Origin of the sequence: Streptomyces sp. cf386 (genome assembly GCF_900103585.1) — a bacterium.
Classification (GTDB): domain Bacteria; phylum Actinomycetota; class Actinomycetes; order Streptomycetales; family Streptomycetaceae; genus Streptomyces.
Window position 1 is genome coordinate 806,711 of the sequence record NZ_FNHV01000001.1, and the last position, 54,438, is coordinate 861,148.

Here is a 54,438-nt window from a genome sequence, read left to right on the forward strand (position 1 = left end):
CGGCGCGACCACGACGCCCAGATGGGCTGGCTGGTGATCGTCGGCTCGATCCCGATCGGCGTCCTGGGCCTGACCCTCAAGGACCAGATCGAGGGCCCCTTCCGCGATCTGCGCATCACGGCGACCATGCTGATCGTCGTCGGCATCATCATCGGCATCGCCGACCGGCTGGCGGCACGCGACGAGTCGGGCGGCCGGCACCGCGCGGCCAAGCAGCGCAAGGGCCTTGAGGAACTGAACGTGAAGGACGGCCTGATCTTCGGCCTGTGCCAGTCCGCGGCCCTCATCCCCGGCGTCTCCCGCTCCGGAGCCACCATCAGCGGCGGCCTCTTCATGGGCTACCAGCGCGAGGCCGCGGCCCGCTACTCCTTCCTCCTCGCGATCCCGGCCGTACTCGCCTCCGGCCTCTTCGAGCTCAAGGACGCGATGGAGAGCGACCACGTCTCCTGGGGTCCGACGATCTTCGCCACGGTGATCGCCTTCGCCACCGGTTACGCGGTCATCGCGTGGTTCATGAAGTACATCTCGACCAAGAGCTTCATGCCGTTCGTCTGGTACCGCATCGCGCTCGGCATCATCATCTTCGTGCTGGTGGCGGCGGGTGTCCTCAGCCCGCACGCGGCGGAATCGGCAGGCTGACGGGCACCGGGGCGTCCATGGCCCTCACCCAGCAGTTCGCCCGTGTCACCCCGGAGTACCTGGAGCTCTGCCGCACCTCGGCACTCGACTCACCGGGGGCGGCGCCCGGTTGGAACCCGCCACCCGACGATCTCCTGGACACGGACTGGGCGGTCTGGGGCCTCATCCGGCACTGCCGCTCGACGGGAGTCGACGCGGACCTGATCGCGCTGCTCGACCGGGCGGTCTGCGGGGACCCCGGCGGGGACATCGGCTTCCTCGATCACGACGAGGTGTACGACGGCTTCGACGACCCGCCCCAGGTCCTTTCCCCTGCCTCCGTCGCGGACATCGCCCACGCCCTCGTCAAGGTCGACCTCGACGTCGTTCTCGCCAACCTGCCGACCGCCACCGACGACGCGGCTGCCGCATGCGGATTCGGCCGTGGTTTCAACGGAGATGTGCGGGGCCATCTCGTCGAACACTTCGGGGCGATGCGGGAGTTCTACGTCGGGGCGGCCAGGCGCGGCCTGTGTGTGGTCGTCTGGGCCGACTGAGCGCGCGAGCGTCGCTGACCCACCGGTCAGTAACAGCGCCTCACCGCCCTACCCCTGAAATCCGTGACCAATCACATACGTTGTGCGTAGCCGTTCGGTAGCGCACTGTCAGTTCTTACCCCTAGGCTTGTCCGCATGTCCCCCCATTCCTTAGGCCCTGGTTCCGTGCGGTCTGCTGCCGCTGTGAACGAGGAGATACGCGCCCTGTGGCTCCGCGCGGGCGGCTCGCTGTCGGCTCAGGAGCGTGCGGAGTACGAGCTGTTGGTGGTCGAGTGGGCGGCCGCCATCCGCGGCGAGGTCATCGAGGCGGCCTGAGGTCCAGGTCTTGCAGGGGGACGGCACGCCGTCCGTGACTGCCTGTTGCCGAACTCCCGGCACAGGACGGCCCATTGGTCCGAGGGCGCAACGGAGACGCCAGACGCCCGTCAGGCGTCGAAGCGGCTGCGCGCGTCCTCGATGTGACCGAGGTACTGGTGAGTCCAGCCGCACATGGCATCGACCGTGGCGCGCAGGCCCCGGCCCGGCTCGGTGAGGGTGTACTCGACCCTCGGCGGCACCGTGGGGTGCACCTTCCGGCCGACCAGACCGTTGCGCTCCAGCATGCGCAGGTTCTGGGTCAGCATCTTGTGGCTGACGCCCTCGACCTCGTTCCGCAGCTCACTGAAGCGCAGGGTGCGCTCGCCGAGCGCCTCGATGATCAGGAGCGCCCATTTGTTGGCGACGTCCGAGAAGATCTCCCGCGCCAGCGAGTCCGCGCGCCTCAGGTCGGCGTCCTCGGGCAGGCCCTTGAGCAGTTGCTTGGTCACCATCTGGTTCCCCAGTCACCGAAAAGTGCGTTCTTCCAGGTCAGCCCTCACTCTCCTACAGTTTCCGAGTAACCACAAGAGAGCACCTCAGAAGGGCGAGCACCATGGTCACCCCCATCGATGTCTTCAACCACCACGTGCCGGCCGAGAGCGACTTCGGCTACTCACAGGCGATCAGGTCCGGCGACCTGATCCACATCTCCGGACAGCTCGCGCTCGGTGAGGCGGGCGAGTTCCTCCACCCGAACGACTTCGCCGCCCAGCTCAAGCAGACCTACGCCAACCTGGAGAAGGTCCTGGACCACTACGGAGTCACCCGGAACCAGGTCGTCTCGCAGACCCTCTACGTGGTGGACCTACGGCAGAACACCACGGCGACGGCAGAGGGCAACCTGGCGTACTTCGGCGATCACCGCCCTGCCAGCACGGTCCTGGGTGTCTCCGAACTGACCTTCCCCGGCCAGGTCATCGAGATCAGTCTCGTCGTCGACGCACGGCTGCCCGCCTGAACTCACTCGCGACTAGGACTTGTCCGGCCGATCATGTTGCTGGTTAGGGTGCGAGCGTGTCGGAGACGAGCGTGAGCAACGAGACCAGCAGCATGCTCTGCCTGTGGGTCGAGCCATGGGGAACCGATCACTGGATGCGTCCGGGCGAGGAGTTCACAGTGGTGACTGAGACGGAGGCGGAGGAGTCGCCGTTCAATGTGGTTGTGCATGGTCAGGGCATCACGGTGTGGGTGAACTCTGGCAACGATGCCGAGGTCTTCGACAAGAACGGAGGCCGAGTGCCGTGTGGGCACCAGAGGCCGGCCGAGGGCGGTCTTTGAGCTGGTTCCCGGATCTTCAGGTCCGGAGCCAGATCCCCACGGCCGCCGCTGTCGCGGTGCCAAGGTAGACGTAACCGCGCTTGTCGTAGCGAGTGGCGACAGCTCGGGACTGCTTCAAACGATTGATAGCCCGTTCGACGGTGTTTCGCTTCTTGTACCGCTCGTCGTCGAAGCCCGGTGGCCGCCCGCCGCGTGAACCCTTGCGCAGACGGGCCGCCTGGCTGTCGGCCTTCTCCGGGATCGGGCCGCCGTAGGTACTCGCGACACGGCCTGTTGCTGTATGCCTTGTCCGCGGCGAGGCTATTCGGCTTCTTGCGGGGCCTGCCCGGGCCGAGTTTGGGGACCCAGATCTTCTCCAAGACCGGCTTGAACTGGGTGCAGTCCGCCCTTTGACCTGGAGTGATGACCAGAGAGAGCGGACGGCAGCGGCCGTCCGCGCTCAGATGGACCTTGCTGGTGAACCCGCCCCGCGAACGACCCAAGCCCTCACTTCCAGCACCACCTCCACCAGGCGGCCGACGAGGCTCTGCCACGGCGTCTCGTCCTGGTGTTCCACCTCGTCGGCCCCTTTTGAGGCGGGCGCAGGGGGCGGATCGGTGCGCGCCCCGGCCGCGTGCTGATGCGCGCGGACGATGGTGGAGTCCACCGAGATGTCCCAGTCGAATTCACCTGCCGCGTCAGCTGCGGCCTGGACCTGCTGAAGCAGACGTTCCCAGGTGCCGTCGGCCGACCACAGCCGGTGGCGTTCGTAGATGGTCTTCCACGGGCCGAACCGCTCGGGCAGGTCCCGCCACTGAACGCCGCTCCGCACCCGGTGCAGAATCCCGTCGATCACCTGACGGTGATCCCGCCACCGGCCGCAACGACCGTTGCTCACCGGCAGGAACGACCGCAGCCGTTCCCACTCGGCATCACTCAGATCACCCCGTCCCATGACAGGAAGAACGACATGGGACAGACGGCAGTCACAAGATCACACGAACCCGGATCCCTACTCCGTGACGAAGGGTGCGTATCCGACCGGGACCTCGCTCACCTGAAGGTCCGAGAAGAGCAAGGTCACGTTGTGCGCGTTGGTTTCAATGCGCACCTCGTGAAAGTCGATCCCGAGGGCCTGCGACCAGCGGCGGGTCGCCTCGGACTTAGAAAGGAGTTTGGCTCCCGGGTACAGGGCGTGCCACTTCACACCCCAGACGTATCCGTCGAGGTCGACACCGGTCTCGTGGTCGATGAGCCGATCGTCCAAGGAGACCCGCCAGGTCTCCGCCGGCACTGACGTCTCACACCGGGCCTCAACGCAGTACCGGAAGAGATACCGCAGGTGGGACGGCGCGATGCCGGTACGGGGATCAGCCGTCGCGTAGACGATGACCTCGTAGTCGCGCATGTAGTTGGTGTATCCATGGTGCACGACAGCGTGATCGAAGGTCTCGTCCAGCATCTGCGCAAGTACGGCGGTATCCATGCCGCCCTTCTACCTCACTCGGCAAGACCTTCGATAACGAGATTCACGGGTGCTCGGCGCCGCTTCCCTCGGAGATCGTCCGGACAAGTCCTAGGGGCCCACCGCACCTTGCACGAATCGCCGAAGGTGCGCACGGACAGCGTCGGGCTGCTCCAACCAGGGCTCGTGCCCCGCGCCCTCGATCCGGGTCAGCGGGAGAGCGAGCCGGAGCGCGAGCGATTCAAGTGCCGACGCCGGCCGGGGATCCTCGGCCCCGCAGAGGAGTTCCGCCCGCGCGGGCAGACGCTCACGTAGATCGGCAAGGTGCTCATCAAGCGGATCCGCGCGTCCTTCCTTGCCGAGTTCGCCGTTCATGGACCAGTTGACCGGGCGACGCCGCCGGGCTTCCTGGGCCGCCCAGTGCCAACCGCGTTCGGGATCGGCGTGGTCGGTGAACCAGGCCAGCGTGAGCAGTTCGACTTCCTGCTCCTCCGTGCGGAGCGGCAGCTCCTGCAATGCGCGGAGCCGCTCCTGCTGCGCCGCGGACATGCGGCGGCTCCGCTCCGCTCGATACCCGGTACGCCAATCACCGACGAACGGCCCGCACATCAGCATCATGGCGGCAACCCGATCGGAGTGCCTCAGGCAGAACCGGCTCGCCAGGTCGGTGCCGTAGGAGTGCCCGATCAGTACGGCCTCGGACACGTCCCACGCGTCGAGCAGCTCGGCGAGATCGTCGACATGCCGGGCGAGGGAATGGGTGCCCCGCCACGGGGATCGGCCCGTGCCGCGCTGGTCGTACCGGTACACCGGCGCGAGGTCCGCGATCATGGGGGCGACCACGCCCAGGTAGTCCGGCAGTCCCGGACCCCCGTGGAGCAGGATCACGGCCGGCCGCCGGGTCGTGTCCCCCAGCGCCGTCCACCGCAACTGCGCCCCGTCGGTCATCGACACGAGACCCGGCGTCTCCATCAAAGTCACCGCGCAGAACCTACCGGTGACACTGACGCTCCGCCAAAGGTCAGGAACAGGCCCCCGTCAAAGGTTCGCGGTCACGCGTCCCAGGTGACCGGGAGGCTCTTCACCCCGTAGATGTCCGCGGTCTCCGGGCGCAGGCCGACTTCCTCGGCCGGTACGGCCAGGCGCAGCGTGGGGAAGCGGTTGAGCAGCGCGGAGAACGCGACCCGCATTTCGATGCGGGCCAGTTGCTGGCCCAGGCACAGGTGCACGCCGTGGCCGAAGGCCAGGTGACCGCCGTCCTGCCGGTGGAGGTCGAGCACATGGGGATCGGTGAAGCGCTCGGGGTCGCGGTTGGCGGTGTTGTACGACAGGACGACGGTCGTGCCGGCCTCGATGGTCTGGCCGCCCACCTCGACGTCCACCAGCGCCGTCCTCATGAACGACTTGGCGACGCTCAGATACCGCAGCAGTTCCTCCACGGCCCGGTCGGCGAGCGCCGGATCAGCGCGCAGTGCGGCCAGTTGGGCCGGGTGCTGCAGGAGCGCGAAGGTGCCGAGAGACAGCATGTTCGCGGTGGTATCGAACCCGGCCGCCAGCAGGATCAGGCTGATCCCCTTCAACTCCTCATCGGTCAAGTCGCTGTCGGTGAGCTCGCTGAGCACGTCGTCGGTGGGGTTCGCGCGCTTGGCGGCCACCAGTTCCGCGAGGTACTCCTGAGTCGCGGTGTAGGCGGCTATCAGCTCCTCGTCGCTCGGCTCCCCGTTCATGAACGAGTCGACCTGCTCCTGGAAGGAGGCCCGTTCCTCGTACGGCACCCCCAGCAGCTCACAGATGATGATGGTGGGGATGGGCTTGGCGAACGCGGTCACCAGATCCGTCGGCGGCCCTGCCTTCTCCATCGCGTCCAGGCAGTTGGTGGTGATCTGCTCGATGCGCTCGGTGAGCAGTCGCATCCGCCGCGCGGTGAACTTGCCGACCAGGGGTTTCCGGTAGCGCCCGTGCTGTGGGTCGTCCATGAGGAGGAACTCGCCGGGCGGCGCCGGGGGAAGCTCGAAGTCGACCACGTTCAGGAGCTCCTTGCGCGAGCTGAACCGCGGGTCGGCCAGGACCGACCTGACCAGGTCGTACCCGGTGATCAGCCAGCCGGGTTTTCCGCCGGGGTGGGTGTAGCGGCTGATGGGTCCGTGCCGACGGGCGTCAATCAGTTCTGTCGGCGGGTCGAAGGGGCAGCCGGATCGGCGCGCCGTCGGCAGCGTCGTGACGGTGTGGAGCGATTCACCCATGACATTCCTCATCTCACGAAAGAACGCGTTTAACAGAATCGAAAGCTACGTTGCGTTCACATTTTCGTCAATCAGTTGAGAGTCATATAGGCAGGTGAAGAGCGGTAAATTGATGCAATGACACTGAGAGTGAATGCAACGGCTCGTTGCATTGAATGAGGGCGAAGGCAATACCGGCGGGGACGTTCCCGGTCATCGGTCGCCATGGGCTCGTAGCTGCGCGAGGACGTCATCGTCCAGCGGATAGGGCCGCTCCTGCGGCAACAGCTGCGCCGCACGCTCCAGTTCACCCGCCCGTACGCGCGCGTGGATCTCCGTGACGAGGGAAGTCACGTCCGTGATGCCGACGGTCCACTCGTCCGCGTACCGGGCGGCAGCCTCCCCGGAGAGCCCCAGTTGCAGGGACCGGTACGGCAAGGGGTTGAGGTGCAGATCGCGCTCCGGATCCCACTGCACGCGCGCGGGCGCCGCCTTCAACTGCCGCTTCCAGGTGGCCCGGTCACCGTGCAGGACGGGGACGTAGTGCGAGAGACACGCATGGCGCAGCGCCCAGACGAAGCCCTCCCGGCTGATCTCGACGGCGAGGACGGTCTCCTGGTTCTCCTTGGTGGCCCAGCCGCAGCGGTACATCATCCAGAGGAACGACGGCTTGATCCACGTCATCCGGTCCCGGCTCCAGGACGACGGAAAACGGCCGTCGCGGGCCGCGGCCCGGCCGATCCCGGGGCCGTAGGCCTGGTAGACGGTGACCGTGGACTCGCTGTGGTGGGCGCGGATGCGGAATCCGGGTTCCTGTCGGCGGAGGGGGACCGGACGGTCTTTCTGATCATTCACGGAGACAGCCTCGCCGCCGCCCCCGCCGACATCCACCGAATTTCGCTGCACGCCCTCTTGGCTCATCCCACCTCATGCCCAACACTGAGCCGATGACGCAGCGTGTGGAACTCGCCACCCTGAGGGATCGGCTCGCGGTCGACGAGCTGATCACCGACTATGCCGTGGCCGTGGACGACGGCGACTGGGCGGCGTACCGGAGCCTGTTCGCCGCCGACGGGCGCGCGGACTACCGCTCGGCCGGTGGCATCGAGGGGGACGCCGGGCAGGTCGCCGTGTGGCTCGCGGAGAGCATGCGGCTGTTCTCGATGCGGCAGCACCTCATCGTCAACCGCCGGGTGCGCTTCGAGGTCCTGGAGCAGGACACCGGCGACACGGCCCGGGTCCAGGCCGACTACGTCAATCCGATGCGGATCGCCGAGAACGGCGAGGGCTCCGCCGCCCCCGACTTCGTGTGCGGCGGCCGGTACGCGTTCGGGCTGCTGCGGACGTACGACGGGTGGCGGCTGCGCCAGGTGGTCGTACAGGAGAAGTGGCGCCGGCTGCCCGAGCGGACCGCGCCCGCGGTGATCGACTGAGCGGACGCCCACTGTCCCACTGTCAGTGCCTGCGAGCACACTGGAAGGACCACGGGGTAGGGAGACGCCGCATGAAGACGATCAGCCACTGGCTCGCCTCGCCGTGGCGGCGTTCGACCGCCGCCGCGCTGGCCGGTGCGCTGCCCGTGCTCGCCTTCCCGGAGCCGTCGCTGTGGTGGTTCGCGTACGTCGCCCTGGTCCCGTGGATCGCGCTGCTCCGGTCCGCGCCGACCGGACGGCAGGCGGTGCACGACGGCTGGTGGGGCGGGTTCGGCTTCATGCTGGCGATGCACCACTGGCTGCTGCCGAACCTCCATGTGTTCACACTCGTGATCGCCGCCCTGCTCGGCGCGTTGTGGGCCCCCTGGGGCTGGCTGGTGCGCCGCTTCCTGGCCGGGAGACCGTCCGCGGGCCGGGTCGCGGCGGCCTTCGCCGTCCTGCCGTCGGGATGGCTGCTGATCGAGTTGGTCCGCTCCTGGCAGGGGCTCGGCGGGCCGTGGGGCGTGCTGGGCTCCAGTCAGTGGGAGGTGGAGCCCGCGCTGCGGCTCGCCTCGGTGGGCGGGGTGTGGCTGATCAGCTTCCTGGTGGTGGCCGTCAATGTGGCGGTGGCGGTGCTGGTGGCGGTGCGGAGGGCCTGGGTACCCGCGGTGGCGGGTCTGCTCGCCGCCGCCGTCGGCACCTCGGCCGTCTGGGTGTGGTCCCCGCGGCCCGACGTCGAGGGCCGGGTGCGGATCGCCGTCGTACAGCCGGGTGTCATGCAGGGCGTCGGCCAGCCCGAGCGTCGTTTCGACCGGGAGGAGCAGCTCACCCGCGAGCTGGCCGGCCAGGACGTCGACCTGATCGTCTGGGGCGAGAGCAGCGTCGGCTACGACCTCGACGACCGGCCCGACTTCGCACGGCGGCTCGCCGCCCTGTCGCGTGAGACGGGGGCGAACATCCTGGTCAACGTGGACGCGCGACGCTCCGACAAGCCCGGCATCTACAAGAGCTCCATCCTGGTCGGCCCGGACGGCCCGACGGGCGACCGCTACGACAAGATGCGGCTGGTCCCCTTCGGGGAGTACATACCGCTGCGCTCGATGCTGGGCTGGGCGACCTCCGTGGGCAAGGCGGCCGCCGAGGACCGCAGGCGCGGCACGGAGCAGGTCGTGATGGACGCCGGGCACGGGCTGCGCATCGGCCCGATGGTCTGCTTCGAGTCCGCGTTCTCCGACATGAGCCGCAATCTCGCCGACGACGGCGCCCAGGTGCTGATCGCCCAGTCCGCGACCTCGACGTTCCAGCAGAGCTGGGCCCCCGAGCAGCACGCCTCGCTCGCCGCGCTGCGCGCCGCCGAGACCGGCCGCCCGATGGTGCACGCGACCTTGACCGGCGTCTCCGCCGTGTACGGCCCGAGCGGGGAGCGCATCGGTTCCTGGCTGGGCACGAGCGCGAGCAGCAGCACGGTCTACGACGTGCCGCTGGCCGACGGTGTCACACCGTACGTCCGCTTCGGCGAGTGGCCGGTGTATGCGGCGCTGCTGATCATCGCCGCCTGGGGCGTCGGCGAGGCCGCCCGGACCCTGCGACCTCGGTTCAGGCGGCCGAGGACCGATCCTGAACCGCCCGCACGACCTGCTCGCACAACTCATGGGTCGCCAGCGCGTCCCGGGCGCTGAGCACCTTGCCCGCGCGCACGGCGTCGAGGAAGGCCAGCACCGCCTGCTCGATACCGCGCTGGCGGGCCACCGGCACCCAGTCCCCGCGCCGCCGCACGGTCGGCTGGCCCTTGTGGTCGACGACCTCGGCGAGGTTGAGGACCTGACGCTTGGTGTCCTGCCCCGACACCTCGAGGATCTCCTCGGCCGAGCCGCTGAGCCGGTTCATCACACCGAGCGCGGTGAAGCCGTCCCCCGAGAGCTGGAGCACGACATGGTGCAGCAGACCGCCCTCGACGCGGGCGCGCACGGTCACGTCGTCGACGGGGCCGGGCGCCAGGAAGCGCAGCGTGTCCACGACATGGATGAAGTCGTCCAGGATCATCGAGCGCGGCTCTTCCGGCAGCCCGATCCGGTTCTTCTGCATCAGGATCAGCTCGCGCGGATGGTCGGCGCACTGCGCATAGCCGGGTGCGTAACGCCGGTTGAAGCCGACGGCGAGGCTCACCTCGCGCCGTTCGGCCAGTGCCACCAGCCGCTCGGACTCGTCGAGCCGGTAGGCGAGCGGCTTGTCGACGTACGTCGGCACGCCCGCCTCCAGCAGCCGGGTCACGATCTCCGGATGGACGACGGTGGGCGCGTGCACGAAGGCGGCGTCGAGGCCCTGGGCGAGCAGCGAGTCGAGGTCCTCGTGCCGCTGCTCCGGCGGAAGGTGGAGGCCGTCGGCGACCCGGGCGAGCGTCGCGGGGGTACGGGTCTGCAGATGCAGTTCGACCCCGGGCCGACCGCCGAGCACCGGCACGTAGGCCTTCTGCGCGATGTCACCGAGTCCGATGCAGCCGACCTTCACGGGGTGGTCTCCTCTAGCGGTTGCCTGCCGGGGTTTGCCTGGAAGCATACGGCTGTTGCGGTGGCCGCCAGTCGGCGATGCCCTCGAAGCTCCGCAGGAACAACAGCGGCGCCGCCTTGGACAGCGTGGCCAGCAGGGTGTTCCGTACGGCGACCCCCGCGCGGCCGGTCATCATGTTGAGGTGGCCGATGCGCACGGCCTGGCGGGCGATGTCGGTCGTACGCGGGAGACGGGCCGCCGTGTACGCGGCGAGGTCGTCGGCATGGTGCGCCAGCACCACGGCGTCCTCGATGGCCTGGTTCCCGCCCTGCCCCAACGTCGGCGGCATGGCGTGGGCGGCGTCCCCGACCAGGGCGACCCGGCCGCGGTGGTAGGCGGGCAGCGGTTCGGCGATGTGGTGGACGTCGTGCCGCAGGATGTCCTCGGGGCGGCCGGCGGCGAGGATCGCGGGGATCGGGTCGTGCCAGTCGCCGTACCGGCGCAGCAGTTCCGCTTTCTCGTCGTCGGGCGCGCGCTCTCCGGCGGGCGTGCGGGCCGCGGCGTACGCGTAGACCCGGCCGTCCTTGAGCGGATGCGAGCCCCAGATGCGGCCCCGGCCCCAGGTCTCGTGCGAGGCGAACCGCGCGCCCGGCACCGGGATGACGACCCGCCAGGTGGTGAAGCCGGAGTAGACGGTCCCGGGGTGGTCCGGGAACAACGCCCGGCGTACGGCGGACTGGATGCCGTCGGCGGCCACCACCAGGTCGGCCTCAAGATCGCCGTCCGGGGTGCTCACGCGCGCGGGCCGGTCGGTGTCGCCCGGGTCGGAGACGGTTGCGGCGGCTCCGGTACGGACGGCCTCGGCGGGGAGTCGTGCGGCAAGGCTGGTCATGAGGGTGGCCCGGTGCAGCAGGACGAGAGGGCCGCCGAAGCGTTCGGCCACGGCGTCGGCGTCCGTGCGGGAGAGCCAGCGCCCGGACGGGGTGCGCAGACCCCCGTCGCCCTGCCAGGCCGCGAGGTCACGGATCTCCTCGCCGAGCCCGATGACGTCCAGCGCGCGCAGGGAGTTGGGCGCGAGGGAGATGGCCGCGCCGACCGGTTCCAGGGACGGCGCCCGCTCCAGCACGGTGACGTCCCAGCCGCCTCGGTGCAGTGCGACCGCCGCGGTCAGGCCGCCGATACCGCCACCGATCACGACGGCCCGCCTCGACTGTGCCATGGCTCCTCCTCGCATCGGATGCACCTACAGATCCCCGTACAGATCCCAAGGTCAACTACAGATGTAGTCAACCGCACGCCGACTCTACTACAGGCGTAGTGCGACGGGTAGGTTGATCTCCATGTCCGAACGCACCACCGGCGGCGCCCGCGCCGATCTCGTCGCCGACACCGCCCTCGCACTGCTCGCCGAGCGCGGGATGCGCGGGCTCACGCACCGGGCGGTCGACGAGGCGGCCGGGCTGCCCCAGGGCTCCACGTCCAACCTCGCCCGCACCCGGCAGGCGCTGCTGGAGCTGGCGGTGCGCCGGCTCGCCCACCGCGAGGCGCGCGTCCTGTCGCTGGAGGAGATGCCGGACCCGCGAGGCGGTCTCGACTCACTCGTGGCCGGCCTGGCCCTGGCGACGCACCGCGCCCTGACCCAGGGCCGCGAACTCACCCTCGCCCGCTACGAACTGGCCCTGGAGGCCACCCGCCGCCCCGAGCTGCGCGCCTACTTCGACGCCACGGGCGCCCGCTTCCGCGACCAACTCACCGCCCTGGTGACCGCGATGGGGTCGACCGACCCGACCCGGCACGTGCTGTCCCTGGTCGCGTGGGCGGACGGGCTCATGTTCAGCTGTGTGGCGGGCTCCTACAGCGCGGAGGTGCCGAGCCTGGCGGAGGTCCGGGCTGGGCTGCGGGAGCTGCTCGACGGGATGTTCGACCGGGGAGCCCGGTGACCGTGAAAAACTCCCGGTGAACCGGCCCGAGTTGGGAAATGATGCGGGCATGACGATCGAACGCCATGAACCCGCCACCACCGCCGGCGAACGCACGATGCTGGAGGGCTGGCTGGAGTACCACCGGCAGACCCTCGCCTGGAAGTGCGAGGGCCTGACCGACGCCCAGCTCAGGACCGCCTCGGTGGAGCCGTCCGAGCTGTCCCTGATGGGGCTGGTGCGGCACATGGCGGAGGTGGAGCGGGGCTGGTTCCGCAAGGTGCTCGCGGCCGAGGACTCCGACCCGATCTACTACACCGAGGAAGACCCGGACGGCGAGTTCCACCTCTCCGAGACGGACACCTGGGAGGAGGCGTACGCCACCTGGCAGGCCGAGATCGAGTGCGCCCGGCGCAACGCGGCCCGCTTCGGCCTCGACGACATCTCCGAGGGCAAGCACCGGCGGACCGGCGAGCGGTTCAACCTGCGCTGGATCTACACCCACATGATCGAGGAGTACGCCCGCCACAACGGCCACGCCGACCTGGTCCGCGAGCGCGTCGACGGCGCCACGGGCGACTGACGTCAGCCGGGACGCGAGCGCGCCGCCCGTACGGGGTCAGAGATCACCCGTGTGGATCAACCTCTGCTGGTCCGGTGTCCGGGCGGCCGCCCGACCCACCAGAGTTGCGCGCGTGCATCGAACGACGACCACCGCAACGCTCCTGGTCACCGTGGCCGTCTCGGCCCTCTCCGGCTGTACCACGGTCCAGCGCCCGGCGACGCCCGGCCCACCGGCGCCGACACCGTCCCAGCCGCCGGCGCCCCGGGCGAGCGGGCCGACGGAACGGCCGGTCGTGCAGTCACCGGCCCGCGAGGCCCTGACCCTGATCGACCCGTCCCGCCGCCCGGACCCCACGCCGTCGACCGCACACTCCGCGTCCCCCACCACCCCGCCACCGGCGCACGCACCCTCAGCCCCTCGCACGCACCCGCACAACCCTCGCCCCGGGCACCACGAACCCGGTCGCCCCGCCGGGCGACCCGCCTCCGACGCCCCCGAGCGACCGCCCGTCAAAATCCCCGTCGTACCGGAGCCGGTCCGCCCGGTGGCCCCGAAGAACGGGGACATCTGCGCGCTGGGCAGGAAGTACGGCGGTTGGCCGGCGGGCAGCCCGGAGTCGAGGATCTGCGAGCAGACGTACGGCCGCTGAGCGGCTCGGGGCGCTCCGCTGACCCGGCGCATCCCCCTCCCCCCAAAAAAAGCACCCCTGAGGGCGTACTACCCCTCCCCCAACCACCCCTCCAACCGGCGGATCTCCGCCCGCACCCCGTACCCGTACCCGTCGTCCCCCAACACCGCCGCCGCCCCCCGCGCCCGGCGCAGGTGCACCAGCGCGGCCTCCGCGCGGCCGAGCTTCACATAGTCGGCGGCCAGATTCAGATGCAGCGACGGATACAGGGCTCGCGCCGCGGGCGCACCGCCGGCCCCCTCCGCCTCGGTCAACGCCCGCAGATCCCACGCCAGCTCGTCCGAAGGGTCGTCCTGCGTGTCCGCCAGGTAGTGCGCCAGGGTACACCGGTGCAGTGGGTCGCCGTCCTCGCCGAGCTCCGTCCACAGGTCCAGCAACCGACGCCGGGCCTCCTCCCGGTCCCCCGCGTGATGGAGCATGACGACCTGCCCGATCCGCGTCGGCAACGCGTCCGGCGTCGCCTGCTCCCGTTGCTCCGCCACCGCGTCCTCCGGACCCTCGTCGGATGATCCCTCCGACGCTAACGGTCCCCACCGGCGATCCAGGGCAGGCGGCTCCGTAGGGAACCGGGCCGGTCCCGGCGCGGCACCGGCCCGGCGACGGGTCAGCCCAGGTCCGGGATCCGCCAGTCGATCGACTCGTGCCCCTGCTGGGACACCGCCTCGTCGATCTGCGTGAACGGGCGGGAGCCGAAGAACTTCTTCGCCGACAGCGGGGAGGGGTGCGCTCCCTTGACCACCACGTGCCGCGACTCGTCAATGAGCGGGAGCTTCTTCTGGGCGTAGTTGCCCCACAGCACGAACACCGCGGGGTCGGGCCGGTCGGCCACGGCCCGGATCACGGCGTCGGTGAACTTCTCCCAGCCCTTGCCCTTGTGCGAGTTCGCCTCGCCGCTGCGGACCGTCAGCACCGCGTTGAGCAGCAGGACGCCCTGCTCGGCCCACGGCATGAGATAGCCGTTGTCCGGGACGGGGTGGCCGAGCTCCTCCTTCATCTCCTTGTAGATGTTGCGCAGCGAGGGCGGCGTCTTCACTCCGGGACGGACCGAGAAGCACAGGCCGTGGCCCTGGCCCTCGCCGTGATACGGGTCCTGGCCGAGGATGAGGACCTTCACCCGGTCGTACGGCGTCGCCTCGAGCGCGGCGAAGACCTCCTCGCGCGGAGGGTAGACGGGACCCTTCGCCCGCTCCTCCTCAACGAACTCCGTCAGCTCCTTGAAGTAGGGCTGCTGCAGTTCGTCGCCCAGAACCCCGCGCCAGGACTCGGGCAGCATGGCGATGTCGGTCACGTCAACTTCCTCCGGTGTGCGCTCACTTCAGGGCCGCACCATGTGCGCCCCGCGGACGGCCGCGCCGGAGCGCGGCCCCCTTCCGAGCACAGAACCTACAGGCGCCCACTGACAATCGCGCTACCAGCTGGTCTTCCGGGACAGCGTCCACATCGTCATCATCGTCGCGACGTCGATGGACTGCTCCGCGCCGGAGATCTCCTCGCTCGCGGCCACGAACTGCTTGCCCTGCCACAGCGGCAGAAGTCGCGCGTCCTCCACGACGATCTGCTGGGCCTCCTCGAACTCCTTGGCCACGGCGCCGCGGTCGCTCTTGCGGCGCGACTCGGGCAGCAGCGTCTCGGTGATCTTGGGCGCCACGTAGGGAGTGCCGAGTGCGTTCTCCCGGCCCACGAAGGGCGCGACGAAGTTGTCGGCGTCGGCGAAGTCAGGGAACCAACCACGCCCGAACACCGGGTATTCGCCGTTCTGGTAGCCCTGCACGTACGTCTTCCAGGGGCGGCTCTTGAGGGTGACGGTGAACAGGCCGGACTCCTCCAGCTGCCGCTTGAGCTCCTCGAACGCGGGCTTGGTCTGCGAGCCGTAACGGTCGCTGGTGTACCAGAGCTGGAGCGGGACGGGATCGGTGATGCCCGCCTCGGTGAGGATCTTCTTGGCCTTGTCGGGGTTGGGGTTCCCGAAGCTGTCGAAGAAGCTCGTGGTGTGGCCGACCAGACCCCGGGGGATCATGGAGTACAGCGGTTCGACGGTGTCCTTGTAGACCTTGTGGGCGAGCGACGGTCGGTCGATGACCTGGGCGATCGCCTTGCGGACCTCGGGCCTTCTGGCCCATGGGTCCTTGGGGTTGAACACCAGGTAACTGATCTCGGTCGTGGAGTTCTCGATGAGCTGGAGCCCCTCGTCCTTGCCGTTCGCCTGGATGTCCACGGTTTCGGAGGCGGGCAGTCCGCGGTAGATGACGTCGATCTGCTTGTCCTTCAGCGCGTCGACCATCGCGGACGACTGCTTGAAGTAGCGGATGGTGACGCCGTTGTTCTTGCGGTCCGCGATTCCCTTGTAGGTGTCGTTGCTGACGAGCTCGGCCTGCTCGCCGTCCTCGTAGGAGGAGAGGTTGTACGGCCCCGAGCCACCGATCTTTCCGTCCTCGCGGAGCTTGTCCGCGGCGTACTCGTCGGGGTTCACGATGGACATCGCGGGCGTGGACAGCACGAACGGGAAGGTGGCGTCGGGCTCGTTGAGGTGGAACACGACCTCTCGGTCGCCCTTCACCTGGACCCGGGAGAGGCTCCCCAGCAGTCCCGCGGGGCCGCCGTTGACCTTGATCTTCTTGATCCGGTCGATGGAGTACTTGACGGCCTGAGCGTCCAGCTCGCGTCCGTCGGAGAACGTCAGACCCTCGCGCAGCGTGCAGCTGTACACCATGGTCGAGGTGTCCGTGAACCTGCAGCTCTCGGCAGCGTCGGGCTCGGGCTCGGACGCGCCGGGGTTGTAGTTCAACAGAGTCTGGAAGACATTGCGGAACAGCTCCCAGGAACTGTCCCAGGCGGCCGCCGGATCCAGCGTGCTCGGGGCACTGGTCGTCCCCACAACGATCGGACTCTCACTTTCGGACGAGTCCGAGGAGAAGACACCACATCCCGCGACCATGCCTATGGCCGTGACCGCCGCCAGCTGGCGGAGGTATCTGTCCCGCTTGAACACGCGCACCATCCTCGATCGGGCATATCACAAGGGTGGGCAGACCATACCGCAGTGTTCGGCCGCTTGGACCTCCGCCCTGGCAAGCCCTTGATCAGCGCGTATGTCGGTGGCAGGAAACAACGGTGCTCTTCCTTTGCGCGCCCCGCAAGGTGGGCGCCCGCGCGACTGTAGACCTCGCCGCACAGGCGCCCACCGCCGTCGTCAGCCGACGCCGGCGTTGAGGAAGATGCCGCCGTCGACGACGAGCGTCTGCCCGGTGACCCAGTCGGACTGGTCCGAGGTGAGGAACGCGGCGGCGCCGCCGATGTCGGAGGGCACGCCGAGCCGGGCCAGCGGGTAGGCCGCGGCCGCCTCCTCCTCCCGGCCCTCGTACAGGGCCTGCGCGAACTTGGTCTTCACCACGGCCGGCGCGATGGCGTTGACCCGCACCTTGGGCGCGAACTCGTGCGCCATCTGCTGGGTGAGGTTGATCATCGCGGCCTTGCTGACGCCGTAGGCGGCGATGAACGGCGAGGGCGCGATACCCGCGACGGAGGCGATGTTGACGATCGCGCCGCCGTTGTCCTTCTGCCAGGCGTGCCAGGTCTTCTGCGCGAAGCCGAGCGCCGAGATCACGTTGGTCTCGAAGACCTTGCGTGCCACACCCAGGTCGAGGTCGGCGAGCGGCCCGAACACCGGGTTGGTGCCGGCGTTGTTGACCAGGTAGTCGACCCGGCCGAAGGCCTCCATGGCGCGCTCGACGGCGACGGCCTGGTGGGCCTCGTCGTGCGCCTTGCCGGCCACGTAGATCGCGCGCTCGGCGCCGAGCTGCTCGACGGCCTCCTTGAGGGCGTCCTCGGTGCGGCCGGTGATGACGACGCGGTCACCGCGCGCGACGAGCGCCTCGGCGACGCCGTAGCCGATGCCGCGGCTGGCGCCCGTGACGAGGGCGACCTTGCCGGAGAGTTCAGGCAGTGCAGTCATGTCCGTGTTCTCCCTGATCCCTAGTCGAGCGGTCCGCCGGCCACGTACAGCACCTGGCCGGAGACGAAGCCGGCCGCCTCGCCGGTGAAGAAGGCGATGGCGTTGGCGATGTCCTCGGGCTCTCCGACGCGCGCGACCGGGATCTGGGTGGCGGCGGCGGCCTTGAAGTCCTCGAAGCCCATGCCCACGCGGTCGGCGGTGGCCTTGGTCATCTCGGTGGCGATGAAGCCGGGGGCGACGGAGTTGGCGGTGACGCCGAACTTGCCGAGCTCCTTGGCGAGGGTCTTGGTGAAGCCCTGCAGACCGGCCTTGGCGGCGGAGTAGTTGACCTGGCCGCGGTTGCCGAGCGCGGAGGACGAGGAGAGGTTGACGATGCGGCCGAAGCCCGCGTCCACCATGTGCTTCTGACACGCCTTGGACATCAGGAAGGCGCCGCGCAGGTGGACGTTCATGACGGTGTCCCAGTCGGAGACACTCATCTTGAACAGCAGGTTGTCGCGCAGCACGCCCGCGTTGTTCACCAGGATGGTCGGGGCGCCGAGCTCCTCGGCGATCCGCGCGACGGCCGCCTCGACCTGTGCCTCGTCGGAGACGTCGCAGCCGACCGCGAGGGCCTTGCCGCCGGCCGCGGTGATCTTCTCGACGGTGTCCTTGCAGGCCGCCTCGTCGAGGTCGATCACGGCGACCGCGCGGCCCTCTGCGGCCAGTCGTACGGCGGTGGCGGCGCCGATGCCGCGCGCTCCGCCGGTGACCACGGCGACCCGCTGCTCAGTGGTGGACATGGATGGACTCTCCTCGGGTGAGCGACCGCTTAGTACCTTCGATGGACGTGACGCTAGAAGTCCTGGCACGCGGTGTCAACGGTGACCGCGCGCATGTGATCCATTACCTGATCCGTCACTTCACCAACCGGTCCAGCAGCCGTGCCGTCTCGGCCGCCGGATCGGACGTGAATCCGGTGTGCACGGGTCCCGGCTGCACGACCGTCGAGCGGGGGGCGATCAGCCAGCGGAAGCGCCGCCCTGCGTCGTCGCCGGCCGCCTGCCCCGCCGCCTCACCGCCCCCGCAGACGCTCTCGACGGCCCCGAGGGCGGCCCTGACTCCGGCCACGTCCGCGTCGGGGTCGAGGGCGAGCAGCCGCGCCTCGTCGAGGTGGGTGCGGGCGCCGACGTAGCCCCGGGCCCGGCAGTACACCAGCACGCCCGCGTTGATGCACTCGCCGCGTTCGACGCGGGGTACGACGCGCAGGAGGGCGTACTCGAAGACGTCCCGGTCGCTCGACTCACCGCCCCGGATGATGTGGCGTTCGACCACATGGCCGGCCATATGGATGTGGCGCTCGCTCACTTGCTCTCCTCGATTCCGGTGACGCGCTCATGGACGCCGGCCGCGCGGGCGAGCAAGGGCCGCGCATAGGCCCGCCGGAGGTCATCGGGTGTGTCGAAGCCCGGTTCACCGGCCAGCCAGGCATCGGGGATCGCGGCGGTCACCTCGGCGAGCACTTCCTCGGTGATCAACGGCGCCAACTCGGCTGCGGCGCCCCGCACTTCGGGCGCGAAGGAGGCGAGGGCGTGGTCGGAGGCGTCGTACGGGCGGGCCGCCGATGCCTCTGCCCCGGGCCAGTTGTGGTGCCAGATCATGGTCGCGCCATGGTCGATGAGCCACAGCTCGCCCTGCCACATCAGCAGGTTGGGGTTGCGCCAGGAGCGGTCGACGTTGTTCACCAGGGCGTCGAACCAGACGATCCGGCCCGCTTCTTCCGGGCTCACCTCGAAGGCGAGGGGATCGAAGCCGAGTGCGCCGGAGAGGAAGTCCATCCCGAGGTTGGTGCCGCCGCTGGACCTGAGCAACTCCTGCACCTGCTGGTCGGGTTCGCCGAGCCCCAGCACCGGGTCGAGCTCCACCGTCACCAGCCGGGGCACCCTGAGGCCCAGCCTGCGCGCGAGTTCACCGCAGACGACCTCGGCGACCAGCGTCTTGCGGCCCTGTCCGGCGCCGGTGAATTTCATGACGTACGTACCGTAGTCGTCGGCCTCGACGAGCCCCGGCAGCGAGCCACCCTCACGCAGGGGCGTGATGTAGCGGGTCGCGATGACCTCTTTCAACATGAAGCGAGCATAGTGACCGAGGGTGATGGCGGGCGAGGAGCGCTCCTGGCGCGGATCTCGTACGTGTGAACCAGGTTTTCTTCTCCGGCTCCTCGGAGCCGGAGAACTGGACCCGCGCACAAGCGATTCGCTCTTAGGTTATAGAGCGATCAGGCCGGCTGTCGTCTCCTTGAAGCCGCAGGCATCGAAATAGAACGACCGAAGGTGTTCCTCGAAGTCGACGTGGAGCCATTCGCACTGTGCGGCACGGGCCTCGTGGGCTGCGGTGGCGACCAGCGCGGCGCCGACACCTCTCGCCCGGCGATGCTGTGCGACCACCGTGTCCAGGACGAAGGCATGGACTCCACCGTCCCAGACGACGTTGACGAAGCCGATCAGTGAGCCGTCTTCCCACGCGCAGACCCAGCCGAGACTGTGCCGCTCAAGCCGTTCTCGCCAGTCGGTCAGGGCTACCGGGTGGTCGAAGCCGTCAGCGTGCAGCGCGTTGAGGGCGGCGTTGTCGAAATCGCCCCGCCACTCGTACTTGATCGTCACTCCGCGATCGTAATGTCCGTGCGGCGGGCGGCCCGGCGGGGCGGCGCCTTTGCATCGACAGCAAATCGACAGCTCCGGACAGTGAACCGACAGCTCCGCTTTACCCACCTCTTGGCCGGACCGAGTCAGGATTTCGACAGCGTCTGAACAGCCGGTCCGTACGGACCGTACCTCTCGGCAGATCACGAATGACCGGAAGGAACGTCAGCATGACCAGCGAATCAGTTCAGCCGGTGTCGAAACCCAGTCGCCGTACCGTCGTGGCGGCGGTCGGCGCGGCGGGGCTCGCCGTTGCGCTGACCGCGTGCGGGTCGGACGACGACGCGTCCGGCTCGTCCACCGAACAGGGCGCCGCCGGCGGCGGGGCGACCACCGAAGCGGGCGGGTCGTCGAGCGAGGCCGGCGCCGGCGGTGCGGCGCTCGCGCAGACCGCCGACATCCCGGAGGGCGGTGGCAAGGTCTTCAGCGACGAGAAGGTGGTGGTCTCCCAGCCGACGGCGGGCGACTACAAGGCCTTCTCGACGATCTGCACCCACCGGGACTGTCCGATGACGGACCTCAAGGAGGACACCCTCTCCTGTGCCTGCCACGGGAGCCAGTTCTCCGTCCTCGACGGCAGCGTGAAGAAGGGGCCCGCCACCGAACCACTGGCCGCCAAGGAGATCAGCGTGTCAGGCGACTCGATCACGCTCGCCTGACCCCGCGTGGACGCTTGAAGCAGCTCAGTACCTCGTCCGTGGTCGCGACCGTGGCGACCAATGCGAGGGTGTGGCGGATCATCGCCGGGGTGTAGTCGGAGGGCACCCCGGCGATGGCGTCCCGTGGCACGACCACGACGTACCCCCGGTTCACGGCGTCGAAGACGGCGTTGGGTATCGCCACGTTGGCCGAGACGCCGGTGACGATCAGAGTGCGGCAGCCGAGGTTGCGCAGCAGCGCGTCGACGTCGGTGCCCTGGATCGGGGACAGGCCGTGCAGCCGCCGTACGACGAAGTCCTCCTCGGCGACCTCGATGGGCGCCGCCAACCGCACCGCCGTGCTGCCGGACAACTGCTGGACGGGGAGCCGTTCGGCGGCCCGGAACAGGCGGGCGTTGTGGTTGGCGCCGCGGCCGTCGGGACGGCGTTCGGCGATCGCGTGGATCACCTGGACGCCGCTCTCGTGGGCCGCCGCGACCAGCCGGGCGACGTGGGCGAGGGCACCCGAGGAGCGGGCCTCCCTGGCGAGTTCGGGCAGCGCGCTGTCCGGTCCGACGACGCCCTGCTGGCACTCGACGGTGAGCAGGACGGTGGTCGCGGGGTCGAGGAGTTCGCTGAGTTCGGCGTACGACGGCATGGTTCCCCCTGTGACCGACGGCGGTGTGGGCGGGCGAGCGTAGCCACCATTGCGTGAGGACGGAAGACGACCCATCCTTTTCTGACGTGATGTCAGAGGATCTCTCCTCTGACACGACGTGAGAGAAGAGGGGGCCGCATGACCGTGACTCAGCGCCGGGGCCGGAAGATCATGATGACGCCTGGCGAGCTGGACGAGTTCCTCACCACCCAGCGCACCTGTCGGGTCGCCACGGTGTCCACCGACGGCTTTCCGCATGTCAGCGCCCTGTGGTTCGCCTGGGACGGCATCTCGCTGTGGCTGTACTCGGTCGTCCGCAGCAAGCGGTGGACCGATCTGCGCCGCGATCCGCGGGTGGCGATCGTGATCGACACGGGCGAGGAGTACGAGCAGCTGCGCGGCGTCGAGCTGTCCGGCACCGTCGAGTTCGTGGGCGAGAGTCCGCGCGTCGGCGAGCTGCGGGCCGAACTCGACGTCCCCGAGACGCTGTTCGCCCGCAAGAACTTCGGCCTCGACGAGATGCCGCACGACGGCCGGCACGCGTGGGTGCGGCTGACGCCGGAGAAGATCGTGTCGTGGGACTTCCGGAAGCTGGGGTCCGTATAGGTCCGGGGTCCGTGCAGGTCCGGGGGCCGTAAGGGTCCGGGGGCCGTCAGCCGACCTTCTCGGCCGCCGCCTGGAGCGCCTCCACCGCCGCCCGGATCGACGGGCGGCGGTCGGCGTCCGCGCGCCACACCGCGTAGATGTACCGGTGGACCCGGTGCCGCACGGGCACGGTCCGCACCCCGGGCAGCATCGGGTCGCGGCCCAGCCGGGGCGCGACACAGACACCCAACCCGGCGGCGACCAGCGCGAGTTGGGTGTGGTGCTCCCCCGCGCGATGGGCGATACGCGGCTCGATGCCCTTGGTGCGCAGGGTGTAGAGCAGCCACTCGTGACAGAACTCGCCCTCGGGCCAGGCCACCCACTCGTCGTCCACGAAGTCCTCCAGATCGACCTCGCGCCGGTCGGCGAGCGGGTGTCCCTCGGGCATGGCGATCTCCACGCGGTCGTCGAGGATCGGCGCCTTGGCGAGCCCTTCCGGCATCGGCAGGGGCTTGTTGTACCAGTCGAGGACGACGGCCAGGTCGACGTCGCCGCGGAGCACGGCGTCGACTCCGCGCTCGGGCTCCAGCTCCAGCGAGTGCAGGCGCAACGCCGGATGGTCGGCCCGCAGCATGGCGAGCGCCTGAGGGAACAGCCCCCGCAGCCCGGTGGGGAACGCGGCCAGCCGCAGCTCACCGACCACCTGGCCACGCTGCGCCTCCAGGTCGGACTGAGCCAGCTCGACCTGCGACAGGATGCGCGCGGCATGCTCGGCGAGCAGCCGGCCGGCATCGGTGAGCCGCACACCGCGGCCGTTCTTGGCGAGGAGCTGCTGGCCGACCTCGCGCTCCAGCTTGGACATCTGCTGGGACACGGCGGACGTCGTGATGTGCAGCCCCTCGGCGGCACCGCTGACCGAGCCGTGGCGGGCGAGGGCGTCGAGGGTCCGTAGGCGCTCCAGGTTCAACATATAAGCAATGCTACGAGATATCCCGTGCGAATTCTCGATTGTGCTACGAGATCGTGTACAGCATCGTTGCTGCCATGACCACCGCCACCGCCTCGCGCACCCCGGCCGCAGCGCCTGTCCGACCCCGCCCCCGCGCCCGCCTCGACTGGCGGTTGCGCTTCGCCGCGCTCTCCCTGATCTGGGGCTTCAGCTTCCTGCTCATCAAGGTGGGGACCCATGGCTACGCCCCCTTCCAGGTCACACTCGGGCGGCTGGTGTTCGGTACGGCGGTGCTGGCGGCGGCGATGCTGGTGAAGCGGGAGCGGCTGCCGCGCGGGGTGCGCACGTGGGGGCATCTGGCGGTCGCCGCGTTCCTGCTGAACGCGCTGCCGTTCTCCCTGTTCGCGTACTCCGAGCTGACCATCCCGTCCACGCTGGCGGGTATCTGCAACGCGACCTCGCCGCTGTGGGGCATGGCGCTGTCCCTGGTCGCGCTCTCGGAGGACCGGCCGACGCGGGTGAGGGTGGCCGGGCTCGGTATCGGATTTCTCGGGGTGCTGACGGTGCTGGGGGCGTGGCAGGGGTTCGCCGGGCTGGACGCCACGGGGACGGCGATGGCCTTGCTGGCCTCCTTGAGCTATCCGATCGGGTGGATATACGTCCGGCGGACGCTGGCCGGGTCCGGTGCCTCGCATCTGTCGCTGACCGGGGCGCAGTTGTTGTTGGCGTCGGTTCAACTGGCCGTGGTGACACCCCTGTTCACGTCGTTTCCCGCACGCTGGGAGCTGGTGCCGCTGCTCGCGGTCGTGGCGTTGGGTGCGCTGGGCACCGGGCTCGCCGTGTTGATCCAGTACGGGCTGGTCGCCGAGGTCGGTCCGACGACGGCTCAGATGGTCACGTACTTCATTCCGGTCATCGCCACGGGGGCGGGGGTTGCCTTGCTGGGCGAGTCGTTGAGCTGGTCCACGCCGGTGGGGGCGCTGGTCGTGTTGGCGGGAGCGGCGCTGACCCAGGTGCGGCGGAATAGCGCCTAGTGGGGAGGGGCGGAATGATCGTTCGCGACTGCGGGTGGGTTGTGGCCGGTCGCGCAGTTCCCCGCGCCCCTTACAGGTTGGCTGCCCTTCCCGGAGCTACACATATCTCCTCGCCGGTGCCGGGGCCACCGCCGACGCCACCGCATCCGCCAGCGGGGCTACCTCCTCCGGGCCCAGCGTCGCGATCGTGACCCTGATCCCAGGCGGTGCGCTCATCCGGAAGCGGGCGCCGGGTGCCACCGCCCAGCCGGAGTGGAGGAGGCGGGCCACTGCGGTCGTCTCGTCGGGTACCGGGATCCAGATGTTCAGGCCGCTGCGGCCGTGGGCCTCGACGCCGCGTTCGGTCAGGGCCGTGAGGAGCAGGTCACGGCGGCTGCGGTACGCCTTCGCCACCGCCGTCGGATCCAAGGCGCCGTCGGCCCACAGCCGTACCACGGCCCGCTGCTGCAGGCGGCTGACCCAGCCGGGCCCCAGTCGCTGGCGGCCGCGGACCCGGTCGACCGTGACGGAGTCCCCGGTGAGGACGGCGAGGCGCAGGTCGGGGCCGTAGGCCTTGGCGACCGAGCGGACGAAGGCCCAGGTGGAGGTGGTGCCGGACAGGGAGTGCAGGGGCAGGTCGACGATGCCGTGGCCGTGGTCGTCCTCGATCAGCAGGATCTCCGGGTGCTCGCGAAGTACGGAACGCAGGGCACGCGCGCGCGTGGCGCTCACCGCGGCACCGGTGGGGTTCTGGGCGCGGCAGGTGACGATCAGGGCGCGGGCTCCGGCTTCCAGGGCTCGCCGTACGTCGTCGACCAGCGGCCCTTCGTCGTCGACGGCGACCGGAGCGGTGCGCAGCCCGAGCGCGGGGATCATGTCGAGGAGGCTGCCCCAGCCGGGGTCCTCGACGGCGACGGTGTCTCCCGGCTTGAGGTGGGCCGCGAGTACCCGCTCGATGGCGTCGAGCGAACCGGAGGCGACGGCCAGGGGACCTTCCGGCACTCTCTCGGCGGCCAGCTCGGCCCGCGCCATCCGTGCCAGCTCCGGCTCCACGGGGTCCGCGCCGTACAGCACCGGTTCCCGGTCGCCCTGTTCGGCCGCGGCCGCGAAGGCCTTCGCGAGGGAGGGCAGCAGCGCCGGGTCGGGGTTGCCGTTCGCGACGTCACGTACACCCTCGGGCGCGACCACCCGGGCGTGCTCGCGCCCGGTCGTGGCCGGCCTGGGCCGCACCCGGCTGCCCCGGCGGCCCGCGGTCTCGATCACTCCGCGTTCACGCAGGGTGCGATACGCGGCGGCGACCGTGTTCGGGTTCACCCCCAGCTCTACCGCCAACTCCCGCATGGGCGGGAGGAGTTGACCGGGGGCCAGGTCACCCGCACCCACCGCGCGCTCGACGCTCGCCGCAATCTCCGCTGCGCGTCGCCCTTCGATCCGATATCCTCCTAGCACAAACACGATTATGCACTAGTGCAATGGAGAACGCAATGCAGGGGACCCCGCAGCCGACGTCGCCGCCCGCCGCCTACACGCCGACCGACCGCACCGTCCCCACGCGCTCACCGGACCGGGCGTCGTACGACAAGGAACTGGTGCACGCGATACTCGACGAGGCCTACGTCTGCCATCTCGGGTTCGTGCGCGACGGCGCGCCGGTCGTGCTGCCCACGCTGTTCGGCAGGGTCGGCGAGACGCTCTACGTCCACGGCTCGACGGGCTCGCGCCCGCTGCGGATGACCGGCAAGGCCGACCCGGGGCTGCCGGTGTGTCTGACGGTCACGCACGTCGACGCGCTGATCCTGGCCCGCTCGGCCTTCCACCACTCGATCAACTACCGGTCGGTGGTGGTGCACGGCATGGCGTACGACGTGACGGACCCCGAGGAGAAGCGGGTCGCTCTCGACGCGCTGGTCGACCATGTGGTGCCGGGCCGGGCGGCCGACTCCCGCCCGGCCAACAAGAAGGAACTGGCCGCGACCGCCGTGATCCGCCTCGACCTGACCGAGGTCTCCGCCAAGCTGCGCACCGGCGGTGTGAACGACGAGCCCGAGGACCTCGCCCTCCCCCACTGGGCCGGCGTCGTCCCCCTGCGCAAGGGCTACGAGGCACCGGTCGGGGACCCGGACCTGGCCCCCGGCACGCAGCTCCCCGACTACCTCGGAGCCCTGTGATGCTGATCCACCCCTGGGACGCGCCCCGCGACGACGCCGAGTGGCAGCGGTGGCTGGCCGTCCACGACTTCGGGCAGCTCGTCGTCAACGGCCTGGACGGGGAGCCGCCCCATGTCCAGCCGCTGCACTTCGTGTACGACGCCGAGCGCGGCGAGGCTCTCACGCATCTGGCCCGGCCCAACCCGATGTGGCCGGCGCTGCTGGCGAACCCCGAGGTCGTGCTGAGCGTGGTCGACGACTACGTGTACGTACCGGGTCCCTGGCAGGCGGCACCGGAGGAACCGTCCGAGCACGGCACTCCGACCAGCTTCTACGCCGCCGTCCAACTCCGGTGCCGGGCCCATGTCGTGGACGACCCGGCCGAGAAGGCAGAGCTGCTCAACCGCCAGGTCGGCCACTTCCAGCCGGAAGGCGGCACGGCACAGGTCGCGGTGGGCGAGGTGCCGTACGGCCGCCTGCTGTCCGGGCTGCGCGGGGTGCGGCTCGAAGTGACGGGCGTACGGGCCAAGTTCAAGTACGCCAATCACCGGACCGAAGAGGTCAAGGACAGGGTCGCGGCCCGTCTGGCGCAACGGAACGGTCCGCGGGACGCGGCGGCCCGCGACCACCTGCTCCGTCGGCGCACGGGCTGAGCGAGGGGCCCGTCACCCGTGCGGTGCGGGCCCCTCGATGTCAGGCCGTCAGCGGCTCGCGCCGCGCCCCGCGCGTCTCCGCCACCGCGAGACCCGCGACCGACCCGAGCATCAGCAAGGTGCCGGCGACGGTCGGCGCCGTCAGGTGTTCGCCGAGCAGGACGACGGCGAGCACCGCCGCGCTGACCGGCTCCAGCAGCATGATCACGGACACGGTGGCGGACCGTACGGCCGCCGCGCCCGCGAAGTAGAGGGCGTACGCGAGGGCCGTGGGCACGGCCGCGATGTACGCCACCAGCCAGCCGAGCCGGACGGGGTCGACCGTGTGCGGCAGGAGCCCCTCGACGAGGGCGAACGGCAGCAGGCTCAGGCTGGTGACCGCGAAGGCCCAGACGGACGTGGCGGCGGCGCCGGCCCCGCCGTCCCGGCCCCACTTGCGGGTCAGCAGGGTCATCACGGAGTACGCCGCCGCCGACACCAGCGCGAGCAGCACCCCCCACGGGCGTACGGCCGCACCCTCGTCGCCGAGCGCGAGCACCGCGAGCCCGGTGAGCGCGCCGGCCACCGCCGCGACGCCCCCGCGGCCGAGCCGCTCCCCCAGGGTCAGCCGGGCGCCGAGCGCGATGAACACGGGACCGGCGCCGAGGGCGACGACGGTGCCCACGGCGAGTCCGGTGGCGTCCACGGCCGCGAAGTAGGCCGTCTGGAAGACCGCGAGCCCGAGACCAGTCGCTCCGGCCCGCCACATCTTGCGGCCGAGGGGCTCGGAGGCGGCGGTCCGCGTGCGCGGACGCAGGAGCTGGACGGCGAGCAGGAGCACGAAGCCGACGGCGCAGCGCCAGAAGGAGAGGGCGATCGGCCCCATGTCGCTGGTCCGGTAGACCAGTGAGGCGGCCGCGCCGGCGGTGCCCCAGGCGGCACCGGCGATGATCAGGTAGATGAGGCCTCGCCCGATGGGCAGGCCGGAGACAGAGGTGTTCGACACGAGTTGTTCTCCGCAGACATGCAGAAGTTCTGGGAGGAGCCCGGCTCAGCGGGATCCGTGGACTTCGTCTGCGGGCAGCACCGTTCCGCCCGGTGAAACGCCGGGCCGATGTTCCGGAGGGCCCGCCTCAGGCGGCCGGAGGCGGAAGAACGAGTGTCGAAGGCATGACGGCGAGCCTAGGCGACGTTTCCGCGGGCGGACAACTCGCGCTCGGGACCGCCGCTGGCCACCGGGTCGGCCGGGCTCTTGGCGGGGGCGGACGACTGCGCGATGAACGCCCCGCAGAGGACGACCGCCCCGCCGACGATCTGCGGCGCCGAGAGGTGCTCGCCGAGCAGGAACCAGGCGAGGACGGTCGCGATGACCGCCTCGAGACAGGCCACGACTCCGGCGACCTGCGGCGAGAGCCGTCGTACCGAGACCACGCCGGTGACGTACGCGATCACCGTCGCGACGAGCACGATCCAGGCCAGCAGAGCAACGGCCGCGACCGGGGTGCCGTTCATGTCGGCGGTGTTCGCGAGCAGCGACCAGTCCAGGTTCCAGGGGCGGGCTACGACGGTCAGGACGGCGGCGCCGACGAGCAGGCCGTACGCGATGACGCCGAGCGGGTCGGGGGCGGCCTCGCCGGAGTCGCTGCCCTGGTCGGACAGGACGAAGTAGCCGACCTGGCAGCAGGCGGCGCCGAGCGCGAGGAGCAGTCCGAGGGCGTCGAAGCTCAGGCCCGACCAGACCTCGACGACACAGGCGAGGCCGCCGACCGCGAGGACCACGCCGACGGCGGCGGCACGCGTCACCGGCCGCCGCTGCACGAACCGCACCCAGCCGAGGACGAGGGCGGGCGCCAGGTACTCGACGAGCAGCGCGACGCCCACCGGGATCCGGGATATCGAGGCGAAGTAGAACGCCTGCACACCGGCCACACCGAGCAGCCCGAACCCGGCGAGCAGCGCCGGGCGGCTACGCAGCAGGTCGCGGTGGCGCACGGCGAGCGGCAGCATCACGAGGGCGGCGCCGGCCACGCGCAGCCACACCACGTGCAGCGGGTCGAGCCCCGCCTCGATCAGCGGCTTGGCCGCGACTCCGGACCCTCCGAAGGCGACCGCGGAACCGATCGCCAGACCGAGCCCGACGCCCTTGCCGCGGCCGGCCTGACTGCTCTCATACGTACGCACGGGCACATGATGACAGGCGACGACAGGAGCGTCATCCCTGATGGCACCTGTCTCACCGAGTGGACGGGCGGGGTTCGGCGCCTAACGGGCGGTGTCGCCGGCCACGTACTCGTCACGCCGCTCGTCGATCCGGGCGCGCAGCACGTTCGCGTCGATGCCGGCGCGGTCGAGCACCTCGACGGCGCGCGCATGCGGGTCCAGCACGATCGCCGCGAGCAGGTCGATACCGCGGGCCTGGGTGTCGCCGCGCCGGGCGGCGTAGAGGCGGGCGTGTTCCATGGCGCTCGCGGCCAGCGGGGAGAAGCCCTCGCCGTCCCTCACGACGGGTACGGCGCCGGAGTCCTCGACGGTGCCCTGCCAGCGCAGGCCGTAGCCGATGGTGCGCTGCACGAGGTAGCCGAGCAGACGGGCGATCTGGGGGCCGTCACCGAAGACGGCGTACACGTCCGGGTCGTGCTCCAGCAGCGAGTGCAGCAGGTGGGCCGTGTCGATCTGCCGGTCCCCGTCCCTGACCGCCCGGCGACGGGCACCGGAGACCACCGCTGCCAGCTCGTCGCTGAGCCTGGCATCGTCCGCCGGGGCGTCCGGGAGCCGGCGGTCCGGCTCCTGGGCCGACTGCCGGGGAATACGGGGTTGCACATCCCCTACCCCATCAGCCCCTTCGCGCCAGGTCATCCCCGAGAGGAAGCATTTTCGCGTCCCACACAGAGTGGACTCGGCCGACCGGAATCTCCTCCTTACGGATGAGATCACACCGAGCTACGCCAAGGGGCGCGCGCCCCCTTGAAGTGCGCCTCGTGCGCAACCGTGGCGCTGCGGCGCACGTCCCACAGAGAGATGGAGAGCAGGTGCTGGCTGGTGGCCTTACCGGCCGTGGACGGCAGACAGTACGTCTACCGGGTGTACGCCCCGGAGGACGCCCTGCTCGCCGACCTGTTCTGGGAGGCGTGGCACTGCCACGACGAGAGCGCGTTGCCTCGGGCGTGGGATGTGTTCGACGCGGCGGCGATACGGCGGGTGGGCTGAGTCCGCGGGGCGGGCCCATGTCTCCACAATTTCTGACGGTTCATCAGTATTGAATGTTCCACGCCCCACGGCTACGTTCCGCGACACCGTAGCCCGAGACGAAGGGGTGGTCGCATGGCCGAAGTCAGCGCGGAGGCACACATCGAGGCACCGGCCGAGAAGGTCTGGGCACAGCTGACCGACTGGTCGGCGTACGGGCAGTGGAACGCGACCCACACCAGCTTCCCCGGTGGCGGCCCCACGGCCCTCGAAGCGGGTGGGACCTTCCAGGAGAACATGAAGCTGATGGGGTTCCCGGCCGAGGTCGAGTGGACCATCGAGGAACTGGAGCCGGCGCGAGTGCTCGCGATACGCGGCAAGGGCCCGATGGCCGTGACCGTGGCCACGCGCTACACGCTCACCCCCGATGGCGACGGCGCCGCCACGACCGTACGCATCGACGGGGAGTTCACCGGGGCGGCGGTGTCACTGATGGCGGGCAAGCTCAAGGACTCGGCCACCGCGGCGTTGAACGAGTCGCTGCGCAAGCTGGCGGGGTTGGTGACCTGACCGGCCGCGCGACACCGGCGAAGGCGCCCCGCGGAACGTTCTGCGGGGCGCCTTCACTTACGGCGGGGAGGCCGCCGGTGCCGCTCAGTCCTCGTCGGCGAGGATCAGGTACAGCTTCTTGCGGGCGTCGTTGATGACGGCCAGCGCCTTGTCGCGCTGGTCCTTGCTGCCCGTCTTCCAGACCTGCCCGAAGGCCTCCATCAGACCGAAGCCGGCCTGGCGGATCTCACCGAGGGCCTCCCAGTCGACACCGCGGGAGGCTTCCTCCCAGGGCGCCTCGGGACCCGCCTCGGCCGCCTCACGGCCCGCCTCGGTGAGCGAGAAGAGCTTCTTGCCGCCCTCGCTCTCACTGGCGATCAGGCCCTCGTCCTCCAGCAGCTGGAGGGTGGGGTACACCGAGCCGGGGCTGGGCTTCCACGCCCCGCCGCTGCGCTCGGCAATCTCCTGGATCATCTCGTAGCCGTGCATGGGGCGGTCCTTCAGCAGGGCGAGGATCGATGCCCGTACGTCACCGCGCCGCGCCCTCCCTCGCGGTCCGCCCCGCCCCCTGGGCCCCCAAGGGCCGGGCCCGCCGAAACCAGGCCCACCGAATCCGGGGCCACCGCCCGGCCCGAAGGGCCCGAAGGCACCACGAAGCCCCTCGAAGCCGCCTCGGCCCTGGTGACCGTGCCCACCGTGTCCACGCTCGTATCCATGGGAACGCATCGCAATCACTCCATCCATCGTTGATCTGTCGCGATGCGTCAACGATATATCGGAACAGTTCGGATGGCAAGGGTCGGGATGCTCGCCGTATGTGATCTACTGCCGGCCGTGCCCCTGCTGCTGATTGACCTCGACAACACCCTGGTCGACCGGGATGCGGCGTTCCGTCGTGCCGTTTCCGATTTCCTCGCCGAGCACGGTCTGCCCGCCTCCGACCTCTCGTGGGTGATGGACAGGGATGCCAGTGGCTACGCCGCGCGCCGTGAACTCGCCGCAGCGCTCACCGGCCGGTATGGGAGCGCGGTGTCGACCAGCGCCGTACGGGACCTTCTCGACACCGGCGTCGCCCGACACGTCGTCCTGGCGCACGACACCAGAGAGGCTCTGGGCCTTGCCCAGGCGGACGGCTGGACCTGTGTGATCGTCACCAACGGCCGCACCGCCCAGCAGGAAGCGAAGATCCGCAGCACCGGACTCGACCGACTCGTCCAGGGCTGGGCGGTCTCCGAAGCCGTCGGCAGCAAGAAGCCCGAGCCGGACATCTTCCGCGCGGCAGCGGCGCGCGTCGGTGCCCCGCTGGCCGACGCATGGATCATCGGCGATTCACCGCAGGCCGATATCGCGGGCGCCAACGCGCTCGGGCTGCGCAGCGTGTGGGTGGCCGACGGGCGGCCCTGGACGCAGGACTCCTATCGGCCCACGCACACGGCTCACGACGTCGCCTCCGCGATCCACCTCGCCATCGGCACACCGTCATAGGGCCCCCGAAAACGGTCCAGCACCCCCGAATTGGCCTTGGCCGCCCCCTCCCCGCACCCCCTAGCGTCAGCGCCATGCGGATTCGAATCGTCGATGCCTTCACCGACCGTCCCTTCTCCGGCAACCCGGCCGGGGTCCTGCTTCTCGACGGCTTCCCGGAGGACGACTGGCTGCAGAACGTGGCCATGGAGGTCAATCACGCCGAGACGGCGTTCGCGCATCGGCTGGCCGAGGGCGGGGAGGCCGACTGGGCGCTGCGGTGGTTCACTCCCGTCGCCGAGGTGGCGATGTGCGGGCACGCCACGCTCGCCACGGCCCACGTGCTGCACGGCACCGGCGCCCACGAGGGACCCGTACGGTTCGCCACCCTCAGTGGGGTGCTCGTCGCCACGCCCCGCGAGGACGGGTCGATCACGCTCGACTTCCCGACCGCCCCGCTCACCCCGGTCGAGATCCCGGACGGGGTCGCGCGGGCACTGGGCGCCGAGCCGCTCACCGCTGTCGACACCGGCCCGAACGTCGGCGACCTGCTCCTCGAACTCGCCGACGAGAAGGCCGTGCACGCCCTCGCCCCGGACCTCAAGGCACTCGGCGCCCACTCCCGGCGCGGCATCATCGCCACCGCCCGCGCGGAGGACCCCACCCGGGGCTACGACTTCGTCTCCCGCTGCTTCTTCCCGAACTTCGGCATCGACGAGGACCCGGTCACCGGCAGCGCCCACACGGCCCTCGCCCCGTTCTGGTCCGAACGCCTCGGCCGGACCGAACTCACCGGCCTGCAGGCCTCCCGTCGCTCCGGCCGCGTCCGCACGGAACTGCGCGGTGACCGCACGCTGCTGAGCGGCCGCGCGGTCACCGTCATCGAAGGGGAGTTGATCGCCTAGGCAGGCACCGGAGCATGACCGAGGGGGCGTACGAGACCTTCGTACGCCCCCTCGAAGACGTTCACGCCGTCGGCAGCCACCCCACCTTCCCGGCCAGCAGCGCATACCCCACGAACGCCCCTATGTCGAGCAGGGAATGCGCGACCACCAGCGGGCCCACCCGCCCCCAGCGCCGGTACAGGTACACGAACACCACGCCCATCGCCATGTTGCCGATGAAGCCGCCGATGCCCTGGTAGAGGTGGTACGAGCCGCGCAGTACGGAACTGGCCACCAGCGCGGTGCCGGGTGTCCAGCCCAACTGGCCGAGGCGGCGCAGCAGATAGCCGACGACGATGACCTCTTCGAGGATCGCGTTCTGCATCGCCGAGAGGATCAGCACCGGGTACTTCCACCACACGTCGGGCAGCGCCTCGGGCACCACGGTGAGGTTGAAGCCGAGCCCACGAGCGGCCAGGTAGAAGGCGATTCCGGTGCTGCCGATCACCGCCGCGATCGCCGCGCCGCGGCCGAGGTCGGGCCAGGGCCGGGTCCGGTCGAAGCCGAGGGTGCGCAGGCTCTGCCCCTCGCGCAGCAGGAAGTGCGCGACGAGCGCGACGGGCACCAGCGCGGTGGTGATCCCGAAGAGCTGCCAGGCGAGATCCAGCCAGGGACGGCCGGGCGCGGCCGAGGCGTTGAGGGTGGCCGCCTGGTCCTTGAGCCCTCCGGGCTTGGTGACCGACCCGACAAAACTGATCAGGGCGGACACACCGCTCGCACCGAGCGAGAGCGCCAGAACGAGCAGCGTCTCATCACGGAAGATCCGTCGCGAGAGTCGCTCGTGCGGAAAAGAATCGGCCACGGGGCCTGCCTCGCCCTGCACACGTGCCTCCAGTCGCACCACCGTCACGGGACGTCACAGCTTGCCCGATCAGTATGGGGCGGGCATCGGCGACCCCCATCGAGGCGACCCCGGGCGACCGGCCCTCACCCCAACGGCACCGGCTCCAGCAAGCCCACCGGCCACGTGTGCACCGGATCCCCGCGATGCATCAGCTCCCGGTACCGCCGCGTCGTCGCCGCCAGTGCCGCCTCCCGGGTCATCCCGGTCTCCCGTGCTCGATGGAACGTGGCCGCCTGCCAGGACGCGCCGTTCATGCGTCGTCGGCACCGCTCCTCGATGACACCCAGGTAGAGATCCCGGTCGGCCGGCTCCACTCCCCAAGCGTCCAGGCCGACCTCGGCCAGCGGCAGCAGTTCGTCGCGTACGAGGCTCACCGCATCGATCTCGGTGGTCCCGCCGTACCGCCCCCGCCGGGGCCAGCGCAGCCGGGCGTCGATGCCGTGCTCGCAGGCCGCGTCGAAGTTGGCGGCCGCCGCCTCGAAGGGCAGCCGGGTCCACACGGGCCGCGACTCCTCGGCGAGGGCGCGGACGACGCCGTAGTAGAAGGCCGCATTGGCGATGACGTCGGTGACGGTGGGCCCGGCGGGCAGCACGCGGTTCTCCACGCGCAGGTGCGGGACGCCGTCGGCGATGCCGTAGACCGGGCGGTTCCAGCGGTACACGGTGCCGTTGTGCAGCACGAGTTCGGCGAGCGTCGGTGTGCCGCCCGCGTCCAGGACCGCCAGCGGGTCCTCGTCGTCGCAGATCGGCAGCAGGGCGGGGTAGTAGCGCAGGTTCTCCTCGAAGAGGTCGTACGCCGAGGTGACCCACCGCTCCCCGAACCAGGTGCGCGGCCGCACGCCCTGGGCCTGGAGCTCGGGCGGGCGGGTGTCGGTGGACTGCTGGAACAGCGGTGGGCGGGACTCCCGCCACAGCTCACGCCCGAAGAGGAAGGGCGAGTTGGCGCCCACGGCGACCTGGGCGGCGGCGACCGCCTGCGCCGCGTTCCACACGTCGGCGAAGCGGCCCGGGGTGACCTGGAGGTGCAGTTGGACGGAGGTGCAGGCGGCCTCGGGGGCTATGGACTTCGATGTGCAGGTCAGGCGCTCCACGCCGTCGATGTCGAGCAGGAAGTCCTCGCCGCGGGCGGCCACGATCTGCTCGTTGAGCAGGGCGTAGCGGTCGACGGCGGAGAGGTTCGAGGAGACCAGGTCGTCCCGGTCGAGGGTCGGCAGAATGCCGATCATCACGATTCCCGCGTCGAGCTCGCCGGCTTTCCGGTCGGCATATGCCAATGACGTACGGAGTTCCTCGGCGAGCCGATCGAAAACCTGCCCCTGCAACCGGTGTGGGGCTATGTTGACTTCCAGATTGAACATGGCGAGTTCTGTTTGGAAATCGCGACTCGCGATCCGCTCCAGCACCTGCGCATTCAACATTCTCGGCATGCCGTCGGCGCCGGTGAGGTTCAATTCGATCTCCAGCCCCATGAGATTCTTGGGGCGGTCGAACCGCTTCTCCTCCAGCAGCCGCTCCAGGCCCGTCAGACACTGCCGCAGCTTCTCGCGGTAGCGCTGGCGATCGGACAGATCGAACCGACCTGCCACGACCTTCTCCCCCATCGAAGCTTCCCTCCTCGGACGGGCGGGCCCCGGGGCCCGCCCAGCTGGTCCTGGATCCGACCGCCGGCCTCCCGGGTCAGGTGGGATGATGCCCAGCCGAAGCGATCGATAACGTCCCGCGCCGGCCCGGCGCCCGCTAGGCTGTCGGGCGTGACCGGCGGCACATTCACCGGGCATGCGGCACCGCGCAGTTTCGGACGGCTCACGAACTCGTGAAAAACGCCGACGAGAATTGGCCGACCGCACCGGGGCATTTTTCGAGGTCATCGCCGTATGATCGGCCGGGAATCGGGATGATTCCCGCATATCTCCGACCGAATGAACCCTTGCCGGGTGCACCGAAATCGGTTAGACGAAACACTGTCTGAACACCCGTCGTATAAACTCCGCAATCAAGGCAGAGGGTTGGCGCCCGCGGTCCCAGGACCTGCCGTCAGGTGACGTACGGCAGGCCCCACTCACCCCCCTCGCGCTCCCTGACCCCGGCCCCCGCCTCTCTGACCTCCGTGAGCAGACAGCGCCGTCCGCCCCCGCCCCGCCCTCGCGCCACCGTGCCTGTCGAATGAGAGGCGACCCACCATGCCGCTGCAGGTTCCCCCGGCTCCCGCGCCCGCACTTCGCTCCGTCCTCACCGCACTCGGTTCACCCACCGCGGTCCGCGAGGCCCGAACGCCCTCCCTGCGCGCAGCCCAGGGACCCGCCACACCCGAACTCCCGCTGCCCGTACATGTGGTGGACGAGATCACCCCGGCGGGCGTGTCCGCGACGCGGCTGGCGGGCTGGCGCTTTCTGATCCACTGCGGGGAACGCGCGGTGGCCGCGGCCGAGACCCGGCTGACCCCCGACGGCTGGGCCTTCTCGCACTTCTTCGAGGGCCCGTACATCGCCTCCACCGAGCGCGCACTGCGCCAGGCCGAGACGATCCAACAGCCCTTCCAGCCGCGCCTGCTGTCGTTCCCCGGCCTCTACATGCTCACTCTCTGGCTGCACGGCGACTGCACCGCGGACGGCACCGCCGGTCACCCGGACGCCGCCGACATCCTCATCCCGCTGGCCCCTGCCCCGCCCGGCATCGCGTCCCACGTGCCGCACCGGGTCGCCGAACTGCTCCCGGTGCTCACCCATCGGGCGACCCCGACCCCGACTTCACTGCCGCCGCTGCCGCCACTGCTCGGCTCACCCGCCTGACGGCACGCCCCGCGAACACCTCCGTACCCCGTCGCCCTCTTCCGGGTAGCGGGGTACGCGGCTGAACGGCGGCGGGATTACGCTCGTATCGGACAACAGGAAACACACGCGAACCGTAAATAGCTCGCACGAGCGAGAATGCGCTCGAATGAGCCCCGCGCGGCACCCGGACCACCCTGACTAGCCCTATCCGACCACGGCGAACCATCCGAAGTGACCGTCGAGTTGGAATGAACCGCGGGCGCTCGGGATGCGTCATCAACCTGTAAGAAAGCGGTGCTGCGAAATCCCTGCGGATTGACGCCCGTGGGGCAACACTGGGTTCCGACCGACCTAATCAACGGGGGGCGGCCATGAACGAGTCTTCACGCCGCGAAACAGACACCACAGCCATCTCACACATCACGACAGAGCGAAAGATCCCATCCATGTGCCAGCACCAGCCATCGTGCCCCTCAGCCAGCTCCGCCGACCGGGAGTCCGCCCGTCTCGTGGCGCACCACCCGGAGCAGGGATGGAGCCTGCTGTGCAACGGTGTTCTGCTCTTCGAGGACACCGGTGAGCTCCTGCCGGACGGCCAGATCATCGCCCCGCACCGTCCGCACGGCACCGGCAAGGTGGTAACCGCCGCGTAATGCCTGCCGGCGGAGCACGCCGGAGAGGCCTGCACCACCGGGCGGCGCGACGGACGCCCGGCGTTCTTCCAGGGGCCGGTCGCAGACCCTGACTGCGAGCCGGCCCCCACATGTATTCAGGGACGGTCACTCAACGTAACGCCCCGGTCGCCCAGCCCCCTCGGCCTACTTCAACGCCTCCCGTAGCGCGAAGTACGCCGGCTTCGGCCGCAGCTCCTCGTCCCACGGCAGTGCCGCGCCCTGGCCCTCGAAGAACGCCGGGATCCAGCTGTACTTGTCCGTGTAGTCCCAGACGGTGATGCCGACGCAGCGACGCACCGCGAGGCAGGCGTCGGTCAGATCCGCGTACCACTCGGCCTGCTGGGCCAGCTTCTCCTCGGTCGCGGGCAGGATCATCCGGATGTCGACCTCGGTGAGCGCGGTGTCCAGGCCCAGCCTGGCGAAGCGGCGAAGGTTGTCCTCCAGGGTGGTCGGATAGCCGTACTGGAGCGCCAGATGGGCCTGCAGACCGATGCCGTCGAGCGGGACGCCCTGCGCCTTCAGCTCCTTGGCCAGGTGGTAGTAGGCGTCGCTCTTCGGGCCGATCCCCTCGATGTTGTAGTCGTTGAGGTAGAGCTTGACCCTGGGGTCGGCCTGACGGGCCCAGCGCAGGGCGTCGGCGATGTAGCCGGGGCCGAGGGTCTTGTAGAAGATCGTCTCGCGGTACGTCCCGTCCTCGTTGAACGCCTCGTTGACGACGTCCCAGGCGAACACCTTGCCCCGGTAGTGCCGTACCTCCTGCTGGATGTGGTTCTTCAGTACGGCCCGCAGCTCGTCCGCCGTCCACTCCTTACCGGTGAGCCAGCCGGGCAGCTGGCTGTGCCAGACGAGCGTGTGGCCGCGTACCTTCTGGTGGCCCGCGCGGGCGAGGTTCACGATCTCGTCGCCCTTGGTCCAGTCGAAGACGCCCTGCTGGGGCTCGGTGGCGTACCACTTCATGCCGTTGCCCGGCGTGATCTGGTCGAACTCGCTGCCCAGGAGGGCCTTGTACGGCTCGTCGACGAGCTCGGGGTTGTCGGTGGCGCTGCCGAAGTAGCGGCCGTGGCGCTGGGCGAGGTCGGCGAGCGTGGTCGGCTTCTCGTGCGCCTGGGCAGGCGCTCCGATGCCGATTCCGGCGGCCATCAGGGCGGCGGCGAGGGCTCCGACAAGTCTCAGACGGTTCTTGCGCATGGTGCGACTCCTCACGTGCGGATGTGTGGGCGAGCCGTACAAACCCCCGGCACGGGTCATCCCTTGGTGGCGCCGGCGGTGAGGCCGCCGACGAGCTGGCGCTCGGCGACCGAGTAGAAGGCGAGGGCGGGGACCATGGCCAGCACCAGGTAGGCGAAGACGCGGGCGTAGTCCGCGGAGTACTGGCCCTGGAACTGCTGGACGCCGATGGGCAGGGTCCACCAGGTGGAGTCGGTGAACACCAGCAGCGGCAGGAAGAAGTTGTTCCAGCTGGTGACGACGGCGAGGACCGACACCGTGCCGAGCGCGGGCCGTGCCATGGGCAGCAGGACTCGCCAGAAGAAGCCGAGCGGACCGCACCCGTCGAGCGTGGCCGCCTCCTCCAGCTCGCCCGGGATCTGCCGGAAGAACCCGCGCAGGATGATGATCGTCATCGGCAGCCCGAAGGCGGCCTGCGGCAGGATCACGCCCAGCGGGTTGTCGAGCAGGCCCATCGAGCGCAGCAGCAGGAACAGCGGCAGGGCCGCCACCGCGAAGGGGAACATCAGCCCCATCGTGAACAGGGTGAACAGCAACTCCCGTCCACGGAAGGCGAACCGGGCGAAGGAGTACGCGGAGAGGGCGGAGAGCGCGACGACGATGACGGTCGTGGCCACGGCGATCAGCGTGCTGTTGCCGAGCAGCCGCCAGAAGTCGCCGGAGCCGAGGATGCCGGTGTAGTTGCCGGCGACCCAGGGGGCGGGCAGCCCGACGGGGTTGCTGGAGAGCTGGTCGGTGGACTTGAAGCCGGAGAACAGGGCGTAGAGCAGGGGTACGGCCATCACCGCGCCGACGGCGACGAGGACCACGTGCAGGGGCAGGTTCCGTAGGGTCTTGCGGCTCACTTGCCGTCCCCCCTCATCGTGGTGGTGGCCCCTTCGAGGTCACGGCGGAGCACGAACCGCTGGTAGGCGAGGGCGAAGACGAGGCTGATGCCGAACATGGCCACGCTGATCGCGCTGGCGTAGCCGACCTGGTAGCGCTTGAAGCCGTACTGGAACATGGTCACGGCCATGGTTTCGGAGTGGTGGTCCGGGCCGCCCTGGGTGACCACCCACACCAGGTCGAACAGCTGGATCGACCCGATGACGGACAGGAAGACGCTGATGCGCAGGGTGGGCGCGAGCAGCGGCAGGGTGACGTTGCGGAAGCGCTGCCAGGGTCCGGCGCCGTCGATCAGCGCCGCCTCGGTCAACTCCCGTGGGATGGACTGGAGTCCGGCGAGGTAGAGCATCATGTGGAAGCCGAAGTACTTCCAGGTCATGACCAGGAACAGGGTGGCCATGACCATGGACGGGTCGGCGAACCACTCCCCGCCGATGCCGTCCAGGCCGATCCCGCCGAGGATCCGGTCGGCGAGTCCGTCGTCGGGGGCGAAGATCATGCTGAACAGGACGCCGGTGATGGCCTCGGACAGCACGTACGGCGCGAAGAACAGCATCCGGTAGACGGCCCGGCCGCGGATCTTCTGGTTGAGCGCGACGGCCAGGGCGAGCGCGAACGGCAGTTGGAGCACGAGGGACAGCGCGACCAGGACGAAGCAGCGCCACAGGTCGCCCAGGAAGACCGGGTCGTCGAAGAGCCGGGTGAAGTTGTCGGCGCCGATGTAGTCGGTCGGCATCCCGAAGCCGCCCCAGCGGAAGAAGGCGGCGTACAACGCGAAGAGGATCGGCAGCAGCACCAGCACGAGGAACAGCACCAGGGCGGGCACCTGGAAGCCGACCGCCGTGAGCCAGTGCAGCGCACGCCGCCGGGCCCGCCCCCGGGCCGCACCGGCGGACGGGGGCGGGGTGTCGACGTCGGGGCCGCCGGGGCCGGGCCGGTTGTCGGCGGACGGCAGGAACGTGGAGGCCATCGCCGGCTACTGCTCTTCCTTCGTGACCTGCGTGATCGACTCGGTGACCTGCTGGGGCGACTTGGACCCGGCGATGAGCGCGGCGACGCTGTCGTTGACCTCCTGGCCGACGGCGGGCGCGTACGCCTGGTCGAGATAGAGCTGGAAGCCGGTGGCGGCCTTCAACTGCGCCTGTACGGCCTTGATGTTGGGGTCGACGATGGCGCTCTCGGCCGCCGGGAGCACCGGGAGGATGCCGGTCTTCTTGACCAGTTCCAGATCCGTCGCCTCCGAGGCGAAGAACTTCAGGAAGTCGACGGCCGCTTGCGGGGCCCCGCTGCGCAGGGCGTGTCCGCCGCCCCCGCCGAACACCTCGGTGATCGCGCCCTTTCCGCCCTCGACCGCGGGGAACGGGAAGAAGCCGAGGTCGTCGCCGAGGCCCTTGCCGGCGTCCGCCTGGACGACCGGGGCCCACTGGCCCATGAGCTCCATCGCCGCCTTGCCGTTGCCGACGGCCGCGGCCTGGCCGGTGGGCGTGGAGTAGGCGGCGCCGAGGAAGCCCTTCTGGAAGGGCTGGAGGTCGACGAGTTCCTGGAGATGCTGACCGGCCTGCACGAAGGCGTCGCCGGTGAAGTCCTTGTCGTCGTACGCCTTCTGGAGGGCGGAGGCGCCCGCGGTGCGCATGGCGAGGTACGCCCAGTAGTACATGCCGGGCCACTTCTCCTTGCCCGCGAGGGCGAGCGGGGTGGTGCCCTCGGCCTTCAACTTCCGTACGGCGTCGAGGAATCCGCTCCAGGTGGTGGGCGGCTCGGCGACGCCCGCGTCCTTGAAGAGCGCCTTGTTGTACCAGAAACCGATCATGCCGATGTCGAACGGGATGCCGTACACCTTCTCGTCGAGGAGATACGGCTCCTTCGCGACCGGCAGCAGGCCGTCGGCGAAATCTTTCGTGCGGTCGGTGAGGTCCTCGACGAGACCGGCGTCGACCTGCTGCTTGAGGACGCCGCCGCCCCAGGTGTGGAAGATGTCGGGCAGCTTCCCGGAGGCGGTCAGAGCCGTCATCTTGGATTTGTAGGCGTCGTTCTCCAACTGGACGATCTTTATCTTCACCTTGGGGTTCTGGGCCTCGAACTTCTTGGCCAGCGCCGCCCAGACGCCCTTCGTCGGCTCGGTGGTGGAGATGTTCCACCACTCGATGGTGGTCGTGCCGTCCGACGACCCTCCGTCCGAGTCGCCGCCGCAGCCGCTCAGTGCCGTCATGCCCACACCGGCCGCGGCGGAGACCGCCAGGAAGCCGCGGCGGGACAGTCCCGGGTCGCCCATCATGCGCTCCTTGGGTACGGGACGGTCCGTCCTTGACCGTCCACTGGACCGAAAGTTTCGGAAGAGATCCAGAAAGCTTCGTTGCTGCCGCACCCTAGAGACAGCTGCCAAACGGTGGCAACCCCTTGTACGCGGTGAATCTGCCGCCAACCGTCACGGCATGGGCGGCTCTTGAGGGACGTACTCGAGCCGGTCGAAGGCCGCGCCGCCCTCGGTGACGTACATGCCGACCACCCGGCCGGTGAAGCCACCGGCAACCTGCGTGGACAGATAGCGGCCGTCGAGTTCGGCGAGCCGCACCCCTTCGACCGCGAGGCCGATCGTGTCGGGACCGCCGGCCCGGAGTCCGGGCTCGTCCTCGCCGGTCGGGGACACCGGCCGATCGGTGCGCATCTCGACCTATACGCCTCGTCCATGCGAACGGACAGTCCGGCGTGGCCCGTTCCGGGTTCCAGGCGAGCCGCGAACCGGCAGTCGGGGTGCTGCCGGCGGCGCCCGACGAAGGTGTGTCCCGGCCGGTCGAGGCTGTCGCCGGCGGCGTGCAGGGTGAGCCGGCCCGGCCGTTCGCTCAGCGACCACGAGCCGACCGGCCTACGGTGCGGGGAGATCGGTGCCGCCGTGGGAGAGGACGGGGTTGGCGGGGGCCGGTTCGTAGGGGCCGCGCGGGGAGCGGGGGCGGGCGACGGAGACGCTGTGACCGAGGGCCGTACCGCCCTCGGCGAGCACCAGGTACCACCAGTCGCCGACGCGATAGAGGTGCGGGGCCTCCGGATGCTGCTGGCCCGTCCCGGACCACACCTCGAAGGACCCTTCGAGCACCTTTCCGGTGGCCGGGTCGATGCGGGCCACCCTGACCCCGGCGGCGGCGCACCAGCAGTTGCCGTCGCCGTCCCAGGCGAGGTCGGGATCGATGCCGGGCAGGTCGATCCACACCGGGTCGACCAGGGGCCCTCCGGCCGCTCACTGCTGACCAGGAAGTTGCCGCCCGCACCAGGCCGATCGAAACATTCGGCCTCGATGGCGAACATTACGAAGCGGACTGTACGAGGATGCCCGGGCCGGGACAAGACCGGGCGCCGGGCATCGGGTTCGGGGAAGTGACGCGTCGGCTACGACCGCGGGCTAGAGCCCCACGTCGCGGCTGCTGATGTCCTCCAGGGACTCGCGGCGGATCAGGAGGCGGGCCCGGCCGTCGTCCACGGCGACGACCGGCGGGCGGCCGACCATGTTGTAGCCGGAGGCCATGGACAGGTGGTAGGCGCCGGCGACCGGGACGGCGAGCAGGTCTCCGGGGCGGATGTCCTCGGGGAGTTCGACGTCGGCGGCGACGATGTCGCCCGCCTCGCAGTGGCGGCCCACCACGGTGACCGGGGCCGGGGCGGCGGTGCTGTGCCGGCCGACCAGGCGGGGCGCGTACCGGACGCCGTACAGGGCGGGCCGGGGGTTGTCGCTCATGCCGCCGTCCACGGCGACGTAGGTGTGCGTGCCGGTGCGCTTGACGGCGAGGACGTGGTAGAGCGCGATCCCCGCCGGGCCGGCGATCGCCCGCCCGGGTTCGATGATGAGCCGGGGCACGGCGAGCCCCGCCGCCGCGCACGCCTCCACCAGCTCGGCACGCACCTTGCGGGCCAGGCTTGTGAGATCCAGGGCGAGTTCGCCGGGACGGTAGGCGATGCCGTGGCCACCGCCGAGGTCGAGTTCGGGCAGGACCAGGCCGTGCTGTTCCTTCAGCCGGGCCATGAGGCCGACGATGCGCCGCACGGCGGCGATGTAGGGCTTGATGCTGGTGATCTGCGAGCCCAAGTGGCAGTGCAGGCCGGTCAGTTCGAGCTGGGGCTGGTCCATTATCCGGGCGATGGCGTACTGCGCGTAGCCGTCGGAGATGGACAGGCCGAACTTCTGGTCCTCGGTGCCGGTGCGGATCTTCTCGTGGCCGCCGGCGCTGATGCCGGGCACGACGCGCACCATCACCTTCTGGTGACCGTCGGGCCCGACCGCCGCGGCCAGCCGGGCGATCTCCGACGGGCTGTCGATGACGATGCGTCCGACCCCGAGGCGCAGCGCGGTGTCCAGATCGCGCGGGGACTTGGCGTTGCCGTGCAGCACGATCTTCTCCGGCGGGAAGCCGGTGGTGACCGCGAGCTCCAGCTCACCGGCCGAGCAGACGTCCAGGCCGAGGCCCTCCTCGTCCACCCAGTGGACCATCGCCCGGCACAGAAACGCCTTGGCCGCGTACAGGATGTCGGCGTCGGGGAAGACCTGCCGGTAGGTGCGGCAGCGTTCGCGGACCTCGTCCTCGTCGATGACGTAGACGGGCGTACCGAACCGGTCGGCGACCTCGGCGAGCGGTACGCCGCCCACGGTGATCTCGCCCTCGCGGGGCTCGACGGCCGAGGCCGGCCACACCGAGAGCGCGTCGGCCGGGGCCGTCACCGCGGGTTCGTGAATGGTGGTCATCGTGCGGTTCCCCCTCAGCCGATCCACAGGGCAAGTGCCGAGACGAGCGCTGCCACGCCGGTCACGCGCAGCGCTCCGACCGCCTGGGGATCCCAGGCGCTCTGACGGAAACGGGGACCGGAGTGCTGCTGAGCGGGCTCCGCGGCGGACGGCGTGGTCACGGCCGGGGCGGGCGCGCAGAACTGGGGGTCCACCGTGACGGTGGTGACGCCGAGCGGTGCGGTCAGGGAGCGCAGGGCGGGCTCGGCGAGCCGGATCCAGGGCTGGTCGGGGCCGAGGGTGGCGGTCAGTTTCCGCTGCGAGGTGAACCCCACGGCGGTGCGGTCACCGATCGGTGTACGGAAGAGCCGGGCCGCGCAGGCGGCCTGTCCCGGCCGGACCGGTACGTACAGAGGGCCGGCCGGGAACCGTTCAGAGGGCTCCGGGTCTTCGTCGGACAGGGTGTCTGCCATGGGATTCCTCCGGGAGGATCCGAGATGGGTCGGGCAGGTTGTTTCACGGCCCCGGACGCGGGGAGGCGGACCGGGGCTTGCCACTGACGCTATGCCCGAGGACCCGGGGGTTCCGAGGGCTCATGACGCGATGCTGACGGCGATGCCCCGGACGCTGACGGGTTGCTGACACGAGGCCCGGCCGACCGGGGAGAACACCGTCAGAGGTGCGCCAAGAAGAGCGGCGAGGGCTGGCTGCGGGCTTGCGGCGGGGGTGTGATGGGAACGGCCCTTCGAGGGCTTCCCGCGACAACGAAGAACCGTGAAGAGAAGAAACGGTGGAGTCATGTCTGGTTCCGACGGCCCCGCGACGGCACGGGTCGTAGTGGGCGTGAGCGGCTCGCTGGGCAGCCTCGCCGCGCTGGCCCGGGCCGCGGACGAGGCGCGGCGCCGAGGCGCCGAGCTGTGGCCGGTGCTCGCCTGGCAGCCGCCGGGCGGGGAACTCGCCTCCCGGCGGGGTCCGGGGGCGAGCCTGCTGCTGGACGAGTGGCAGGAGATGGCACGCGAGCGGCTGGTCACCGTCCTTCAGGACGTCTTCGGTGCCTCCGGGCCCGGAGTGTGGATGCACGCCCTGGTCGCCCACGGCACCCCGGGTCTCGCCCTGGTGGAGATCGCCGACCGCGAGAACGACATCCTGGTCGTCGGCGCAGGCCGCCGCAGCCCCTGGCACCGCGCCTGCCACCGCTCGGTCACCCGCTACTGCCTCGCCCACGCCAGTTGCCCGGTCCTCGCGGTACCGCCGTCGCCGCTGGAGTCCGAGCTGGCGACGGCTCACCGGCGCAACGCCTGGCGATTGCGGTTGGACACCCGGCACCTGGTGTAGCAGGCAGAGCGAGCCGCTACGAAACCACCGCGGCCGGCACCTCCGGCTCCCCCGGCCGCCGCCCCTGCGCCATCCGCAGGCTCAGCACCATGGTGAGGCCGCCGCCAGGTGTGTCCTCCGCGTTGATCGTGCCGCCCATCGCCTCGGCGAAGCCGCGGGCGACCGCGAGGCCGAGGCCCACTCCGGCGCCGCGCGGGGAGTCGCCGTAGCGCTGGAAGGGCTCGAAGATGCGGTCCTTGGCCTCGTCCGGGACACCTCGCCCGCGGTCGACCACGCGTACCTCGACGCGGTCGCGGATGGCGCTTGCGGAGACCAGCACGGCCTTGTCCTGCGGGCTGTACTTGACGGCGTTCTCGACGACGTTGGCGACGACCCGCTCCAGCAGGCCCTTGTCCACGGCGACCATGGGCAGCGTCTCCGGGATGTCCAGCTCCACGCTGCCCTCCGGCACCCCGCCCAGCGCCATCGGCACGACCTCGTCGAGGTCGATCTCCCTGATCAGCGGTGTGACGGTGCCTGTCTGAAGGCGCGACATGTCCAGCAGGTTGCCGACGAGGAGGTCGAGCCGGTCGGCGCCCTCCTCGATCGCCTGGAGGAGTTCGGCCTCGTCCTCCTCGGACCAGGCCACGTCGTCGGACCGCAGCGAGGAGACCGAGGCCTTGATACCGGCGAGGGGCGTCCGCAGGTCGTGGCTGACGGCGGCCAGCAGGGCCGTGCGGATGCGGTTGCCCTCGGCCAGTTCCTTGGCCTGATCGGCCTCGCGCCTCAGGCGCTGGCGGTCCAGGACGACGGCGGACTGCGCGGCGAAGGCGGCCAGCACCCGGCGGTCCTCGGCGGGCAGCACCCGACCGGTCAGCGCCAGCGACATGTGGTCGCCGACCGGCACGTCCACGGCCGCGTCGTCGGGGTCCTGGCAGGGCTGGGGACCCACGCTGCCCGCGCAGGTCCACGGGGCGACATCGCTCTCCCGCTCCAGCAGCGCCACCGAATCCATACCGAACGTCTCACGGACGCGATCCAGCAGCGCCTCCAGGCTGGTCTCGCCGCGCAGCACGTTGCCGGCCAGGAAGGACAGGATCTCCGACTCGGCGCGCAGGCGGTTCGCCTGGTGGGTGCGGCGGGCCGCCAGGTCCACCACGGAGGCCACCGACACGGCCACGCCTATGAAGATGGCGATGGCGACGATGTTCTTCGGGTCGGCGATGGTCAGCGTGTGGACGGGCGGAGTGAAGAACCAGTTCAGCAGCAGGGAGCCGACCACCGCGGAGGCCAGGGCCGGCAGCAGCCCGCCGAGGAGCGCCGCGGCGACCGTCAGCGACAGGTACAGCAGCATGTCGTTGGCGAGGCCGACTTCGGGGGCGACGTGCGTCAGCAGCACGGTGAGGACGACCGGGCCGAGTACGGCGACCAGCCAGCCCCGGATGATCCGCGACCGGCCGAGGCGGGCGCTGCGGGGCACGGGCAGTCCGCGGCCCTTGCCCGCCTCGTCGTGGGTGATCAAGTGGACGTCGAGGTCGGGGCCCGAGTCGCGGGCCACCGTGGCGCCGACGCCGGGCCCGAAGACGTACTGCCAGCTCTTGCGGCGGGAGACGCCGAGCACGATCTGGGTGGCGTTCACCCCGCGTGCGAAGTCCAGCAGGGCCACGGGGATGTCGTCACCGACGACATGGTGGAAGGTGCCGCCGAGGTCCTCGACCAGACCGCGCTGGACGGCCAGTTCCTTCGGCGACGAGGACGTCAGGCCGTCGCTGCTGGCGATGTAGACGGCCAGCACCTCACCGCCGGCGCCCTTCTCCGCCAGCCGGGCGGCCCGACGGATCAGCGTCCGCCCCTCCGGGCCGCCGGTCAGGCCGACGACGATGCGCTCCCGCGATCCCCAGATCGTCGAGACCTCGTGCTCACTGCGGTACGCGTTCAGATACTCGTCGACCCGGTCGGCGACCCAGAGCAGGGCCAGCTCGCGCAGGGCGGTGAGGTTGCCGGGACGGAAGTAGTTCGACAGCGCCGCGTCGACCTTGTCCGACTTGTAGATGTTGCCGTGCGCCATCCGGCGGCGCAGCGCCTGGGGCGACATGTCGACCAGCTCGACCTGGTCGGCGCGGCGCACCACCTCGTCGGGCACGGTCTCCTGCTGCCGCACGCCGGTGATCGACTCGACGACGTCGCCCAGCGACTCCAGGTGCTGGATGTTGACGGTCGAAATCACGTCGATGCCGGCCGCCAGGAGTTCCTCCACGTCCTGCCAGCGCTTGGCGTTGCGGGAGCCGGGGATGTTGGTGTGGGCCAGCTCGTCCACCAGCGCCACCTTGGGCCGGCGGGCCAGGACGGCGTCGATGTCCATCTCGGTGAAGGAGGTGCCCCGGTACTCCAGCTCATTGCGATGGATCTGTTCCAGACCGTGCAGCATCACCTCGGTGCGCGGCCGGTCGTGGTGCTCCACGAACGCGACCACGCAGTCGGTGCCGCGTTCCACCCGCCGATGCGCCTCGGACAGCATCGCGTACGTCTTGCCGACGCCGGGTGCCGCACCGAGGTAGATCCGAAGTTTGCCGCGTGCCATGTTCACCCTTCGAAGCGGTAACCCATGCCGGGTTCGGTGATGAGATAACGGGGGTGCGAGGGGTCCGCTTCCAGTTTGCGGCGCAGCTGGGCCATGTAGACCCGCAGGTAGTTGGTCTTGCTGCTCTGAGAGACCCCCCAGACCTCCTGGAGCAGGTACTTCTGTGTGACGAGTCGGCCCGGGTTGGTGACCAGGATCTCCAGCAGATGCCATTCCGTCGGCGTGAGGCGCACGTCACGGCTGCCGCGGGCGACCTTCTTGGCGCGCAGGTCGATGACGAACTCGTCCGTCTCCACGACCGTCGTCTCGGGGGCGAGCGGGCTCTCCTCGGTACGGCGGACGGCCGCCCGCAGCCGGGCCATCAGCTCGTCCATGCTGAACGGCTTGGTGACGTAGTCGTCGGCGCCCGCGTCGAGGGCGGCGACCTTCTCGTCGGACGACTGGCGCGCCGACAGCACCAGGATCGGTACGCGGCTCCAGCCACGCAGTGCCTTGATGACGTCGACCCCGTCCATGTCGGGAAGTCCGAGGTCCAGCAGCACCACGTCGGGCTGACGGATGGCCGCCAGTCGCAGGGCGGTGGCCCCGTCGGGCGCCGCCTCCGCTCCGTAGCGGCGGGCCTGCATGTTGATCACGAGTGCCCGCACCAGCTGCGGGTCGTCCTCCACCACCAACACCCTGGTCATGGGTGTGTGCCATTCCTCTCGTACACGTCGGCCGCTGCGCGACCGGCTTCACGGCGACGGGAGTCGGCGGATCCGGATGTCTCCGGCCGCCGACTCCCGCTCGGTTCGGTTAACGCCATCAGCCCTTGGCCACGAGTTCCTTGAGCGCGATGTTGAGCTCCAGGACGTTCACACGGGGCTCCCCGATGAAGCCGAGCGTGCGTCCCTCGGTGTGCTCGTCGACCAGCTTCTGCACCTGGTCGACGGACAGCCCGTTCTTCTCGGCGATCCGGTGGACCTGGAGGTCGGCGTACTCCGGGGAGATGTCCGGGTCCAGGCCGGAGCCGGAGGACGTCACCGCTTCGGCGGGGACGTCGGACGGCTTGACCTTGTAGTCGGCGGTCGAGTTGTCCTTGACGACGGCGGCCTTGGCGTCCTTCACCCACTGGATGAGCTCTTCGTTGTCGCCGGACCGGTTGGTCGCGCCGGACAGGATGAGCTTGTACTGGGTGTTGACGCTGTTGCTGCCGAGGCCGTTCTGCGGGCGGCCCTGGAACCACTTCAGGTCGGGCGCCGGGGTGTCCTCGCCCTTCTTCAGCGGCAGGTTGTAGGACTGCCCGATCAGGGACGATCCGACGACCTTGCCGTCCGCCTTGATCTCGGAGCCGTTCGCCTTGTCGCTGAACAGCCCCTGCGCGATGCCGGTGACGACCAGCGGGTAGATGACACCGGTCACCAGGGTCAGCACGAGGAGGGCACGCAGGCCCGCCCCGAGCAACCGGACCGTGTTCGAAACGGAGTTGTTCATCACGATCAGCCGATTCCGGGGATGAGGGAGATGAGCAGGTCGATGATCTTGATGCCGATGAAGGGCGCGACCAGCCCGCCGAGACCGTAGACGGTCAGGTTGCGACGCAGCATCTTGTCGGCGCTCACCGGCCGGTACTGCACGCCCTTCAGGGACAGCGGCACCAGCGCGATGATGACCAGCGCGTTGAAGATGACCGCGGACAGGATCGCGGAGTCCGGCGAGGACAGGCCCATGACGTTGAGCTTGTCCAGGCCCGGGTAGACGGCCGCGAACAGCGCCGGGATGATCGCGAAGTACTTCGCGACGTCGTTGGCGATGGAGAACGTGGTCAGCGCACCGCGGGTGATCAGCAGCTGCTTGCCGATCTCGACGATCTCGATGAGCTTGGTCGGGTTGGAGTCGAGGTCGACCATGTTGCCGGCCTCCTTGGCGGCCGACGTCCCCGTGTTCATCGCCACGCCGACGTCCGCCTGCGCCAGGGCCGGGGCGTCGTTGGTGCCGTCACCGGTCATCGCGACCAGCTTGCCGCCGGCCTGCTCCCGCTTGATCAGCGCCATCTTGTCCTCGGGAGTCGCCTCCGCGAGGAAGTCGTCGACGCCCGCCTCCTCGGCGATCGCCTTGGCGGTCAGCGGGTTGTCACCCGTGATCATGACGGTCTTGATGCCCATGCGGCGCAGTTCCTCGAACCGCTCCCGCATACCGTCCTTGACGACGTCCTTGAGGTAAATGACGCCCAGGATGCGGGCGCCCCGGTCGTCCTCGACGGCGACCAGCAGCGGGGTGCCGCCGGCCTCGGAGATGCGGTTGGCCGCCGTGTCCGCGTCGTCGGCGACCGCGCCGCCCCGTTCCTGCACCCAGGCCATGACCGAACCCGCGGCGCCCTTGCGGACCTTGCGGGACACGCCGTCCTCGGTGAGGTCGACGCCGGACATCCGGGTCTGGGCGGTGAACGTGATCCACTCGGCGCCGACCAACTCGCCCTGGTGACGCTCGCGCAGGCCGTACTTCTCCTTCGCCAGGACGACGATGGAGCGTCCCTCCGGCGTCTCGTCGGCCAGCGACGACAGCTGCGCGGCGTCGGCGACCTCGGCCTCCGTCGTCCCGCTCACCGGCACGAACTCGGCGGCCTGGCGGTTGCCGAGCGTGATGGTGCCGGTCTTGTCGAGCAGCAGCGTGGACACGTCACCGGCGGCCTCGACCGCGCGGCCCGACATCGCCAGGACGTTGCGCTGGACCAGCCGGTCCATGCCCGCGATACCGATCGCGGAGAGCAGGGCGCCGATCGTGGTCGGGATGAGGCAGACCAGCAGGGCTACCAGCACGACCATCGTCAGATGCGTGCCCGCGTAGTCCGCGAGCGGCGGCAGCGTGGCGCAGGCCAGCAGGAAGACGATCGTCAGCGAGGCCAGCAGGATGTTGAGCGCGATCTCGTTCGGCGTCTTCTGCCGGGCCGCGCCCTCTACCAGGTTGATCATCCGGTCGATGAAGGTCTCGCCGGGCTTCGTCGTGATCTTGATGACGATACGGTCGGAGAGCACCTTCGTACCGCCGGTGACGGCCGAGCGGTCGCCGCCGGACTCCCGGATGACCGGGGCCGACTCACCGGTGATCGCCGACTCGTCGACGGAGGCCACACCCTCTATGACATCGCCGTCACCCGGGATGATGTCGCCGGCCTCGCAGACGACCATGTCGCCGATCTTCAGCTCGGTGCCGGGCACCTGCTCCTCGCGGTCGCCCACGAGACGCCGCGCCACCGTATCGGTCTTGGCCTTGCGCAGGGTGTCGGCCTGCGCCTTGCCGCGGCCCTCGGCGACGGCCTCCGCCAGGTTGGCGAAGATCACCGTCAGCCACAGCCAGGCGCTGATCGTCCAGCCGAACCAGTCGCCCGGGTCCTTGAAGGAGAAGACGGTGGTCAGGACGGAGCCGACCAGCACCACGAACATCACGGGGGACTTGACCATCACCCGCGGGTCGAGCTTGCGCAACGCGTCCGGCAGCGACTTGACCAGCTGCTGCGGATCGAAGAGGCCCGCGCCGACACGGCCCTCCGGGGACTTGTGCCCGGTGGGTACGTCGCTGTGCGGCGCCCGGGTCGGGGTGGCTGTGGACATGGAGTCCTCTTGCTTCTCGATACGAGTGGTCATCACGCCAGCCCCTCGGCCAGCGGACCCAGCGCCAGCGCCGGGAAGTACGTCAGACCGGTGATGATGAGGATCGTGCCGACCAGCAGACCCGTGTACAGGGGCTTGTCGGTGCGCAGGGTGCCCGCGGTCTCCGGGACCGGCTTCTGCTCGGCGAGCGAGCCGGCCAGCGCCAGCACGAACACCATCGGCAGGAAGCGGCCGAACAGCATGCACAGTCCGAGCGTGCTGTTGAACCACTGCGTGTCCGCGTTGAGTCCGGCGAAGGCCGAACCGTTGTTGTTGGAGGCGGACGTGTAGGCGTACAGGATCTCGGAGAATCCGTGCGCCCCGCTGTTGGTCATCGAGTCGGCCGGGGTCGGCAGGGCCATCGCGAACGCGGTGAAGACGAGCACCAGCGCCGGCGTGATCAGGATGTAGCAGGCCGCCAGCTTGATCTCGCGGGATCCGATCTTCTTGCCCAGGTACTCGGGCGTACGGCCGACCATCAGACCGGCGATGAACACCGCGATGATCGCCATGATCAGCATGCCGTAGAGGCCGGAGCCGGTACCGCCGGGCGCGATCTCGCCCAGCATCATGCCGAGCATGGTGATGCCGCCGCCGAGGCCGGTGAAGGAGGAGTGGAAGGAGTCCACCGCGCCGGTCGAGGTGAGCGTCGTCGACGTCGCGAAGATCGCCGAGGAGCCGACCCCGAAGCGGACCTCCTTTCCCTCGTACGCCCCGCCCGCGAGGTCGAACGCCGGGCCGTGGTGGTTGAACTCGGTCCACATCATCAGGGCGACGAAGCCGACCCAGATGGTGGCCATGGTGGCCAGGATCGCGTAGCCCTGCTTGACCGAGCCGACCATGACGCCGAACGTGCGGGTCAGCGAGAACGGGATCACCAGGATCAGGAAGATCTCGAAGAGGTTCGTGAACGGGGTGGGGTTCTCGAAGGGGTGGGAGCTGTTGGCGTTGAAGTAGCCGCCACCGTTGGTACCCAGCTCCTTGATGGCTTCCTGCGACGCCACCGCGCCGCCGTTCCACTGCTGCGAGCCGCCCATGAACTGGCCGACCTCGTGGATGCCGGAGAAGTTCTGGATGGCGCCGCAGGCGACCAGGACGACGGCGGCGACCGCGGCGCCCGGCAGCAGGATGCGGGTCACGCCACGCACCAGGTCGGACCAGAAGTTGCCGAGCTCACCGGTGCGCGAGCGCGCGAATCCGCGCACCAGCGCCACCGCGACGGCGATACCCACGGCCGCGGAGACGAAGTTCTGCACGGCCAGACCGGCGGTCTGCACGACGTGGCCCATGGCCTGCTCGCCGTAGTACGACTGCCAGTTGGTGTTGGTGACGAAGGACACTGCGGTGTTGAACGCCTGGTCCGAGTCGATCGCGGAGAAGCCGAGCGAACCGGGCAGCACGCCCTGGAGCCGCTGCAGCAGGTAGAGGAACAGGACACCGACCACGGAGAAGGCGAGGACGCCGCGCAGGTACGCGGTCCAGCGCATCTCGGTGTCGGGGTTGGCGCCGATGCCCTTGTAGATCCACTTCTCGACACGCCAGTGCTTGTCGGAGGAGTAGACCTTGGCCATGTAGTTGCCAAGCGGTTTGTAGGCGAGCGCCAGTGCCGCGATCAGGGCAAGCAGCTGGAGCACGCCGGCAAGTACGGGACCCATGTCTTGTCTCAGAACCTCTCCGGGAAGATCAGGGCGAGGACGAGATAGCCCAGCAGGGCGACGGCCACGACGAGGCCGACGATGTTCTCGGCGGTCACAGCTTGGTCACCCCCTTGGCGACGAAGGCCACCAGCGCGAAGGCCGCGATCGTGGTGACGACGAAGGCCAGATCGGCCATCGTGAGCTCCTGGAGTGAGGTTCGGTTGGACAGGGACGGTTAGAGGAAACAGCCTTCTTGGCCGGAATCGAGCGTCGTTGACGGCTCCCTTACGGCCCACTGCGCGCCTTTGACGGAACTCATACGGCGACACGATCACCGCAGGTGACAGACGCACCCGGGTCAGAACAAGCGGAACCTCAACCGGCAGATCACCGCGTCCGTCTCCTTGCGGACGGCATGCGCGACGACCGCGCCCCGCTGGTTCTGCAGCAGCCGCTGCCACAGCCGCTCCGGCTCCGTCTCCGGGATCAGGACCGTCACCCGGGTGGCCGGCTCGGAGGCCATGACCTCACGCACGTACGCGGCGATGGGACGGCCCAGGGAGCGCCGCTCGCTGCTGAGCCGGACGAGGGGCACACCGGGGTCCCACTCGGTCCAGGAACGCTCCAGGGCGTGCAGCGCGGCCCGGTCCTCGGGATCGGGGTGGCAGACGGTGACCGCTCGGACCTCGTCACCCAGGGAGGCGGCGGCGGTGAGGGCCTCCGAGGTGAGCCGGGTGAGCGAGGAGACGGGCACGATCACGACCGAGCGGTCGCGGTGCGGGTGCTCGGGGATGCGGCCGAGGCCGAGGCGCTCACCGATCCGGGTGTAGGCGCGGTGCACGGTCTCGAAGGCCATGACCAGCAGCGGCAGAGCGATCACGATCAGCCAGGCACCCTCCTCGAACTTCGTCGCGGTGACGACTACGGCCGAGACGCCGGTCAGCAGCCCGCCGAAGCCGTTCAGGAGCGCCTTGCCCCGCCACCCCCGCCCGCGCTCGATGCGCCAGTGCCGGACCATGCCGACCTGCGCGATGGTGAAGCCGACGAAGACGCCGATGGCGAAGAGCGGCACGAGGGTGTTGGTGTCGCCGCCCGAGAAGACGATCAGCGCGGTGGACACGGCCGCCAGCGCCAGCACGCCGTGCCGGTGCACCTGCCGGTCCGCCTTCAGCGCGAACGCGTGCGGCAGGTAGTTGTCGCGGGCGAGCAGCTTCAGCAGCACC

Annotated in this window: 61 protein-coding genes and 1 pseudogene (2 of these 62 only partly in view); 22 read left to right on the top strand and 40 right to left on the bottom strand. The window is 69.9% G+C overall.

Translation table 11 applies throughout. From position 1 onward, the window contains the following. The 3 genes from BLU79_RS03620 to BLU79_RS03630 all read left to right on the top strand — a co-directional run. A protein-coding gene (locus BLU79_RS03620; RefSeq protein WP_093904079.1) for an undecaprenyl-diphosphate phosphatase crosses the window boundary here: on the top strand, window positions 1–639 show its 3' portion. The gene continues 237 nt to the left of window position 1, outside the view; only the last 639 of its 876 coding nucleotides appear in the window; its start codon lies beyond the left edge, outside the window; the stop codon is at window positions 637–639. 17 nt (window positions 640–656) lie between these two features. Next, complete coding sequence (locus BLU79_RS03625; RefSeq protein ID WP_093904080.1) at window positions 657–1,175, top strand: DUF1877 domain-containing protein; 519 nt, start codon at window positions 657–659, stop codon at window positions 1,173–1,175. 135 nt (window positions 1,176–1,310) lie between these two features. Further along, a complete protein-coding gene (locus BLU79_RS03630; RefSeq protein ID WP_093904081.1) occupies window positions 1,311–1,490 on the top strand; it encodes a hypothetical protein in 180 nt (59 codons plus the stop codon). 110 nt (window positions 1,491–1,600) lie between these two features. Here the strand turns inward: BLU79_RS03630 and BLU79_RS03635 are convergent, their stop codons facing one another. Beyond that, on the bottom strand, window positions 1,601–1,984 hold the full coding sequence (locus BLU79_RS03635; protein WP_093904082.1) for a winged helix-turn-helix transcriptional regulator: 384 nt from the start codon (window positions 1,982–1,984) through the stop codon (window positions 1,601–1,603). A gap of 101 nt (window positions 1,985–2,085) precedes the next feature. On the opposite strand from BLU79_RS03635, the gene BLU79_RS03640 reads away from it, so the two are divergent. After that, window positions 2,086–2,490, top strand: coding sequence for a RidA family protein (locus BLU79_RS03640; RefSeq protein WP_093904083.1), 405 nt, complete (start codon window positions 2,086–2,088; stop codon window positions 2,488–2,490). A gap of 71 nt (window positions 2,491–2,561) precedes the next feature. Continuing rightward, entirely contained in the window at window positions 2,562–2,810 is a 249-nt protein-coding gene (locus BLU79_RS03645) for a hypothetical protein (protein ID WP_256333122.1), read from the top strand. Here the strand turns inward: BLU79_RS03645 and BLU79_RS49850 are convergent. The 6 genes from BLU79_RS49850 to BLU79_RS03670 form a co-directional block, all read right to left on the bottom strand. Beyond that, window positions 2,702–3,343: a transposase gene (locus BLU79_RS49850; protein ID WP_371131799.1), complete on the bottom strand. Its 642-nt coding sequence runs from the start codon at window positions 3,341–3,343 to the stop codon at window positions 2,702–2,704. The two genes, BLU79_RS03645 and BLU79_RS49850, sit on opposite strands and share 109 nt — an antisense overlap. Continuing rightward, window positions 3,250–3,744 (bottom strand): IS5 family transposase, encoded by a 495-nt coding sequence (locus tag BLU79_RS49855; RefSeq protein ID WP_371131800.1) that lies wholly within the window; start codon window positions 3,742–3,744, stop codon window positions 3,250–3,252. The genes BLU79_RS49850 and BLU79_RS49855 overlap by 94 nt, the downstream gene beginning before the upstream one ends. A gap of 57 nt (window positions 3,745–3,801) precedes the next feature. Further along, on the bottom strand, window positions 3,802–4,275 hold the full coding sequence (locus BLU79_RS03655; protein ID WP_093904085.1) for a YxiG-like protein: 474 nt from the start codon (window positions 4,273–4,275) through the stop codon (window positions 3,802–3,804). A gap of 90 nt (window positions 4,276–4,365) precedes the next feature. Continuing rightward, window positions 4,366–5,226 (bottom strand): alpha/beta fold hydrolase, encoded by an 861-nt coding sequence (locus tag BLU79_RS03660; protein ID WP_256333137.1) that lies wholly within the window; start codon window positions 5,224–5,226, stop codon window positions 4,366–4,368. An 80-nt stretch (window positions 5,227–5,306) separates the two neighbouring features. Beyond that, a complete protein-coding gene (locus tag BLU79_RS03665) occupies window positions 5,307–6,497 on the bottom strand; it encodes a cytochrome P450 (protein ID WP_093904086.1) in 1,191 nt (396 codons plus the stop codon). Window positions 6,498–6,689: 192 nt separating this feature from the next. Beyond that, window positions 6,690–7,331, bottom strand: coding sequence for a DUF4291 domain-containing protein (locus tag BLU79_RS03670; RefSeq protein WP_093904217.1), 642 nt, complete (start codon window positions 7,329–7,331; stop codon window positions 6,690–6,692). A gap of 92 nt (window positions 7,332–7,423) precedes the next feature. On the opposite strand from BLU79_RS03670, the gene BLU79_RS03675 reads away from it, so the two are divergent. Both BLU79_RS03675 and lnt read left to right on the top strand, forming a co-directional pair. Beyond that, on the top strand, window positions 7,424–7,909 hold the full coding sequence (locus tag BLU79_RS03675) for a nuclear transport factor 2 family protein (RefSeq protein WP_093904087.1): 486 nt from the start codon (window positions 7,424–7,426) through the stop codon (window positions 7,907–7,909). A gap of 71 nt (window positions 7,910–7,980) precedes the next feature. Beyond that, a complete protein-coding gene (gene lnt, locus BLU79_RS03680; RefSeq protein WP_093904088.1) occupies window positions 7,981–9,567 on the top strand; it encodes an apolipoprotein N-acyltransferase in 1,587 nt (528 codons plus the stop codon). Here the strand turns inward: lnt and BLU79_RS03685 are convergent. Together BLU79_RS03685 and BLU79_RS03690 are read right to left on the bottom strand one after the other, a co-directional pair. Next, a complete protein-coding gene (locus BLU79_RS03685) occupies window positions 9,485–10,396 on the bottom strand; it encodes a Gfo/Idh/MocA family protein (protein ID WP_093904089.1) in 912 nt (303 codons plus the stop codon). The two genes, lnt and BLU79_RS03685, sit on opposite strands and share 83 nt — an antisense overlap. Before the next feature lie 13 nt (window positions 10,397–10,409). Continuing rightward, the gene (locus tag BLU79_RS03690; protein ID WP_093904090.1) at window positions 10,410–11,594 is read right to left on the bottom strand and encodes an FAD-dependent monooxygenase; all 1,185 of its coding nucleotides are present in this window, start codon (window positions 11,592–11,594) and stop codon (window positions 10,410–10,412) included. A 121-nt stretch (window positions 11,595–11,715) separates the two neighbouring features. On the opposite strand from BLU79_RS03690, the gene BLU79_RS03695 reads away from it, so the two are divergent. From BLU79_RS03695 to BLU79_RS03705, 3 genes are all read left to right on the top strand, one after another. After that, window positions 11,716–12,315, top strand: coding sequence for a TetR/AcrR family transcriptional regulator (locus tag BLU79_RS03695; protein WP_093904091.1), 600 nt, complete (start codon window positions 11,716–11,718; stop codon window positions 12,313–12,315). Window positions 12,316–12,364: 49 nt separating this feature from the next. Beyond that, window positions 12,365–12,877 (top strand): DinB family protein, encoded by a 513-nt coding sequence (locus BLU79_RS03700; protein ID WP_093904092.1) that lies wholly within the window; start codon window positions 12,365–12,367, stop codon window positions 12,875–12,877. Window positions 12,878–12,989: 112 nt separating this feature from the next. Further along, window positions 12,990–13,508: a hypothetical protein gene (locus tag BLU79_RS03705; RefSeq protein WP_093904093.1), complete on the top strand. Its 519-nt coding sequence runs from the start codon at window positions 12,990–12,992 to the stop codon at window positions 13,506–13,508. 68 nt (window positions 13,509–13,576) lie between these two features. Here the strand turns inward: BLU79_RS03705 and BLU79_RS03710 are convergent, their stop codons facing one another. The 8 genes from BLU79_RS03710 to BLU79_RS03745 all read right to left on the bottom strand — a co-directional run bounded on the left by BLU79_RS03710 (window position 13,577) and on the right by BLU79_RS03745 (window position 20,141). After that, window positions 13,577–14,029 (bottom strand): hypothetical protein, encoded by a 453-nt coding sequence (locus BLU79_RS03710; protein ID WP_093904094.1) that lies wholly within the window; start codon window positions 14,027–14,029, stop codon window positions 13,577–13,579. Between the two features lie 122 nt (window positions 14,030–14,151). Then, window positions 14,152–14,835, bottom strand: coding sequence for a uracil-DNA glycosylase (ung, locus tag BLU79_RS03715; RefSeq protein WP_093904095.1), 684 nt, complete (start codon window positions 14,833–14,835; stop codon window positions 14,152–14,154). A gap of 120 nt (window positions 14,836–14,955) precedes the next feature. After that, window positions 14,956–16,536 (bottom strand): ABC transporter substrate-binding protein, encoded by a 1,581-nt coding sequence (locus tag BLU79_RS03720; protein WP_093904218.1) that lies wholly within the window; start codon window positions 16,534–16,536, stop codon window positions 14,956–14,958. A gap of 201 nt (window positions 16,537–16,737) precedes the next feature. Then, a complete protein-coding gene (locus BLU79_RS03725) occupies window positions 16,738–17,499 on the bottom strand; it encodes an SDR family oxidoreductase (protein ID WP_093904096.1) in 762 nt (253 codons plus the stop codon). 20 nt (window positions 17,500–17,519) lie between these two features. Beyond that, complete coding sequence (gene fabG, locus BLU79_RS03730; RefSeq protein WP_093904097.1) at window positions 17,520–18,281, bottom strand: 3-oxoacyl-ACP reductase FabG; 762 nt, start codon at window positions 18,279–18,281, stop codon at window positions 17,520–17,522. Window positions 18,282–18,396: 115 nt separating this feature from the next. Then, window positions 18,397–18,846, bottom strand: coding sequence for a DUF3037 domain-containing protein (locus tag BLU79_RS03735; protein WP_093904098.1), 450 nt, complete (start codon window positions 18,844–18,846; stop codon window positions 18,397–18,399). After that, window positions 18,843–19,607 (bottom strand): HipA family kinase, encoded by a 765-nt coding sequence (locus BLU79_RS03740; RefSeq protein WP_093904099.1) that lies wholly within the window; start codon window positions 19,605–19,607, stop codon window positions 18,843–18,845. Before BLU79_RS03740 ends, BLU79_RS03735 begins: the two co-directional genes overlap by 4 nt. A 138-nt stretch (window positions 19,608–19,745) precedes the next feature. Next, a complete protein-coding gene (locus tag BLU79_RS03745) occupies window positions 19,746–20,141 on the bottom strand; it encodes a GNAT family N-acetyltransferase (RefSeq protein ID WP_093904100.1) in 396 nt (131 codons plus the stop codon). 209 nt (window positions 20,142–20,350) lie between these two features. Here BLU79_RS03745 and BLU79_RS03750 point away from each other — a divergent pair, with 209 nt between their 5' ends. Beyond that, window positions 20,351–20,839: a Rieske (2Fe-2S) protein gene (locus BLU79_RS03750; protein WP_093904101.1), complete on the top strand. Its 489-nt coding sequence runs from the start codon at window positions 20,351–20,353 to the stop codon at window positions 20,837–20,839. Here the strand turns inward: BLU79_RS03750 and BLU79_RS03755 are convergent. After that, window positions 20,826–21,476: a cysteine hydrolase family protein gene (locus tag BLU79_RS03755; RefSeq protein ID WP_093904102.1), complete on the bottom strand. Its 651-nt coding sequence runs from the start codon at window positions 21,474–21,476 to the stop codon at window positions 20,826–20,828. The genes BLU79_RS03750 and BLU79_RS03755 overlap by 14 nt on opposite strands. A 138-nt stretch (window positions 21,477–21,614) precedes the next feature. Here BLU79_RS03755 and BLU79_RS03760 point away from each other — a divergent pair, with 138 nt between their 5' ends. Next, window positions 21,615–22,082 (top strand): pyridoxamine 5'-phosphate oxidase family protein, encoded by a 468-nt coding sequence (locus BLU79_RS03760; RefSeq protein WP_093904103.1) that lies wholly within the window; start codon window positions 21,615–21,617, stop codon window positions 22,080–22,082. A 46-nt stretch (window positions 22,083–22,128) separates the two neighbouring features. On the opposite strand, the gene BLU79_RS03765 is transcribed toward BLU79_RS03760, so the two are convergent. After that, window positions 22,129–23,031 (bottom strand): LysR family transcriptional regulator, encoded by a 903-nt coding sequence (locus tag BLU79_RS03765; protein WP_093904104.1) that lies wholly within the window; start codon window positions 23,029–23,031, stop codon window positions 22,129–22,131. A 74-nt stretch (window positions 23,032–23,105) separates the two neighbouring features. Between BLU79_RS03765 and BLU79_RS03770 the strand changes: the two genes are divergently transcribed. Further along, window positions 23,106–24,044, top strand: coding sequence for a DMT family transporter (locus BLU79_RS03770; protein ID WP_371131801.1), 939 nt, complete (start codon window positions 23,106–23,108; stop codon window positions 24,042–24,044). 96 nt (window positions 24,045–24,140) lie between these two features. On the opposite strand, the gene BLU79_RS03775 is transcribed toward BLU79_RS03770, so the two are convergent. Continuing rightward, window positions 24,141–25,472, bottom strand: coding sequence for an aminotransferase class I/II-fold pyridoxal phosphate-dependent enzyme (locus BLU79_RS03775; protein ID WP_093904106.1), 1,332 nt, complete (start codon window positions 25,470–25,472; stop codon window positions 24,141–24,143). Between the two features lie 35 nt (window positions 25,473–25,507). Here BLU79_RS03775 and BLU79_RS03780 point away from each other — a divergent pair, with 35 nt between their 5' ends. Both BLU79_RS03780 and BLU79_RS03785 read left to right on the top strand, forming a co-directional pair. Further along, a complete protein-coding gene (locus tag BLU79_RS03780; protein WP_093904107.1) occupies window positions 25,508–26,191 on the top strand; it encodes a pyridoxamine 5'-phosphate oxidase family protein in 684 nt (227 codons plus the stop codon). After that, window positions 26,191–26,823 (top strand): FMN-binding negative transcriptional regulator, encoded by a 633-nt coding sequence (locus BLU79_RS03785; RefSeq protein WP_093904108.1) that lies wholly within the window; start codon window positions 26,191–26,193, stop codon window positions 26,821–26,823. The genes BLU79_RS03780 and BLU79_RS03785 overlap by 1 nt, the downstream gene beginning before the upstream one ends. A 40-nt stretch (window positions 26,824–26,863) precedes the next feature. Here BLU79_RS03785 and BLU79_RS03790 read toward each other — a convergent pair whose 3' ends face one another. The 3 genes from BLU79_RS03790 to BLU79_RS03800 form a co-directional block, all read right to left on the bottom strand. Then, window positions 26,864–27,808 carry a DMT family transporter gene (locus tag BLU79_RS03790; RefSeq protein ID WP_093904109.1) on the bottom strand — a complete coding sequence of 315 codons (945 nt, stop codon included), beginning with the start codon at window positions 27,806–27,808 and terminating at the stop codon, window positions 26,864–26,866. Between the two features lie 176 nt (window positions 27,809–27,984). Continuing rightward, window positions 27,985–28,989 (bottom strand): EamA family transporter, encoded by a 1,005-nt coding sequence (locus BLU79_RS03795; protein WP_093904110.1) that lies wholly within the window; start codon window positions 28,987–28,989, stop codon window positions 27,985–27,987. 75 nt (window positions 28,990–29,064) lie between these two features. Continuing rightward, complete coding sequence (locus tag BLU79_RS03800) at window positions 29,065–29,622, bottom strand: Clp protease N-terminal domain-containing protein (RefSeq protein ID WP_093904111.1); 558 nt, start codon at window positions 29,620–29,622, stop codon at window positions 29,065–29,067. Between the two features lie 234 nt (window positions 29,623–29,856). On the opposite strand from BLU79_RS03800, the gene BLU79_RS03805 reads away from it, so the two are divergent. Beyond that, window positions 29,857–30,009 (top strand): hypothetical protein, encoded by a 153-nt coding sequence (locus BLU79_RS03805; protein ID WP_177000809.1) that lies wholly within the window; start codon window positions 29,857–29,859, stop codon window positions 30,007–30,009. A 114-nt stretch (window positions 30,010–30,123) separates the two neighbouring features. Then, window positions 30,124–30,558, top strand: a complete 435-nt coding sequence (locus BLU79_RS03810) for a type II toxin-antitoxin system Rv0910 family toxin (RefSeq protein ID WP_093904112.1) — start codon at window positions 30,124–30,126, stop codon at window positions 30,556–30,558. 84 nt (window positions 30,559–30,642) lie between these two features. Here the strand turns inward: BLU79_RS03810 and BLU79_RS03815 are convergent, their stop codons facing one another. Next, complete coding sequence (locus BLU79_RS03815; protein ID WP_093904113.1) at window positions 30,643–31,263, bottom strand: PadR family transcriptional regulator; 621 nt, start codon at window positions 31,261–31,263, stop codon at window positions 30,643–30,645. A 108-nt stretch (window positions 31,264–31,371) separates the two neighbouring features. Here BLU79_RS03815 and BLU79_RS03820 point away from each other — a divergent pair, with 108 nt between their 5' ends. Beyond that, a complete protein-coding gene (locus BLU79_RS03820) occupies window positions 31,372–32,022 on the top strand; it encodes an HAD family hydrolase (RefSeq protein ID WP_177000855.1) in 651 nt (216 codons plus the stop codon). 74 nt (window positions 32,023–32,096) lie between these two features. Continuing rightward, on the top strand, window positions 32,097–32,906 hold the full coding sequence (locus tag BLU79_RS03825; RefSeq protein ID WP_093904115.1) for a PhzF family phenazine biosynthesis protein: 810 nt from the start codon (window positions 32,097–32,099) through the stop codon (window positions 32,904–32,906). Window positions 32,907–32,967: 61 nt separating this feature from the next. On the opposite strand, the gene BLU79_RS03830 is transcribed toward BLU79_RS03825, so the two are convergent. Together BLU79_RS03830 and BLU79_RS03835 are read right to left on the bottom strand one after the other, a co-directional pair. After that, a complete protein-coding gene (locus BLU79_RS03830) occupies window positions 32,968–33,768 on the bottom strand; it encodes a CPBP family intramembrane glutamic endopeptidase (RefSeq protein WP_093904116.1) in 801 nt (266 codons plus the stop codon). 104 nt (window positions 33,769–33,872) lie between these two features. Next, a complete protein-coding gene (locus BLU79_RS03835) occupies window positions 33,873–35,390 on the bottom strand; it encodes a glutamate-cysteine ligase family protein (RefSeq protein ID WP_093904117.1) in 1,518 nt (505 codons plus the stop codon). 579 nt (window positions 35,391–35,969) lie between these two features. Here BLU79_RS03835 and BLU79_RS03840 point away from each other — a divergent pair. Further along, window positions 35,970–36,578 carry a hypothetical protein gene (locus BLU79_RS03840; protein WP_093904118.1) on the top strand — a complete coding sequence of 203 codons (609 nt, stop codon included), beginning with the start codon at window positions 35,970–35,972 and terminating at the stop codon, window positions 36,576–36,578. Window positions 36,579–37,006: 428 nt separating this feature from the next. Beyond that, window positions 37,007–37,213, top strand: coding sequence for a DUF5999 family protein (locus tag BLU79_RS03845; protein WP_177000843.1), 207 nt, complete (start codon window positions 37,007–37,009; stop codon window positions 37,211–37,213). 165 nt (window positions 37,214–37,378) lie between these two features. On the opposite strand, the gene BLU79_RS03850 is transcribed toward BLU79_RS03845, so the two are convergent. From BLU79_RS03850 to BLU79_RS03880, 7 genes and pseudogenes are all read right to left on the bottom strand, one after another. Beyond that, window positions 37,379–38,422, bottom strand: coding sequence for an endo-1,4-beta-xylanase (locus BLU79_RS03850; RefSeq protein WP_093904120.1), 1,044 nt, complete (start codon window positions 38,420–38,422; stop codon window positions 37,379–37,381). A gap of 56 nt (window positions 38,423–38,478) precedes the next feature. Further along, window positions 38,479–39,243 carry a carbohydrate ABC transporter permease gene (locus BLU79_RS03855; protein ID WP_256333138.1) on the bottom strand — a complete coding sequence of 255 codons (765 nt, stop codon included), beginning with the start codon at window positions 39,241–39,243 and terminating at the stop codon, window positions 38,479–38,481. Window positions 39,244–39,302: 59 nt separating this feature from the next. Next, window positions 39,303–40,316 (bottom strand): carbohydrate ABC transporter permease, encoded by a 1,014-nt coding sequence (locus BLU79_RS03860; protein ID WP_093904122.1) that lies wholly within the window; start codon window positions 40,314–40,316, stop codon window positions 39,303–39,305. A gap of 6 nt (window positions 40,317–40,322) precedes the next feature. Then, window positions 40,323–41,618: an extracellular solute-binding protein gene (locus BLU79_RS03865; RefSeq protein WP_093904123.1), complete on the bottom strand. Its 1,296-nt coding sequence runs from the start codon at window positions 41,616–41,618 to the stop codon at window positions 40,323–40,325. A gap of 153 nt (window positions 41,619–41,771) precedes the next feature. Then, window positions 41,772–42,604, bottom strand: a pseudogene (locus tag BLU79_RS03870) (family 43 glycosylhydrolase); the annotation flags it as partial. Between the two features lie 136 nt (window positions 42,605–42,740). Further along, window positions 42,741–44,075, bottom strand: coding sequence for a diaminopimelate decarboxylase (gene lysA, locus BLU79_RS03875; RefSeq protein WP_093904124.1), 1,335 nt, complete (start codon window positions 44,073–44,075; stop codon window positions 42,741–42,743). 14 nt (window positions 44,076–44,089) lie between these two features. Then, window positions 44,090–44,527: an SAV_915 family protein gene (locus BLU79_RS03880; protein ID WP_107489270.1), complete on the bottom strand. Its 438-nt coding sequence runs from the start codon at window positions 44,525–44,527 to the stop codon at window positions 44,090–44,092. A gap of 325 nt (window positions 44,528–44,852) precedes the next feature. On the opposite strand from BLU79_RS03880, the gene BLU79_RS03885 reads away from it, so the two are divergent. Further along, on the top strand, window positions 44,853–45,389 hold the full coding sequence (locus BLU79_RS03885; RefSeq protein ID WP_093904125.1) for a universal stress protein: 537 nt from the start codon (window positions 44,853–44,855) through the stop codon (window positions 45,387–45,389). Between the two features lie 16 nt (window positions 45,390–45,405). On the opposite strand, the gene BLU79_RS03890 is transcribed toward BLU79_RS03885, so the two are convergent. The 7 genes from BLU79_RS03890 to BLU79_RS03920 all read right to left on the bottom strand — a co-directional run. Further along, on the bottom strand, window positions 45,406–47,949 hold the full coding sequence (locus BLU79_RS03890) for a sensor histidine kinase (protein WP_093904126.1): 2,544 nt from the start codon (window positions 47,947–47,949) through the stop codon (window positions 45,406–45,408). 2 nt (window positions 47,950–47,951) lie between these two features. Then, window positions 47,952–48,635 carry a response regulator gene (locus tag BLU79_RS03895; RefSeq protein WP_093904127.1) on the bottom strand — a complete coding sequence of 228 codons (684 nt, stop codon included), beginning with the start codon at window positions 48,633–48,635 and terminating at the stop codon, window positions 47,952–47,954. A gap of 118 nt (window positions 48,636–48,753) precedes the next feature. Then, window positions 48,754–49,422, bottom strand: coding sequence for a potassium-transporting ATPase subunit C (locus BLU79_RS03900; RefSeq protein WP_093904220.1), 669 nt, complete (start codon window positions 49,420–49,422; stop codon window positions 48,754–48,756). 5 nt (window positions 49,423–49,427) lie between these two features. After that, window positions 49,428–51,572: a potassium-transporting ATPase subunit KdpB gene (kdpB, locus tag BLU79_RS03905; RefSeq protein WP_177000844.1), complete on the bottom strand. Its 2,145-nt coding sequence runs from the start codon at window positions 51,570–51,572 to the stop codon at window positions 49,428–49,430. Then, the gene (gene kdpA / locus BLU79_RS03910) at window positions 51,572–53,233 is read right to left on the bottom strand and encodes a potassium-transporting ATPase subunit KdpA (protein ID WP_093904128.1); all 1,662 of its coding nucleotides are present in this window, start codon (window positions 53,231–53,233) and stop codon (window positions 51,572–51,574) included. Before kdpA ends, kdpB begins: the two co-directional genes overlap by 1 nt. 8 nt (window positions 53,234–53,241) lie before the next feature. Next, window positions 53,242–53,331 carry a K(+)-transporting ATPase subunit F gene (gene kdpF, locus BLU79_RS03915; RefSeq protein ID WP_016434100.1) on the bottom strand — a complete coding sequence of 30 codons (90 nt, stop codon included), beginning with the start codon at window positions 53,329–53,331 and terminating at the stop codon, window positions 53,242–53,244. A gap of 242 nt (window positions 53,332–53,573) precedes the next feature. Beyond that, window positions 53,574–54,438: the 3' end of an APC family permease gene (locus tag BLU79_RS03920; protein WP_093904129.1), read on the bottom strand. The gene runs 977 nt beyond the window's last position; only the last 865 of its 1,842 coding nucleotides appear in the window; the start codon falls outside the window, past its right edge; it ends in the stop codon at window positions 53,574–53,576.

Excerpts from the sequence above, each read along its gene's own strand:
- BLU79_RS03625 (WP_093904080.1), top strand. The coding sequence starts at position 657 with ATGGCCCTCACCCAGCAGTTCGCCCGTGTCACCCCGGAGTACCTGGAG.
- BLU79_RS03630 (WP_093904081.1), top strand. The coding sequence starts at position 1,311 with ATGTCCCCCCATTCCTTAGGCCCTGGTTCCGTGCGGTCTGCTGCCGCT.
- BLU79_RS03635 (WP_093904082.1), bottom strand. The coding sequence starts at position 1,984 with ATGGTGACCAAGCAACTGCTCAAGGGCCTGCCCGAGGACGCCGACCTG.
- BLU79_RS03640 (WP_093904083.1), top strand. The coding sequence starts at position 2,086 with ATGGTCACCCCCATCGATGTCTTCAACCACCACGTGCCGGCCGAGAGC.
- BLU79_RS49855 (WP_371131800.1), bottom strand. The coding sequence starts at position 3,744 with ATGGGACGGGGTGATCTGAGTGATGCCGAGTGGGAACGGCTGCGGTCG.
- BLU79_RS03655 (WP_093904085.1), bottom strand. The coding sequence starts at position 4,275 with ATGGATACCGCCGTACTTGCGCAGATGCTGGACGAGACCTTCGATCAC.
- BLU79_RS03660 (WP_256333137.1), bottom strand. The coding sequence starts at position 5,226 with ATGGAGACGCCGGGTCTCGTGTCGATGACCGACGGGGCGCAGTTGCGG.
- BLU79_RS03665 (WP_093904086.1), bottom strand. The coding sequence starts at position 6,497 with ATGGGTGAATCGCTCCACACCGTCACGACGCTGCCGACGGCGCGCCGA.
- BLU79_RS03675 (WP_093904087.1), top strand. The coding sequence starts at position 7,424 with ATGACGCAGCGTGTGGAACTCGCCACCCTGAGGGATCGGCTCGCGGTC.
- lnt (WP_093904088.1), top strand. The coding sequence starts at position 7,981 with ATGAAGACGATCAGCCACTGGCTCGCCTCGCCGTGGCGGCGTTCGACC.
- BLU79_RS03690 (WP_093904090.1), bottom strand. The coding sequence starts at position 11,594 with ATGGCACAGTCGAGGCGGGCCGTCGTGATCGGTGGCGGTATCGGCGGC.
- BLU79_RS03695 (WP_093904091.1), top strand. The coding sequence starts at position 11,716 with ATGTCCGAACGCACCACCGGCGGCGCCCGCGCCGATCTCGTCGCCGAC.
- BLU79_RS03700 (WP_093904092.1), top strand. The coding sequence starts at position 12,365 with ATGACGATCGAACGCCATGAACCCGCCACCACCGCCGGCGAACGCACG.
- BLU79_RS03725 (WP_093904096.1), bottom strand. The coding sequence starts at position 17,499 with ATGACTGCACTGCCTGAACTCTCCGGCAAGGTCGCCCTCGTCACGGGC.
- fabG (WP_093904097.1), bottom strand. The coding sequence starts at position 18,281 with ATGTCCACCACTGAGCAGCGGGTCGCCGTGGTCACCGGCGGAGCGCGC.
- BLU79_RS03740 (WP_093904099.1), bottom strand. The coding sequence starts at position 19,607 with ATGTTGAAAGAGGTCATCGCGACCCGCTACATCACGCCCCTGCGTGAG.
- BLU79_RS03750 (WP_093904101.1), top strand. The coding sequence starts at position 20,351 with ATGACCAGCGAATCAGTTCAGCCGGTGTCGAAACCCAGTCGCCGTACC.
- BLU79_RS03755 (WP_093904102.1), bottom strand. The coding sequence starts at position 21,476 with ATGCCGTCGTACGCCGAACTCAGCGAACTCCTCGACCCCGCGACCACC.
- BLU79_RS03760 (WP_093904103.1), top strand. The coding sequence starts at position 21,615 with ATGACCGTGACTCAGCGCCGGGGCCGGAAGATCATGATGACGCCTGGC.
- BLU79_RS03765 (WP_093904104.1), bottom strand. The coding sequence starts at position 23,031 with ATGTTGAACCTGGAGCGCCTACGGACCCTCGACGCCCTCGCCCGCCAC.
- BLU79_RS03770 (WP_371131801.1), top strand. The coding sequence starts at position 23,106 with ATGACCACCGCCACCGCCTCGCGCACCCCGGCCGCAGCGCCTGTCCGA.
- BLU79_RS03780 (WP_093904107.1), top strand. The coding sequence starts at position 25,508 with ATGCAGGGGACCCCGCAGCCGACGTCGCCGCCCGCCGCCTACACGCCG.
- BLU79_RS03785 (WP_093904108.1), top strand. The coding sequence starts at position 26,191 with ATGCTGATCCACCCCTGGGACGCGCCCCGCGACGACGCCGAGTGGCAG.
- BLU79_RS03810 (WP_093904112.1), top strand. The coding sequence starts at position 30,124 with ATGGCCGAAGTCAGCGCGGAGGCACACATCGAGGCACCGGCCGAGAAG.
- BLU79_RS03815 (WP_093904113.1), bottom strand. The coding sequence starts at position 31,263 with ATGCGTTCCCATGGATACGAGCGTGGACACGGTGGGCACGGTCACCAG.
- BLU79_RS03825 (WP_093904115.1), top strand. The coding sequence starts at position 32,097 with ATGCGGATTCGAATCGTCGATGCCTTCACCGACCGTCCCTTCTCCGGC.
- BLU79_RS03835 (WP_093904117.1), bottom strand. The coding sequence starts at position 35,390 with ATGGGGGAGAAGGTCGTGGCAGGTCGGTTCGATCTGTCCGATCGCCAG.
- BLU79_RS03840 (WP_093904118.1), top strand. The coding sequence starts at position 35,970 with ATGCCGCTGCAGGTTCCCCCGGCTCCCGCGCCCGCACTTCGCTCCGTC.
- BLU79_RS03845 (WP_177000843.1), top strand. The coding sequence starts at position 37,007 with ATGTGCCAGCACCAGCCATCGTGCCCCTCAGCCAGCTCCGCCGACCGG.
- BLU79_RS03850 (WP_093904120.1), bottom strand. The coding sequence starts at position 38,422 with ATGCGCAAGAACCGTCTGAGACTTGTCGGAGCCCTCGCCGCCGCCCTG.
- BLU79_RS03855 (WP_256333138.1), bottom strand. The coding sequence starts at position 39,243 with ATGGCCGTACCCCTGCTCTACGCCCTGTTCTCCGGCTTCAAGTCCACC.
- BLU79_RS03860 (WP_093904122.1), bottom strand. The coding sequence starts at position 40,316 with ATGGCCTCCACGTTCCTGCCGTCCGCCGACAACCGGCCCGGCCCCGGC.
- BLU79_RS03865 (WP_093904123.1), bottom strand. The coding sequence starts at position 41,618 with ATGGGCGACCCGGGACTGTCCCGCCGCGGCTTCCTGGCGGTCTCCGCC.
- lysA (WP_093904124.1), bottom strand. The coding sequence starts at position 44,075 with ATGACCACCATTCACGAACCCGCGGTGACGGCCCCGGCCGACGCGCTC.
- BLU79_RS03880 (WP_107489270.1), bottom strand. The coding sequence starts at position 44,527 with ATGGCAGACACCCTGTCCGACGAAGACCCGGAGCCCTCTGAACGGTTC.
- BLU79_RS03885 (WP_093904125.1), top strand. The coding sequence starts at position 44,853 with ATGTCTGGTTCCGACGGCCCCGCGACGGCACGGGTCGTAGTGGGCGTG.
- BLU79_RS03890 (WP_093904126.1), bottom strand. The coding sequence starts at position 47,949 with ATGGCACGCGGCAAACTTCGGATCTACCTCGGTGCGGCACCCGGCGTC.
- BLU79_RS03895 (WP_093904127.1), bottom strand. The coding sequence starts at position 48,635 with ATGACCAGGGTGTTGGTGGTGGAGGACGACCCGCAGCTGGTGCGGGCA.
- BLU79_RS03900 (WP_093904220.1), bottom strand. The coding sequence starts at position 49,422 with ATGAACAACTCCGTTTCGAACACGGTCCGGTTGCTCGGGGCGGGCCTG.
- kdpB (WP_177000844.1), bottom strand. The coding sequence starts at position 51,572 with ATGACCACTCGTATCGAGAAGCAAGAGGACTCCATGTCCACAGCCACC.
- kdpA (WP_093904128.1), bottom strand. The coding sequence starts at position 53,233 with ATGGGTCCCGTACTTGCCGGCGTGCTCCAGCTGCTTGCCCTGATCGCG.